Genomic DNA, 57,671 nt, shown 5'->3' on the forward strand with positions numbered 1-57,671 from the left:
GGCCCCCCCACAGGAAAGAATGCTTTTCAGGCTGGTAAGTGGATATTGATCTTTTAAGACAATCTCTTCTTTCATTAAAGTATCTAAATATTTTGGACTTGTTCCAAAATGCGTAACATGTACCTGTTCTGCAATATCCCAAAGATGGGCCGGGTTATCTGGTAAAACCGGTGAGCCATCATACAACAAGATCGACGCATTACTTGCAAGTCCTGATACGAGCCACGGATACATCATCCAGGCTGTGTTGGTATACCAATAAAGCACATCTCCTTCATGGACATCACAGTGTAATTGATGCTCCTTCACATGCTGTAATAAAGTCCCCCCCTACTGAGTGTATAATCGCTTTCGGTAAACCAGTTGTACCTGAAGTATATAAAATATATAAGGGATCACGAAATCCAACTTGTTCAAACTGAGGTACCTGGGCATCATTGTCTATTAGGTCCTCCCAATTGCTTGCATTCGGAATTTCCCCTGCCATAGTAACCACATGTGAGATGCTATTAATTTGCCTGATTGTTTCCTGAACCTTATCCGAAATATCAAAGGACTTTTGCTTATATTGATAGGTTAAATTAGCTAGTAATATTTTCGGTTGTACCTGTCCGATTCGATCAATGATGCCCTTCGAACCAAAATCCGGAGAACAGGATGTCCAGACAGCACCTAGAGAAGCGGTAGCTAGAAGTGCCACTAATCCTTCGATATTGTTGGTAGTAATTCCAGCCACTCGATCCCCTTTTCCTACACCTAACTGTTTTAATCCTGTTTGGGCTTTTGCCACTAATTTGCGTAACTCCAGAAAGGTGACTTGAGCCGTTACTCCTGATTCATCTGCTTGATAGGCAGCAACCTTGTCAGCCTGTCCCAGCAAAAGATTCTCTGCAAAATTAAGCGTAGCCTCAGGGAAAAATATAGCATCAGCCATCGATTCAGCTGGTATATAAGGAGTTTTTCCTTTCTCACCGACAATCCCGGCATAATCCCAAATCTCTGACCAGAATGGACCGATATATGTGGTCGACCATCGGTGTAAACGTTCGTAAGGAAACAATGGCTGTTGAATTTGATTGGCGAATGCTTGCAAATGGGAATTGGAAATGTCTCTCTCTGATGGTTCCCATAATATCGAATTATTTTGCTCTGTTATTTGCAAACTCATGATTATTCCCCCCTCTCTTTGATACCTCAATAAGGATAGCTACACCTTGACCGCCACCCCCCCCACATAATGCGGCAATACCTTTTCCGCCGCCACGACGCTTCAATTCATGTGCTAAGGTAAGTACTAAACGAAAGCCTGTACCTCCAAGCGGATGCCCGATGGCAATTGCTCCCCCGTTTACATTCACTTTATCCCATTCCAGCTGTAATGCCTGACAGCTTGCAATTACCACGCTGGCAAATGCCTCATTTATTTCAAATAAATCAATATCAGCTACGGTCAACTTCTGTTTGTCTAAGATTTTTTTGATAGCGTCGGAAGGTTTCGTGTGTAAACTTGTATCAGGACCTGCCGTTTCTGCCCAATCAAGGATGTGTGCCAGTGGATCAGCATCCAGTTCGTTAGCTTTTTCTGAAGTAGTGACAATTCCTATACTTGCACCATCTGTCATCTGGGAAGCATTGCCGGCAGTTATTGTCCCCTCTTTGGTAAACACAGGTTTTAAATTCGCTAATTTTTCTTCCGTTGTCTGAGGTCGAATTCCCTCATCTTCTTCTAATACACCCTCAAAAGGTATGATCTCTTGCTTGAAGCTACCTTTTGATCGAGCTTCAGCGGCTCTTTGTTGTGATAATGCGGCATATTGATCCTGTTCTTCTCTAGATATTTCGAACTTCTGGTTATATTGATCGGTTAACACACCCATCGATTGATTACTTAGTGAACACCATAAGCCATCATGCAATAGTGTATCTGTCAGTGTCTGATGCCCTATTCCTTTTATTGCTCTAGTCGGGATGAGATGAGGGGCATTCGACATCGAATCGAATCCACCAACAATGTAAAAAGATCCTTCCTCCAACTTGATTCTGCGTACCGCATCAATTACAGTAGCAATACCACCAAGACAAACATTATTTAATGTAAGGGCTGGGGGGGTTTGACTGCTCACTCCAGCTTGATATGCTACGTGTCTTGCAGGGTTCTGTCCTGATCCAGCTTGAATTACCTGCGCCAATAGCACCCCATCGATGTGTAAAGCAGGATATGTTTCTAATAAATACTGTAATGGCCTGCTAGCTAATTGAAGCGGTGTGTAAGCTGATAAGGCACCTTTCCATTTTCCAAATGGGGGGTTCGAATTCCGTCTAAGATAACGATCGACATATATATTGCTCCTTCATTGATTAAGCTGTTTTTATTAAGAAAAAGAAAAAAGCCCTCTTGATAAAAAGAGGACCTCTACACTCTTCTTATCTTTCAGGATTGCTCCTGATGGAATTAGCACCTTTTAAGCTTCCACTTAAAGGTTGCCGGGTTTCTTCGGGCCAGTCCCTCCACCTCTCTAGATAAGACACTCTATTATGTTAATATTCTGATAATTTATGAAAATAAAAAAACTCTCTATTATAATGATAGAGAGGCATTTTGAAAACAATGAATCTCTTATCTTTTCTAAGCATAAAGCCTAGATGGATTTAGCACCTGTATTAAGCAAATACTTAATGGTTGCCGAGGTTTCTCAGGGCCACTTCCCTCCACCTCTCTTGATAAGACAAGATAAATAGTTTAAATTTTCATATAAAAGTATAGTTCACACTTTAGCACGTCTTGAACACACATGTCAACAGTTTTCGACAATATCCTCAACTTCTAATATTTCCCACTATTCATCTTCTTCTAGTTTTTCTAAACCAATTCTGTATAGCTTATCATCATTTTCTTCTGGCTGTCCTCGTCCATCTGTACGATTACTAATAAAATAAAAAAATTCATCATCAATAAATACATCGCGAATTCTGCCATAGTCTGTAATGATTTCTTTATATTCATGCGTTTCTAAATTAAATTCCAAAACTGCGGTACCTCTTAAAGCTGCGACATATAACTTATTATCATGATACGCCATTCCAGATGGCGCCCATATTCTGTCATCTCCAGAGGTAAAAAGTGGTGAAACCATATCTTTCTGAGTTTGATTCCCCCCCTCAATCTCTGGCCAGACATATTTTTGCCCAGCTTCTATTTTATTAATCTCATCATTTGCATTATTACCGTGTTCACTTGCATAAAAAGTGCCAGATGAAGACCAGGCAATTCCTTGAGGATTACGATGACCATAACTATATACATAAGAGTCAGCTTCTGGATTATCAGAAGGAATAGAACCATCGAGCTCCATTCTTAAAATTTTCCCTCCCAGCGAATTAAAATCCTGTGCAATTTGAGCGGTTGAGGCATCACCTGTCGTGATATACAGGCCAATCTCAAGTCTACCACCATAATGATAAGGACCACTTGCGATGTTATCCAGCAGCACGTCATCTTCAGTCCAAATGTTGCCTGGCCTTTCTGTCACATAGATGCTATTTTCATGTTCATCAATAGACCAAGGCACATCTAAGTTTTCAGCTAATACTGTTAAATCTGTTTTTGGCTTTTCTTCTTCCATTGTATGATTTTCATCTTCAGATGGCTGACTTTCCTCTTCATCTGTTGTCTGATTATGGTCTTCACTTGTTTGGCTCTCTTCCATATCCTCATTTAAGGAACAGCCATTAATAATTAATCCAAAGAAAAGAATAGGTGTGAGTAACTTTTTCATCGATTAGCCTCCATTACTTTATTAGAAAAGTCAGGTTTAAGCGCATCATATCAATTTCTGACTGGTTACATCAAGATATTCAAACCTAACTGATTATATTGCTTGTTGACACACGATAAAAAAAGTAAAATAGATTGTAGAAAGGTTAGGTGGAACAAATGAATAATGAACAAACCAATGCAGCATTGCCTCCAAAAACCTGTACCATCGATCGATTGATTACGGTACCTTCTGATATAAACAAAACTTTAGAAGGAAAGAAAACGGCCACAAGACGGAATGGGCGTTATGCAGATATTGGAGAAATAATGAAATTAGAAGATCAACAATTTAGAATAGATCATGTTTATCAGCAAACACTTGGAGAACTTACCGATGAACACGCAAAACAAGAAGGATATGCAAATCTAGAGCAATATAAAGAAGCTATTTTGGCAATGCATCCAGGTATGCCTTGGGCACCAAAAATGAAGGTATGGGTGCATGAATTCAGTAGAATAAATTAAAAATTAGAAAAAGAAGCTCACACTATACATGAGCTTCCTTTTCCCGTTATTAGTAATGATGATTTTCAGCAGCCATTGCCATTGCTTTTGTTGTATGAACAGTTCCAAAAGGATGTTCTGGTGGTGCATAAATCGAATAAAGTTTAAGCGGTTCTTGTCCGGTATTGATAATATTATGCCACTTACCAGCCGGTACCATTACCGCAAAATCATCGCAAACAAACTGTTGGAAATTCAATTGATCTCTCCTGTCCCCCATGAGCACAAGACCCTGCCCTCGTTCTATCCGTAAAAATTGATCTGTATGTGGATGAGATTCCAATCCAATGTCTTCCCCAACACCAATACACATTAATGTTACCTGCAAATGTTCTCCCGTCCATATCGCTGTACGAAACGTATTATTTCTCTTCACAGCTTGATCTATGTTCACTACAAAAGGCTGCTTACCAAAGTCATTGCCATAATAGTTTAAACCATTATTCTGGTAATTAACTTGCTGAGGTAAGGAGGGCTGTGATTGATCATAAAGATGATAATACATATTACATACTCCTTTCATCATTTCAAAGATTCCCTCCATCTTATGTATTGGCCTAATTAAAAGTGAGTATTTCGAAATAAAATGAGCCAATCACTGACTACTAAGTCCTGTAATATGGTTTTAGTAGGTTTCTACTCATATAGATCCAAATGATCGCCAGAATATAACCTAGGATACCACCAATAATATTTAAAATAATATCATCTATATCAAATTGACAATCAGAAATGTTGTTTGTGTAACTTCAACAAGTACAGTTGAAAAAGATACTGCCAGTACTATTTTGCTGAATTTTCGACAACTACGAAATAGCAACGGTAATAACAGGCCTAACGGAAGGAATACCAGTATATTTTCGATAATACTGTTAAATATGACAATCAAAGGAAAATGTTCAGAACCTGTTACATAATGGTATGTATTACTAAAAGGTATTAAATTAGAATTAGCTAAAAAAGATTGAAGAAAAGACACATTTTCTGGCTCTACATAGTAATATCCATTTATATTATTGCCATTTAAAAAACCGAAAAAAAAAGTGCTAACCGCAAAAAGCAGTTAGCATTTTTTTTAAATATTAATTACAATTTTTCCTCTGGTATGATGACTTTCGCTTAACGCATGTGCTTGCTTCAGTCCTGCTTCAGTTAAAGGAAAGCGATGACCTATTTCCACATGTAATTTACCCTGTTCTAATAAATCTGCCAGTTCTTTTAACTGTTCACCTTTTGGAACTAACCATATAAAATCAGCTTTGATATTCTTTTGCTTAGCCTTATCCTGATCAGGCTGACCAGCAATTGTAGCGATTTTACCACCTTCTCCTACTACATTAAAGCTCTTGTCTAAGATATCTCCTCCAAGAGCATCCAGTACAAAATCATAATCTTTTAACTCTTCTTCAAAGTCCTGTTTAGTATAATCAATGACCTCATCTGCACCAAGTGAAAGTAAAAAATCAATGTTCTTTGTACTTGCGGTAGTTGAGACATATGCACCTTTATTTTTGGCAAGCTGAATGGCAAACGTACCAACGCCACCTGCCCCCCCTGCATGGATTAATACCTTATCGCCTTTTTGAATATTACCGAAATCAAAAAGGCACTGGTAAGCAGTTAATGCTGTTAATGGTACTGCAGCTGCTTCTTCAAAACTGATGTTATCAGGAATTGGAGCTAATAAATTTTCATCTACAATGGTATATTCAGCATATGTGCCACGATTAGTTGTCTCAGGTCGTGCGAATACTCGGTCACCTACCTGAAAATCACTCACTCCGTCACCCACTTGATCAATAACACCTGCTGCATCCCAACCTAATATAATTGGGAATTCAAATGGAAGCATTTCTTTTAAATAGCCTTCTCGAAGCTTCCAATCAATCGGATTTATCGAAGTTGCATGAAGTTTTACAACTACTTGATTTTCTCCAGGTGTTGGCTTATCTAACTCTTGCAATTTCAATTCTTCTTTTCCACCATATTGTTCAATTACGATTGCTTTCATTGATCCATCACCCTTTGACTTATAGTTATGAAAAGTTAATCTTACTTCAAATAGCAGATTACCTTCTGCCATTAGAATACCCTAATTTTCTGAAGAAAAAACATATGGAAGTACAAATAATCAAGCTATTATTATGTTGATTTTTTTACCAGTGCATTTTGATCATAACCACGTTTCACCCAGTACCCTATGTGCTCCTGGTCAATCAATTCTATTTTGGTTAACCATTTCACTGATTTATAAGCATAATGCTTGGGGGGGTTATCAATCGCACTGGCCCGCCATTTTCCTGACTAATTAATTCTCCATCTATTAAAACGGCAACCATAATATCATCCGCCAAGGCCTGATTTAGTGGTAATGATTCCGTATATACGCCATCACCTGAAGAGAACTTCACAAACATGGCATCTGACTGAATTCCTGCTTTATTTAATAACTCTTTTAATGGAATTCCTTCCCACGTTACATCATACACACTCCAACCTGTCACACAATGAAAATCGCTTAATTGGGCAGAGCGATTTAATTCTAAAAATTGCTGCCAAGTATAGTTCAATTTTTTATCAACAAGCCCTTCAATTGAAAGAGACCAGTTATCATTAGAAAAGGTTGGCGTTTCTGTAACGGTATAAAAGCGAAAACTGCCCTGTCTTCCATCCGCTGATAGAATTTGATGCTGGGGGGGTGAAGGTAATGGCTTCATATCATTTTCTTTCGTTAATGTTTTGCTGACGTCTCCCCCAGCTTGGCAGATAGGATTGAATCCATTTACCCATTAAAACGAGTGAAATAATGGCGGTAAGTCCACCCGCTACAAATTTCACAAAAGTACGTCGACCTACAAACGGATTACTTTTTTCGATTATGATTGGCTCTTCTTTCCCTTCTGGTGTTGGCTTCTGGAGTAAATTTTTAAACCACAAGCTACGGGTAATACTGTGATAGATAATATATGGCAACCCTACCCATGTAGCGATATCATGTATTAATAACGCATTAGAACTAACAAGTGGTGTCACCGTGGCTGGAAAGGACAAAATCAGACCAGAAATAATTAGTGTAAGTAAAATACCAAGCACAAGATAAACGTTAATGCGATGTTTTTTTCTTTTCCTGAGTGTAAGAAGATGCTTTTTGATTTTTGGTAAATAAAATAAGATTGGCAATATACTTATTATTCCCATCCAGACATGGACATCTTTGATCCAAACTCTTGTTGCTGGAAAGGTGGAACGGAAACTTGCGGAAACTAAAATTAATCCCGTTATACTTAAAACCAGAAATAATAGTGCGTTAGAATGGTGTAAGCGTGTTAATTTCTTTGCGAATTTTAAGTTACGTTGAAAAAATATCTTCCAGTTCATCAGCAATCCCCCCCCATTTTTATTATGAAGCTCTGATTCTCGGATACGTTTGATACTATCATAGTATAAATTTTATAAGAATCATAGGAAGAGAAACTCTAATGTCTAGAAATCACACCAAAATTCAAAACCACTATATAAAGGAAAAGTGTCTTTCATCTCGCTTATAAGAGACAGTTTTTCTCTTTTTTTGTCCTTCATCTCGCATATGAAAGATGCTTTTTTAGCTCACACAACAAAAATAACGATAGGAGAGAAAAAATCTCTCCTATCGTTATTCGCTCTTATTTTAAATGATCTACAGCTGTTCTTTCAATTGCCAGTCCTTGTTTGTAACGGTCCATAAATTGCTCGAAACCTTCTACATCTTTAGGATCTGGTGAGACTGTCTTCACTTCCTGATCAGCAAATACCTTATTATTTAGGTATTCCTCTAAGCTTTCGCTACCATCTTTATTAATCATATAAGAAGCTAGTAATGCAATTCCCCATGCGCCACCTTCACCTGCAGTTTCCATAAGTGAAACCGGGGCATTAAATGCTCCTGCCAGAAGATTTTGTGCTACACCTTCTGTCTTAAATATCCCACCGTGTCCTAATACTTCATCTAGTTCTACGCCTTCCTCCTTAAGAAGGATATCCATACCGATTTTCATGGCACCAAATGCGGTAAACAAGTGTGTACGCATAAAGTTAGCTAGATTGAAATTACTTTCAGAAGAACGGACAAATAGTGGACGTCCTTCTTCAAAATGTGTCATATGTTCCCCCTGAAAGGTAGCCATAGGATAATAAGCCGCCACCATCAGCATCACCTTTAAGAGCCTGATTAAATAGTGTTTCATATAACTTGTTTGCATCAACATTGATACCCATAGCCTTTGAAAATTCTTCAAACACACCGACCCATGCATTCAAATCAGATGTACAGTTATTAGAGTGAGCCATCGCTACAAGACTACCCGTTGGTGTTGTGACAAGGTCAATTTCCGGATGAACCTTAGACAAATCTTTTTCCAAAACAACCATTGCAAATGCAGATGTACCTGCAGACACATTACCTGTACGCTGTGCTATACTATTTGTCGCAACCATACCTGTTCCTGCATCACCTTCTGGAGGGCAAAGTGGGATACCAGCTTGTAATTCACCACTAACATCTAGAAGCTTTGCCCCTTCTTCTGTTAGAGTTCCTGCAGTTTCACCAGCTACTAATACATCAGGGAATATATCTTCTAGCTTCCAAGACAGTTTATTCTCTGCCACTAATTCATTAAATTGACCGATCATTCTTTGATTAAACTTTTTCGTATTTAAGTCAATTGGGAATACACCAGAGGCCTCGCCAACTCCAAGTACTTTTTCACCAGTTAGTTTCCAGTGAATATAACCTGCTAATGTTGTTTGAAACTGGATATCAGCAACATGCTCTTCTTTGTTTAAAATTGCTTGGTAAAGATGAGCGATACTCCATCTTTGAGGAATATTGTAGTTAAACAGTTTAGTCAGTTCTGTTGAAGCCTGGCCAGTAATATTGTTTCTCCACGTTCTGAAAGGAACAAGTAATTCGTCATCCTTATCAAAAGCCATATAACCATGCATCATCGCACTGAAGCCAATAGCACCTACTGATTTTAAGGGAATACCATATTGCTGTTTTACATCCTTGGCCATTTTTTGATAACTATCTTGTAGCCCATTCCATATATCTTCCAGACTATATGTCCAGATATTATCTATGTAGCTATTTTCCCAATCATGCTTCCTGATGCAATTGCCACGTTATCTTCTCCGATTAGCACTGATTTAATCCGGGTAGAACCCAATTCAATTCCAAGTACTGTTTTGCCACTTTCAATGACTTCTTTTACTTGTTTGCTCATAATATTTCCTCCAATAACAAAATGAATTTATATTGATATTACTAATTAAGCGCTCGCCTTAAACCATCTTATGTAATTAAAAAAGCGCTTTCTTAACTAAGTATTGCTATTATGACTAACTTATTAGTATAACTAAATGCAAAAAAATAGTTCTTAAATAAAACCTGCTAATATTTATAACAGATCAAACATTACAAGTTAATTATATCATATCACTTTGTATTAGAGAGCGTCAAACTAAAATTGTCCGTACATGTAACGTAGTGAAAAGGTTTTTCACTCACAAATTTTTAATCTATCCTCTAATTAGACGTGAGTTATCTTTAGTAAAAATACTACTTTTATGGTACATTATTCGAAAAAGGAGTTGTGAAAATGGAAGAACACAACAGATTTTTAAAATTTATCGGTGGTAAAAATATATTTTACATATTACTTTTTTTCATTCTAATTGGAATAATGATATTCCTTTATACAAAAATTTCTTTTATTTTTCACCCGTTCAATGTGATTCTATCTACCATCGCACCACCAGTAATATTAGCATTTATTGCATACTACCTATTAAATCCGATCGTTAATTTACTGGAGAGATTCCGTATCAAAAGAATCTGGGGGGGCGTGATTTTACTTATTTTAGGTATCAGTGGTGCTCTAACTGGACTTATTTTATTGACTGCTCCAGCTATTGAAGCCCAGATCAAAGATTTAGTGCAATCTTTTCCAAACTATTTAAAACAATTAGGTAAAAATATGACAGATTGGGTACAAAACTCATTTTTGGGTCCATATTATGATGAGGGTTATAAATGGGTAACGGATCGGTTAGTTGAACTCCCAGAATTAATTGGCTCTTATATTTCTAACGGATTTCAAGGTATTCAAAATGTTGCGAGTACGATTACAACAACTGTTGTTTCTATTATTACCTTTCCATTTATCTTATTTTTCTTATTAAAAGATGGAAAAAGGTTTCAACATTTTGTTATTAAAATATTTCCACCGAAGTTTCGTGATGATACAAGAAAAATTTTAAATAATATCGATACCCAAGTTGGTTCATATATTCAAGGACAGATTATTGTAGCTACTGTTATAGGAATTTTATTATTTATTGGTTATCTTATCATAGGACTTGATTATGCTTTTACGTTAGCTATTGTAGCAGCTGTAACAAGTGTTGTTCCGTACCTGGGGCCAACCATCGCTATCATTCCTGCTGCCATTATTGCCATTGTCGATTCACCATTTATGCTCTTGAAATTAGTTATCGTATGGATTGCAGTCCAATTCTTAGAAGGAAATTTCGTATCTCCAAACATAATGGGGGAAAACAATGCAGATTCACCCTTTAACGATTATTCTTGTTCTGTTGATAGCAGGTAATTTGTTTGGTGTTCTTGGAGTAATTCTTGGAATTCCAGGCTATGCAATTGTTAAAGTAATTGGTGCATATCTGTTCTATAAATTTCAGAAACGATATAACAAATATTATGGGGGGGAAGACCGCGGAAATTATGAGATAGATGAGTAAGAAAATGCATCTGCTTACGATCACAAGTAAGTAGATGCTTTTTTTATATTTCTAATCAAATATTCCTTTCCTGCATATAATGCAGATTTTAATAGCAAATTAATAGTGTAAGGGTTACCATTACTTAAAAATTGTTCTATAATAGAGTAAAGTTAATCAACTTGAGGGAGTGTAATCCAATGACCACCTATCAAAACTGGGCTAAAAATTATACATACAATGCTAACAAATGGGAAGAACCTGATACGATTGAACAAATGAAAGAAGTGGTAAAGCAAAACAATAAATTAAGAGTGGTTGGTTCACGACATTCGTTCAACGACATCGCAGACTCAGAAGAAACGATGATATCTCTTCAAAAATTTAACCGAGTAATTGGATTGGATAGAGAGCATTTAACGGTAACAGTAGAAGCTGGCATTATCTATAGTGATCTTAGCCATTATCTTCAACAAAATGGTTTTGCATTACAGAATATGGCTTCCTTGCCTCATATCTCAGTGGCGGGTGCTTGTGCTACAGCAACACATGGGTCAGGAAATCAAAATAGTAACCTTTCCACATCCATACGTGAAATGGAAGTAATCTCTTCCACTGATGAAATTGTTACATTTTCAAGAGAAAAAAATGAACAAGAGATGAATGGGGGGGCAGCCGTGAGTCTTGGAGGTTTAGGAGTAATCATAAAACTAACTTTGGATATCGTTCCGACGTTTGACATCAAACAAAATGTTTATGAAAATTTAGCATTTAATGAGCTTGAAGATAATTTTGACAACATTTTTTCTAGTGCGTACAGTGTTAGTTTGTTCACGGATTGGAAGGACGACACCTTCAACTATGCCTGGTTAAAGCATGCGATAACTGCTGACACCGATTCAACAGAAGCAGCTAGTACGTTTTATGGTGCTACACTTGCCATGGAAAAAAGACATCCTATTCCAGGTATTGGGGGGGCGGAGCATTGTACCGATCAATTAGGTATCGCAGGACCGTGGCTTGATCGCCTACCCCATTTTCGAATGGATTTCACTCCAAGTAATGGGCAGGAATTACAAAGTGAATATATTCTCGATCGATCGCATGCCTATCAAGCATTAAAAGCTATCAGCCTGATTCGTGCAGAAATTGCATCACTTCTTCAAATCTCAGAAATTCGCACGATTGCAAAAGATAACTTATGGATGAGTTCGTGCTACAAGCAAGATTCTGTGGCTATCCATTTCACATGGAAAGATGACTGGGAAAGCGTTCAGAAAGTCTTACCGAAAATTGAAGAAGCTCTTGCACCTTTTAATGCTCGTCCACATTGGGGGGGAAAATTATTTACCATGGAACCTAAACAAGTACAATCATTATACGAAAAGTTGCCGGATTTTCAAAAATTACTCCAGCAATACGACCCACAAGGGAAATTTAGAAATAAGTTTATGAATGATTATATTTTTAGCAATCAGTGAAAGAATAAAAAAGAGTAGGAATCTGTTTCCTACTCTTTTTATTTCATATCATTTAGTTATTTCGCAAGCTTGGATTCGATTGAATATAGGGCTTCTAGTTCATTTCTTATAAGTGATAAGACATAATCACGATCTGCTGGATTATTTTCAAAATCTAATTGATCAACGTTAATTTTTAATACTGGAGAAGCGTTATAGGCTTCAAAATATTCTCTGTATTCTTTATTTAGCCTTTCCCAATATGCATTCTCTGTAGCAACTTCATAACTTCTTCCCCCGACTGTTAATCCGACGAATCGCTTCTTCCGTTGATACTTCAAGATAAATCATTAATAAAGGTGGTTGACAGTGTTCAATCATATTTTTAAATAAACTTAAATAAATATCAAATTCCACTTCCGACATTTCTCCATTATCTTTTAACATTTTAGCAAAAATAACATCTCCATAAATGGAACGGTCCAAAATCGCCCGATTGATTTTACTAGCTTTTTTGATATGTCTAAATCGTTCATTCAAGAAAAATACTTGTAAAGGAAAACTGTAACGTTCTCTGTCGTAGTAAAATTTATCTAGTATTGGATTATTAACAACCGGTTCTTCAAATGGTGTATAGCCCAACTCTTTTACAACTATGTCCATTAATGTTGTTTTTCCTACACCGACTACACCATCGATTGTGATCATTTTCCATCCATCTCCTCTTGTCTTTTTCAGTCTATCTAAACAGTTTTCATAAAAGCCTATCATTTTGCTAACTCCTTCTAGAAAACTCCATTCTACATAAATTTATTTGTTCGCTTTACGCACTTTTATACTTTTACCTTTAATCTTTGTATATTCCATCGCTTCTAAGACTAAAGAGCCTTTTCCGTTCAAAATATCAACATATGACCAGTTATCTTTGATCGAAATAATTCCTATATCCTCTGCTGAGACATTGGGAATATTGGAAATCGTACCGACAAGATCGACTGCGCGAATTTTTTCCGTTTGCCACCGTTAAAATGAAGTTTGATAATATCCTGGTTTATTCTTGCTGATTTATTATTTTTAACAATACGACGTTCAGCCATTTTTTGATTGAACGCTTCTTTCGCTTCTCTTACTTCCGCTCTTGAAGGTGCTTCATTTACAGTAAGCCCAAGACCGATATAGTTTTCAATCGATTGTAAGTACCTTTCCTCAGTAGGAGTAACGAAAGTGATAGCTTGTCCCCTATTACCCGCACGACCTGTTCTTCCTGTTCGGTGGACATAGCTTTGTTTCTCTCTTGGTATATCAAAGTTAATAATCAGGGAGACATTATCGACATCGATTCCTCTAGCCGCCACATCTGTTGCAACAAGATATCGAAACTCTCCTGATTTAAAGCCTTCCATGACAGAGAAACGTTTATCCTGTTCAAGGCCACCATGAATTTGGTCACACGTATACCCTTCTTGCTCTAACTCAACAGCTACTTCATTTACACGTTCCTGCGTATTACAAAAAATGATACAGCTATCCGGGTTCTCCATAATCGTCACGTCTTTCACCAGTGCCAGTTTCTCATCCCTCTTTACTTCAAACAAACGGTGCTCAATACTGCCACTGCTATCATCTGAAGGAATATCGACCTTGATCGGGTCACCCATATATTGTTGGCAAAGCTTTTCAATTTGTTCAGGTATCGTGGCGGAGTAAACCATCGTTACTCTGTTGGCTGGAAGCTGTTTAATGATTGCCTCTACTTCATCAATAAAGCCCATTCTTAACATTTCATCCGCTTCATCAATGACAAGATATTTTACTTGATCTAGATCCAGGGTTTGTTGTTCAATATGATCATTCACACGTCCTGGTGTACCTACTACTACATGGGTTTTTTGTTTCAGTTCATCCTGTTGAATCGCAAAAGGCTCTTTTCCATACAAGGCAAGTGACTTTATTCGTTTAAATCGACCGATATTGGCAATATCTTCTCGAACCTGGGCAGCCAGTTCTCTAGTTGGAGTCAGTACTAATGCTTGCACATTATTTTCCAGCCATTCGATTTTTTCACAGATCGGTATCGCATATGCAGCAGTTTTACCACTTCCGGTTTGGGATTTCACAATTAAATCCTTACCGTCCAATGCTTGTGGAATTACTACTCTTTGTACCGTGTTGGGATGTTGTATTTTAATACGTCAAGTGCCCTTTTTATATCTTCATTTAGTGGATAACTTTTAAAGTTTATCTCATTCATTGTTTACCCTCATTTATCTTTATATTTACCAGCCTGCTAATCCTGTCAATTAAAGTTCTATTTTATACTATTTACTCCGAGCATACATCATATTCACAGACTATTTGATCTTATTATATTTTAATTTTTAGAAAAATAAAAAGGACTCTATGTAAGAGCCCTTTAATTATTATGCTTTTTGAACGTTAGTAGCTTGAGGTCCGCGTTGGCCTTCCTCAGTATCAAACGTAACTGTTTGACCTTCTTCTAATGTTTTGAATCCGTCACCTTGAATAGCTGAGAAATGAACGAATAAATCTTCTCCACCTTCTACTTCGATAAAACCAAAACCTTTATCTGCGTTAAACCATTTTACTGTACCTTGTTGCATAATTGTTTCCTCCTGCGTGGAATTTTCTCCACATTTTAATACTATTATTGCTCAATCAAGATAATAAGGTGAAAAGTATTAATGTCATTCTTTTCTCTTAACCATTACCGAACAAAAATAATTCTTCTATAGAATAGCATATAAAGTTTGGAATAGCAAGTATTTTTTGGATTTCTTTATAAAAGGCGTCTCTACTTTGTACAAAATAAACCTTTCGTTCTGATATAGCCTGATTTATGTTGATATATTCTTCTTTTTATCTTTTGGCTTTTTCTTTTTTTCTACTTCAAGCCGTGCCATTTTGTAAAAGGATGCTATCATGAGAATCATGATAACAGAAAAAGGTAATGCTGCAATAATTAACATGTTTTGCAACCCTTGTGTCCCGCCGAAATATACGATAATAGCGGCCATTGCAGACATTGCTAGTCCCCCCCAGATAATTTTAATAGAACTAGGTGGGTTAATGGATCCATTTGTACTTAGCATTCCCAATACGAAGGTAGCTGAGTCTGCAGAAGTAATGAAAAAGATAGCAATCACAACAATAGTGAGCATCGACATTAACGTTCCTAATGGATAATGCTGCAACACTCCAAATGTTGTCGTTTCAAGGGAATAATTAGAGATCATGTCTATTCCATTTTGTTCAATATTTAAAGCTGAAACACCAAAGACTGCAAAAAAGACAAAACAAACGAGTGCCGGTACAAAAAGAACTCCAAGCATAAACTCTTTTATAGTACGCCCTTTTGAAATTCTCGCAATAAAGATACCAACAAATGGCGCCCAGGAAATCCACCATGCCCAATAGAAGATCGTCCAATTATCTATCCATGTCCGACCTTGTTCATTTAATGGAGAAATACGAAAACTCATATCAAAAAAGTTTGCAATATAACTGCCAAAGGTTGAGGTGAACATATTTAGTATATAGAGAGTCGGTCCAACTGCAAATAACAGCAGCAATAGCAAAAATCCTAACCCCATATTAATGTTACTTAAATATTTAATCCCTCTGCCAATACCCGACCATGCGGATAAAATAAATAACACGGTAGAAATAGCTAAGATTAGTAGCTGCATACTAAAGGTATTAGGGGGGGTATTGAACAGATAGGATAACCCACCATTGATCTGTGCTGAGCCAAATCCAAGCGTTGATGCCACACCAACCACTGTTGCAAAGATCGCTAAAATATCAATGATTTTCCCTAATACACCTTGCATCCTTTTTTCACCTAGAATCGGTACCAATGTTGCACTAATTAAACCTGGTCGATCATGGCGAAATTTAAAATATGCTAAAGATAGTGCTACAACACCATATACTGCCCAGGCGTGTATTCCCCCCCAATGGAAAAAAGAATACTGAAGAGCTTGTTTAATCGCTTCTTCTGAACCCGGCTCAGCTCCTGGTGTACTTTTAAATGCATGAGAAATCGGTTCAGCTGTCGTCCAAAAAACCAAACCCATCCCCATTCCTGCACTGAATAACATGGCAAACCATGAAGACAGATTATAATCAGGTGTATCGTTTTCCTTTCCTAATTTAATATTGCCAAAGCGTGAAAAAATAAGATAAATACAAAATGCTAAAAATAGCATAATCGTAATTAAATAATACCAACCAAATACTTGGGAAATGTATGTAGTAATAGCTGATGTCGTATCTTTTAGATGATCAGGATTAATCACTCCCCCATATGACAAGCACCGCACAAATAGACAGCGAAATCCAGAATACTGATCCTTTTTCTTTCACAATTCCACCTCAAATCAAATTTTTCAAACGACTACATTATCTCTAATTACAGTAAAAATATCAACTAACAAACGACAGATATCAACAAAAAAAATAACGCTGTTTTCTAGGTTTTCTCTTTTTGCTTTTTTCATACTCTCCTTAACTATTATCTTTTCTTCCTAATCTTAATGCCCCAACAATAAGTGGAATTTGCAGAGGTAAACGCAACCACAGAATCCATGGGCTTATTTGTTTTCCTGGTTGGAATGAGATTTTCCTCACAGCCATATAGATATTAGCCGGAAAAACAGCGACCATGAAATACGCTAATAGTTTCTCTGTAATATGTTGTCCTTTTTTCACCCAAAGCATGACAGAAAAAACTATTTCAAAAACACCTGTGACGAGCACGATCGCACGTCGAAAGGGAAGTAACTTTGGAACAATTCTGCGAAAGCTTTGTTCATGGACAAAATGCAAGATGCCCGCTCCTAGTAAGATAATCGAATATAGTGATCGAAAAAATATTTTCATATGTATTCCACCTTTCGTAGTTACACTACTCTTAACCAATACTGCTTGCATCTAAACAAACTTAAGGAATATACATCATTACTCGCTTCCTTACAGGATTATAAATTATAATCGTATTTACTGGATGGAATTTAATAAATATCTATGGCATCAACGGGTAATTCTCTTACGTGCTTAAGAAACTTAATCATGTGAGCAGCTTCTTTCGCATTGTATGGGTATTGAAAATACGCCGCGACATCCTTAGCAATAATTCTAAATAAGTCACAAGCGATGAATACTGAGTTCCATATGTTGGCATATTTACTATCCGAATATGTTTGTGTATACATATCCCAATAAGATCTGGGAAGGTAATTTTTAATGTATTTACCCATTTTCCCTATTGAAATGTTGAAGTCCTGTTTGAAACCTATCCACCATGAAATCATTTCATCCAAACGAGATCTGATAATGTGTTCCATCATTTGCTTCGCATACGGTAATTCATCTCGCCAGATCCCTTTAGCCACATTTTGCAAACACCACCAAAAATCGTTACAACAACTTACATATAGTTGCTCGGTAGGCCGCTTAACATGAAAATCAATATCTGAAGGAGCCGGAATAAGCGGCAGGCATTTATCCTTATCTAATAGAGGAACAGTCAACTTATCCCTACCATAACCTTCGAGCATAGATGCTTTCGTTTCAACATGAAGGTCAATGCGGTTACCATCTGTGAAAAGCATTAAATAACCATAGGATTGGGTAAAATCCATCTCACTACCATTTAAATTAGGTTGGTCATTTTTATCAGGTTCTTGCATCATAATCAAATCACCAAATACATTTATCCATTCTTCATCTATGATAAAAGAAGACGTTTCGGTTACAACGTAAACAATATCGTAATCTTGAAAGATATCTTTTGAAACATTTGGATTAGTACGTGAACCATTCATATAAACAGCCCGAATTCGTTCATCCTTTTGTGCAACTTCAAGTATGTTATCGAACATTTCTTTTTCAGTTCTCATGGATTAGCCCCCCCTCCAAATCTTCATATATAATAAGGATAGCACAAATGGGATTTATGTACTTGTAGCTCCAGAGTACTTCTAACTCCCGAATGGTAAATTTTAATGACTAAGTTACAAGGTGATATCACTTAAAATATTAGCCTCTTTTTCTATCTTTCGTCTCAAATAATTTTTGATTTTCTGTAAAAAATTGAATAGATAATGATATAATTGTAGTTAACTAAAAATATCAAAGTACTTTGAAACCAGTGTTATAAGCTCTTCATTTAAATAGTAAAGACATAAGTTCCAATATCGAACTTATGCCTACTTTTTTAGCTTACTTTATTGCGTATAAAATTCTAGTTCAGCGATATTCGCGTGTCCTCCATCAGGACTTATATAACGAAGATAGCGATACGTTTCTTCCGTTGAAAGTTCCACTACGTTCCATCCAGAGTCGGGCTCTGAGCTGATCGTATATAAATCGACGAACCCTTCATTTGGAGAAACATTTGATCCTTGAATTTTACCTCCATTCATCCTACGTGTAAATCCTTCTCTAGGATAGAATCTGATTTGAGCAGGCTCTACTTGATTACCTTCTCCTACATCAATTCCTGTGTAACCAGCATTTGCTTCTTGATAGTCGAAGAAGGTACTGGTATTCCCATCAAATGCTTTATCATATTCTGCACCAGCTGACCATGCAGGTGTTGTTCCAAAAAGATCTCCTGTTACTAATGCTAACTGATTGGAAACATCAACAATTAGCTCTCCTGCAATACCAGATCCGTCCATGGCCTCTGCAATAACCTTAACCTCTCCATTTAAACCCTTCGTATTTCCTGATAACACACCATCTGAAGTAATAGAAGCAATATCTGTATCCGAACCATCTATATCAGTAACAGCCCATTCCACGTTTTGGTTCGCATTGGCAGGAGAGACTTGTGCAGTTAACTTTAAAGTTCCACCATTTGAATCGATGGCCTGCACTCCATCTTCGCCACTCACCGCAATGTTGGAGACTTCATCAAATATATTAATTGATTGGGCGACATCCTCCATTGAAACGACTTCCTTACTAGTGGTTGTATAGTCCATATCCGTTAGAGTAACATCAGTTGTAAATGCCTCTGTTTCTTTTGCTTTCATATTCACCTTAATCAAGTCTGGATCATTAAAGAAACGATTTGGTGTACCTTCTACCTTAAGACGAATCTCACCTGGTTGTTCAGAATCACTCGTTATTTTTAATTTTTTTACTAAAGGATCCACGGAAACAAACTCTAGTTGCTCTGGATCATAGTTAAGGTTCATCTCGATTGAACGAAGGTTATCACCCTCACCGTTCATTGCATAAATAAGACTAAATGAATCACCTACTTTTACATCATCTATTTCTTTAACAGATAAAGCAGGTTCTGAAGTTTGGACATTTACCGTATCTGTTCCAACAAAAATCTCACCTGTTGCGGAAGTGATACTAATCCTAACTTCAGTGTCACCAATTTGTCTATCAATTGCTCGAACAAATTCTCGACGTTCCATTTTTACTTGATAACCTTTACTCTTAACTGAAATATTACCGTTAACTGTCTCGCCGTTGATAGCAAGTGTAGCTGAATCACCATCAACTAAATTCTCAGCATTATCCGGCACATGAACATTAATAGTAAGTTTCCCTTTCAACTTTCCATTCAACTTATCAGGATTGATATCGACAGTTGACGGAACAATAAAATTAGCGTTTGGTTTCGGTGCTTCCTCCATGTCATTTCCTAGAAAGTAGCTTGTGTGTGGTGGTTGGTTATAGGCCACATTTTGCCAAGCAATTCCTAAGCGATAAACCGAATCATGCATAAGTGTTGGAATCCTATGCTCCGTGAGATCAGTGGTTGTATACAAGCGAAGTTCTGTACTCTCAATATCTCTCACGATGACTTCTTCACGCCAATCACCAATAATATCAGCTTGTAACGCTGGATTTCCCTTTGTACCATTGTTAGAAGTGGTTCCTTCCATTTTCAAAATATTCTCAAGCTCATTATTTTCATAATTCCATTTATCAATTCTTGGTGTTCCAATTCCCACATCATAATCTGTCCAGTCATGATCTAATAGCTCTCGCGATAAATCGCCATCCCACCAGATAGCGAAGTTAGAAGTTGGGATTTCATCACCAATTTTTTCACCATTGGCAGTATAAAGGTAACCTTCCCTATCATTCCATGCCCCACCAACTGCCCCAAGCTTCAGCACCTGGATATCGTGGATCTACATCTGCGGATACTCCTCTACCAGTATCTGCACCAGTAGGAACAGCCCATAGCTCTTCACCTGTAGCAGCATCGCGCATGCTTAAACCATAATCTCCCCATTCATGAACTTGAAATACTTCCATACCATCTCTAGTAGGATCAAGGTCACTTACATGCATCGCATCACCGTGGTTCCAGCCTGTTGAATACATGCCTGTACCATCATCATCAACAGCCATTGCACCAAAAATAATTTCATCCTTACCATCATCGTCAACGTCAGCAATACTTAAGCTATGATTTCCTTGGCCTTCATATTCTTCCTTGCCTTCATCAGTGTCAAATGTCCAAAGCTTAGTTAACTCCCCCCCATCTCGGAAGTTATAAGCTGTAAGCATTGTTTTTTCATAGTAACCACGCGTCATTACAATACTAGGCTTTTGACCATCTAGATAGGCCACCCCCCCTGCAAGGAATCGATCTCCTCGGTTACCATATGTGTCTCCCCCCCAATCTCCCATGTTACCGCGTGCTGGTGAAAAGTCTGTTGTAACAAGTTCTTCACCTGTTTCACCCTCAAAAACGGTTAAGTATTCAGGTCCTTCCAGGATATATCCAGAATCGTTACGATAATCTGCATTCTCATCACCTATCACGTTACCAGCTGCATCCGTTGTACCGTCTGCTGTTCTAAGCGTAACCTCTGCTTTACCATCACTATCAAAGTCATAAACTAAAAATTGGGTATAATGTGCACCCGCACGAATATTCTTTCCTAGACCGATTCTCCATAATTGTGTACCATCTAATTCATAAGCATCAATAAAAACTTCGCCTGTATATCCTGAGCGTGAATTATCTTGAGCATTTGATGGTTCCCACTTTAATATAATTTCATATTCACCATCACCATCAAGGTCACCCACACTAGCATCATTTGCATGATACGTATAATCCTCCCCCCCATCAGGAGTTGTGCCACCTTCTGGTCTTTGAAGTGGAATCGATTGATATTGGTTTCCCCCCCACACTTTCTCTTCTTTTGATTTGTCTGCTTCCTCCCCCCCATATGAGACAGCGCTTACACTATAAGTCGAGTCAGTTGTACCCTCTTCATCTAAATAGTTTGTGCTTGATGTTATTGGTTCATCATTTATCTTTTCGCCATTACGATAAACGTTAAAAGTAACCTCTTCTGAATCTGTTCCTAACAGACGCCAGCTTACAAAGATACCGTTATCTGTGTTAACAGCAACAACACCTCGTTTTAAATACTCCATTTGATAAGGAGTTTCTCCATTAACATTTGCACTAACTGATGGCAATTGAACTGTGCTAGCAAATGAGGTAGCAATAAGTGCTGCGCTAACTACAATTGCACTCTTCTTCAATCGTTTCTTAAATCGTTTCAACATAGATTAAACCTCCTAAAGATAGATTGAAAATAAGTAAATAGTTTGACTCAAACTGATTTAAGTACCTGGTGAAGGTGTTAACTTTCTCACGATAATCAAAACAGACATTCACCTCCTTTAAATAACTTAATGATTTATAGAACTAGTTCAATTTATTGGTTTGTTAAAATTAAGTGGAGTAAAGTAACGATCTATATGCCTCACATGTCAGAGTTGTAACACAATAGTGGTTATATTTGATAGTAAGAAAACCATTATTAATTTTTATAGAATGTAAAAAACAACTCGCAAGAAATATTTTTAGCTTTTCTAAATATAGTTAGCGCTTTCATTTTATAACATAAAATATTTTCAGTTATAATATATAAAAAGAGAATGTATTTTGAAGAACATGTATATTTTAACAAACTATTAAATGAGTGCGTATATAAAAAGCAGACATAAATAACTAAAAAGTAGATAAAACAATCCCTTTTAGAGAGAATATCTATTCATATGTATTATTTTTCACCTTTCATCGTTAACAATTAACGGAAAAATATAAGATGGAGCACTCTAAACTTTTTCTGATACTGTCCAATCCTGAGGACTCTCTAAAAAAATAAAGACAACTATTCTCCTATGGAATTAGTTGTCTTTATTCTTAAAATTCTTTTCATTTTTTTAACAAAGGTTTACTAGATTGAATAAAATAGCTCTAACTAAAATTGAGACAACCGAACCGTCCCCGTGTTGCAATTCATCCATTCATGTTGGCGTAGTTTTATTTCAAACAGGGTTATTGGATTTCGATATAATTCAGGGTTTTTTCGCATATCGCTTAATAGATCTTTACTTTCTTCAATCTCTTCATATGCTTCCGATAAGGTTACAGTTAATACTTTATATGGCTCTGAAAAGAACATATTAATATCTCGTTCAAGTGATTTTCCGAATATTTCAAACGGCTGCATGAATTCATCCACAACTATTTTGATTGATTTACTGTAGTCTTTTCCCTTGATATAATGTTTAAATTTATCATGGAGTATCTCTTTATTTTTCAATAATGTATCGACGAGCTTTCCAGCACTTTTCCATAAAGATTGTGAAATAGCAAAGTGACTTATAAAGGTTACCTGCGTCAAAGCAATGTTTTTTCTAGTCATCCGTTCTATATCGCGATGCCAGTCATTTAATACTTCACTGTCACACTCGAAAGATATCTTTTCTTCATCATATAAATGATTAAACTATCGCTCATTTCCCTTAAATACGTTTGGCTGTCGTTTAATTCCGAGTCGCTCTGCTCGATCCAATCCTGAAGTTCTACATGTAAATCAGGTAAAACTGTTTCTTCCATATAATCATTGATTCGCTTATTAATTTTATCGTTTAACTCCATATGAACTTTTCCAAGATCGCTATCTTCATCTACCAGTTCAGCGCTGTTCCGAATCAATTCCTGGAGCTTCATCGTCAAATCCTGTCTCCACTTCTCTATAATTTTATTATAAGACTTGTTAATGACTTGATCTGAATTTTCTTCAATGTCATGCAACTGATGTTGTGCACCCTTCAGTTTGGTAACGACCTCTTCATTCCATTCCACTTTATTCATTAAGGAATATTCTTCTTCTTCTCGTCTATCAAGCAAGAATTCGATTGATTTCTTAATATAATACAGAATACTGGCTGTACGTCCCTCTTCTATGTTATGCCCATTCTTGATCGTTTGTATAAATGCGGAAAACTGATCCATTTGATTTTTTCTACCTTCATTTGCCGAAAAAGTGAAGGCTTTTGCATTTGGAAAATAGGCATGAATTCTATTTATCATCGCCTCTGTCCGTTCCATCGCTACCTGACTGTCCAAATTACTCTCCGATTTGCATAAGATAAAATGAATCGGTAAGTCAGGTATCTGGTCCTTAATTTTAACAGCCTGATCTAGTTCATTACTTGTAAGGTTCGAGTCTGTATTGATCACAAACAGCAGACCATCCGCTAAATTAAGATAATGATTGGCTTTACTTCTGAATTTATCTTGATTTGTAAGATCCGGAGCATCAATTAGAGAAAGCTTATTTTCATTTAAAAAAGAGACCGGCATTCTACAGGAAATAAATGTTTGTTCCTTTTTAATTGTTTCTTTAAAATCATTATGTTCTGCTATCATTCTTTCCTCTTCATCCGTAATAGCATGAATCTTCGCATTATCTGCATCTTTGTAAAGGACGGTAGCATTAGCTGCCTCTTCTGAAAGCTCTTCTTCGAGTACTGTATTTATAAATACACCTTTTCCACTCGTCTCAGTTCCCGTAATCATTAAATGGTATTGATGCAAATCTTGTAATTCGCTAATGATCCATTGATTACGTTTATCCACGATTAATCCTTCAGCATCTGCCCATTTCATAACAGATTCGTAAAGTTCAACTCCATCTTTTATACCCTCCTGATAACGATCAGACTGGTTTAACAGACCTTCTGCCATATTAATTGTGGAAGCTTCCAGATTAGCAGGATAAATCTCGTTCCAGGAAAGAACAGCAGATGAAGCAATAATAGCATCAGAAGCTGTCGCTAATTTCATCCAATTGGTTAAATAAGTAGGAATTAAATAAGAAAACTCATGTATTAAATACTTTCCGTTCATTAATTCAAAGTAAGTTACCCTAAACTGATTGGAAAGCTTACTCCATGTATTGGAGCGTTCTGGCTCTTGGACCACCAGCAGATTATTAATTTCCTCCAACCAGGTAAAATACAAATCATTTTGTTGATAACTATTCCACAGTGCTGTTGCCAGGCTTTCAAAACGATTCTGATCAATGTGATAGAGAGGCAATATTACCTCACTAAAATAACTTGGATGTATATGTGCCGTATGCCCGTCTTCTACATATTCTTCCAAAGTTACAAACCATGACAATGATTCTGTCCGTTTTGCCTCATTAACGGCAAGTTCGACAGCATTATCCCAGTCCTGTTGGTCTTCAAAGAATACTCGTGCCATATCGGTAACATCAGAATAGTCTGGATTTAACTCAACGGCTTGCTTGATAGCATCAACAGCCTTTGGATGATCATCGAGTTGTATGTATAGTGAAAATAGCTGCAGCAGCACTTCTGTTTCTAATACTTCTGAGTCTGTTTCAACTGCATTGTAATAGTCCTCAGCAATAGCAAGCAAATTCATTTCAACATGTGCATCCGCGATATTTTTCTGTGCCCATGGTTTTAACTCGTTGGAAACATTCTCCCATTTAAAAATAGCTGTCTCAAAATCTTGATTGAGAAAATAAACTTCTCCTTGCGCAAAACGAATATAGGATAGTTCAGGCATTTCATTTTGTTGCTCTTGCTTATATAATTCACCCAAAATCTTGATGGGCTCCACATTATTAATACCTTCTATAAATGTATGATAATAGGATTTACTAATTAGTTGTTTCTCCATTGTTACCGCTCCTCCATATTACCTTATTTAAAAATGCGTATTAGACAATAAATATCTCCAATTATATTCTAACAAACATAACCTTGTACAATATTTCATTTTTTTATCAATTACAATACAATTAGATAACTACCACAAAAAAGTAGAGAGGATAAAAACTCTCTACTTCCATAAGCAATTATATTAATTAACAGCAATTACTTCCACCTGTTAAGATTAAATTAGCACCATTCTGATTCTCTTCGATATCTAATGTAATATCCTCTGTACCTTCTATTTGTGAGTCAATTGCAACTTTAATTCCATTAATCGTTTGGACAGTATCAGATTCTGTTGGGTCATCAACTGATACATTATACTGCGGTCCACAACAGCCTGCAACAGAAGAAAGGCGAATTCCTCCTGCTCCTTTCTCGTTCAAGAAATTACTTAAAAGTTGTTTAGCTTCATCTGTAATTTTCATTGGCTTTTTCCTCCCTAATATTTTGTGGTTCCTTCTAGTCTGAACCGATTATTTATTTTCAACCATAAAGTCCTTTAGTTTGTTATATCCTATCTTTTCTTCTGAGAACCAAGGAATTAAAGCTGTATTTTCTCCGAATGTATCATGTGCTTTCTGGATCCATTCCTGCTCTGCTAATGCTTTTCCTTTTAATATTGGATCACTAGTATGCGTTGCATATAGACTTTGATTAATTACCCACCATTTCGGATCAATATTAGCACGTCTTAGATCATCTTGTAACCTGGAGGCTTCCAGCACGGGCGTTGCTTCAGCAAGTGTAACAATCACTACAGCGGTTTCTTTTAGATTTCTGATTTGCGGCAATAGTTTTTTCGCACTCTCAGGAACTTTCCCTGTTGATCTGGCTATCTCCTTACTATACGCTTCAGAAGCATCTAATAAAAGCAGCGTATGGCCAGTTGGTGCTGTATCAATCACAACCACTTCATTTTCTGATTTGGCCACTACTTCGGCGAATGCTTGAAAAATTGCAATTTCTTCTGTACAAGGTGATTCCAAATCTTCCTTTAAATAAGCTAGACTTTCTTCATCTAAATCCTTAATTGATTCTTCCAGCACTTTTGCTTTATATTTTTCAACTTCATGTTTAGGATCGATACTGCTAATCGTCAATCTTTCATTCTGCTGTTCCGATTGAAATTGATACTCCAGATGTGCAGCAGGATCGGTTGTCGTTAAATGAACACGGTGACCTTTTTCGACTAATCCTACAGCAATGGCTGACGCAATCGTTGTTTTCCCTACGCCACCTTTACCCATTGTAAAAATCAGTTTGGTACCGTTCATAGAAAAATCATCGACAACTGTTTTTAACCCTGGCAGATTTATTTCCTGTCTTTCGATAGTTGCATCCATTATTTTCTCTTTGTAGGATGTAAAGAGGTGACGCAAATTGTCTATTCCTGTTAAAGAATACGGTACATATGGCAATGAATATACCTTCATCTGATTTAAATTCTCTGGCATCTCCTCTAAAGCCTCTCTTTGTCGCGCATAGAAGGTGGACGCCACTTCATCCTTTTCATTATGGTCCTCTAAAAGACCATTAACAATCAGTATTTGATTATTAATGTCTAGCTCTTTTAATTCCCGAGACGCACGATCCGCCTCTGTCAATGATGAACTATCAGGTCTTGAAACCAGTACTAGAGTTGTTCTTGTGCCATCAGATAAGGCAGATACTGCATTTGCATACAGATCCTTTTTATCTGCAAGACCTGATAATGGTCCTAAACAGGAAGCTCCGTGTGTGCTTTCTTCTAAGAATCCATTCCATGCCGTTGGTAATTGTAATAATCGCAACGTATGACCTGTAGGAGCTGTATCAAAAATAATATGATCGTATTGATCTACAATCTCGCTTTTGGTTAAAAAACTTGTAAATTCGTCAAATGCAGCAATTTCGACCGTACATGCACCTGATAACTGCTCTTCCATTGTTGTCACAACAGCTTCTGGCAATTTATTCCGATACGGGCCAACCATTTTTTCACGATAGGCTTTTGCAGAAGCTTCTGGATCAATATTACTGACAAATAAGTTTTCCACATCTGGAATAACGGTTGGTGTACTCGACAAATCCATATGAAATACATCTTGCAAATTCGAAGCAGGATCCGTACTAATTAATAATACTTTTTCATCTTGATCTGCTAAAGCTACAGCTGTTGCACAAGCTGTTGATGTTTTTCCTACTCCACCTTTGCCTGTTAAAAATAAAAATTTTGTCTTGATATCATTTGGATTAAATTGGGCATCCATTGTTTTCACCATCTTTCTAACTTTCTATTTTAAATCATTCATATTAATGGATAGACGAACTTTTGGTTTTTCTGTTAATTCTTCAGGATTTGTATCAAACCATTCTGCCAGTTCATCGTTTGATGGATAGCCACCAACATTCGCTATTTCACCATCAACTAACACGATTGGTAATGCATCTGGACCTTTCTCCTGCAAGACACGGTTAATTTTATTATTATCCGCAAATTTATCAGGATCGTTTGTTAACTGATATCGTTTAATATCAAACCCTTTGTTCTCTAATGAATAAACGGCAGAAGCGACTCTCGTTAAATCTGGATCGACACTTGGACCACAAACTCCAGTTGAACAGCACATTGCAGGATCAAAAATTTCTACTTTTTTCATTTTAAACCTCCATAAATATATAATTATATAAGTACTTTCCTATATTTAACAAAAAGAGAACTAAGAGGATTTTCTCTTAATCTCCTTATAAAACAAATATTGTTACAAAAGGTGGTTTCTCTCTCACATTATACATGATTACATTTGAATTGGTGAATATATAGCACGAAAAAGTTTATACGAATTTCACTATATTACTATCACTGCATAAAGCTTGATCTTCCTCCAGGGAAATTAGTATCTTCATGTCACGGACAAAATCTTTATCCTCACTAAAATTATTCTTGAGATACGCAATTAAATGATCATTTTCTTTTATGAACTGATCATTGATGGAATAATATGCCCACTTTGACTTCTTGGTCATTAACACCATATTTGCATACTTCAATTTATTTAAGTGTCTAGAGACATTCGTTTGGCTCATATCCAAAATACTTTCAAGCTCACAAACACACAATTCTCTCCTAAATAATAAATTTAATATCCTTAAACGGCTTTCATCTGATAATGCTTTAAAAATATCCGTATTCATTTTTCAACCTCTCTCATATTCATATATTTGAATATGTTAATATTATATGTTCTGTTCTTGTTTTTGTCAATTATTGTACTTTTATGATTGTTTGGATTTATAAAAAGATTATTTGAGTGGCTTTCCGTTCCATTTATAATCTCCTTAAATTCTTTGTGGAATTTAAGATGTCAGGTAATTCTTCCCTGCTCCTGATATCTTTGTTAGATAAGTCCGTTATAATCCTCATTTAATAATCCATAAACATAATGGTCAACATATCGATCATATAACAATTCAGAACTCCTTATTAAACCTTCATTTTTAAATCCTAATTTTTGAGGAATTGCTTGGCTTTTTTGATTTTCTGTAGCAGTACGTATTTCAATTCTCTTTATATTTAATTCATTAAAACAATAATCGATAATTGATTTACAAGCACTAGTCATTAAACCATTACCTTGAAATTCTTCACCTATCCAGTATCCTATTGAAGTGGATTTATGAGCCAGTTAATACCATGCAGGCCAATAACTCCTGCTAATTCACCTTTATACCAGATACCAGCTTGAAAGCCGTCATTAACACTAAATTGTTTTAGCGCCCCCAACAATGAAATCTTCTGAATTACTAATCTCTTTTATGTAATCGACCCAAGGTAACCATTCTTTAAGATGATCTCTTGATTTATCTGTTAATAGAAATAAATTCTTCGCATGTCTTCTTTCTAACAAGCGTAATTCCGCATCATCGTTAAGTTTAAAATAAAACATACTTTTTCTCCTCTTTTTCCTATTTATAATATGTAACACAAAGTTTTAGGGATAATATTTTTTAGTAAAACGAAATAATCGTACCGCCCTTTCCTGCATATGTTCCCATTGTTGCACCCATGTAATTTATTATTATTTCTCGAGGATTATATCTTTTTTCTATTTCCGTTTTTAAAAATTCAACATCCTCAAAATTACCTGTATGAGTAATTCCGAAAACTGTTTCAGAAAAATCGGCTTTACGTTCTCCTATAATATTTAATGCCCTTTTGAAAAATCGCTTATTTCCTCGTATCTTTTCAAGAACTTCTATTTTTCCATTAATTCCTTCTAAAATAACTTTAATATTAAGAACTTTAACAATAGATCCCTGGAACCTGCTTAACCTTCCACCCTTTACGACATTTTCAATGGTATCTAATAAAATTAAGATATTCATTTCATCTCTAATCTTTTCAATTACCGGAATAATGTCTCCCAATTTCCATCCTTTATCCGCTAGTTCTACTGCTTTCAATATCTGCAACCCATGACCTAAAGAACCACCTAATGTATCAAAAATAGTTACATTAGTTTTAGATAACTCTTTGCCAAGACATGCTGATTGATATGTACCACTAAGGCCAGAGGAAATAGTAAAGCAAAGAATTTCTTCCTCTTTTTCAGCTAACTTTGTGAACAAATCAGCAAAATCCGAGGGAGATGGCTGCGAAGTTTTTGGGAGTTCATCAGTTGAAAACATCTTTTGATAGAATTCAGGCGGGGTAATACTAATACCCTCTAAATATTGTGTTTCCTCTATTTGAACAGATAAAGGCACAATATAAATATTATATTTTTCTAATAGATCTTTTGGCAAATCCGCAGAACTGTCAGTAATAAATTGAACCATACTTTTCCCTCTCTTCTTATAAAAAATAATGTGCAATTAAAAGTAACACCTTATGAAGCCATTGATTTTATACACCAACAATAAAAATCCGCATCCACTGTTTTATGATAATATCAGTTTATATTATCGCTTGCAGGTTTCTATTGTTTGGTTAGATTTTTTTGCATTCAAAGCAGCCTCTTACCATAATCGCCCTTTTCATCGTTCATTCTTCTGTCAATAATTATAATAAAGTCTACATACTAACGCACCTTTTTCACCTTTTCGTTTCAAAATTTTTGGTCAAACTTTGTTACAAAAAAAATAAAATTCGAAATCTACTTCTTATCCATTTAATTCCCATATAATATTAATAAAACAAACCAGTTATAATTAGTTTGTTCTATGATGTGAAATTTATCATTGTATACACGTTCAATAAAAACGTATAATTATATCTAGATATTTAAATTGAAGGAGAAGAACCATGAATAATAGTTGTTCTTATCTAATTATAGCATTTACTCTTTTATGTGTATTATTGATTAATGGTTGCAGTACAAATGAATCATCAGTAAATAACGAGGTAGAAATAAAAGTTGCTGCTGCCTCTGACTTAGCATTAGCCTTCAAAGAAGTTGGAGAATTATTTGAACAAGAAACTGGAGCAAACGTTACCTTTTCATTTGGATCAACAGGTCAATTAGCCGATCAAATTGAAAATGGTGCTCCTTTTGATGTATTTGCTTCAGCAAACGTTACATTCGTAGATCAGTTGCGAGAAAAAAATTTAATTATTCCTGAAACGCAGACTACATACGCTTTTGGCAGAATAGGAATTTCTACTCTTTCTGACAGTCCCCCCCTTTCCATTGAAACACTAGAAGATTTATTAAAACCAGAGGTCAAAAAAGTTGCTATCGCTAACCCTGATCATGCCCCCCCTTACGGCTTAGTGGCAAAACAAACCCTTGAAAATGCTGGTTTATGGGATCAACTACAAAGTAAATTAGTTTACGGTCGGAATATTTCTGACACACTAGTCTTTATTGAAACTGGTAATGCAGAAGCGGGCATCATCGCGCTTTCGCTTTACCAAGAAGACGAAGTAAACTTCCATATTATTGATGATGAGATGCATGCGCCACTTGAGCAGTCCATCGCAGTTATTAATCGAACAAACGAAGAAGAATTGGCGAAGGAATTTATATCCTTTATAAAAGGACCCACAGGAAAGCCAATTATGGAGAGTTACGGGTTTATCATACCGGAGGGAAAGTAGATGTTAGAGGGTATTACTTTATTTCCACTATTTTTATCTTTAAGAGTTGCTTTAACTGCAACTCTATTTGGACTCATTATCGGCCTCCCAATTGCTTATTATCTAAATCGTTCAAATAGTAAACTAGCTGATATTATCGATACTGTCATCACTTTGCCCATTGTTCTTCCACCAACTGTACTAGGATATTATTTATTAATTTTATTAGGTCGACAAAGTTCAATCGGTAAGTTTTTAGAAGAAAGATTTGATATCACAATTGTTTTTACGCCAACTGGAGCTGTGATCGCTGCCCTTATTGTATCCATACCACTGTTAATTAAATCGGCAAGAGCTGCATTCGCTGGAATTGATACTACATTGTTAAATGCAGCCAGAGTTTTAGGGAGATCAGAATTCAACATATTCTTAACGATAATCATCTTTAGCATGGAGAGGGATCGCTGCCGGGATTACACTTGCATTCGCAAGAGCACTTGGTGATTTCGGGGCAACTCTCATGGTTGCAGGAAGCATTCCAAATGAAACAATGACCATGCCTATTGCTATATATGATGCATTACTAGCAGGTAATAGTGAATTAGCTAATATCTTAGTCTTCATTATGACTGCTGTATCACTTAGCTTACTATACATTATTAACCGTTTAGAAAAAAGAATTACGAAGGGACCTGGGTGATTCTCATGCTAAAGGTGAACATTACAAAAACACTTAAACACTTTCAATTAAATGCGAATTTTAATGCACCAAAAGGAATTACAGGTATCATTGGCCCTTCTGGATCTGGGAAAAGTGTTACATTACAATGTCTTGCAGGTCTCCAAACCCCCAGACAATGGTGAGATCCTATTAAACCACCAAATTCTTTTTCATTCAGCTAATCATATCAATCTCAAATCAAGAGAACGAAAGATAGGTTATGTATTTCAAAACTACGCCCTTTTTCCACACTTAACTGTAGAGAATAATATTGCATATGGTTTAAAGGGAAGTCCAGGGGGGGAAGAGAAAATCCAGAAAGTTTCAGACATGATAGCAAAAGTCCAACTCTCTGGCTATGAAAGACATTATCCAACGCAACTTTCTGGTGGTCAACAGCAACGTGTTGCTCTTGCTAGAACATTGGTGACAGAACCGAGTATGCTTTTATTAGACGAGCCCTTTTCTGCTTTGGACCACCACGTAAAGCACATTCTTGAACAAGAATTATTAAATATTTTAAATGAAAATTATTCAGGAGTTGTACTATTAGTCACTCACAATATGGAGGAAGCCTACAGACTTTGTGATTCTTTAATCCTTTATGACCAAGGACAAATCATTCAATCAGGAGAAAAGGAAGAAGTTTTCAAAAAGCCTGGCAATATTTCCGCAGCAAAAATTATCGGATGTAAGAACATCTTACCAGTTAATTCTATATTTGAAACCAAAGATCATATAGAGTGTCAAATTCAAGGCTTAAAAATAAAGGTTCCAAAGCAAACACTATCTACTGAAATTACACATATTGGTATATACTCTGAAAATATCCAATTCAGAAAAACAAATCATCAAGCGGAAAATTTATTTCATTTCACTATAACGGAAATGGTTAGGGGGGGAATTCATCAAACAAATCTAACAATCAACCTTGAGAAAAAGTTACCTATAGTTGCCTCAGTTCCTAATAATGAAATGGATACCATTTTAAAAGAAAATATAATAGTAGAGCTACCTTCTCAACATTTATTTCTTTTAGAAAACAGGTAAGCATTATTGCTACTACCTCTAAAATAAATACCGATTCTTTTTTCTTGCTTCAACTGTATAACCTTGTTTTCCAAAAAACGGCTTTGCAGTAATTGATGCATACGTTTCAAAGCTACTTCAACCAACTTTTCGTGCAATTATCCAATACCTTTAGTTTTGGTCAAAAAAGTTCACATATTTATCGAAAAGATCCCTTCAAATAAAAATTCCCTCAAAACTCTTAGTCTGAGGGAATGTACATCTTCACTATACACGGTCTATCAATGCCACGCACTCGACGTGTGTCGTCTGCGGAAACATATCAACGGGTTGTACTTCCTTCGTATGGTATCCCCCATCTTCCAACACACGTAAATCACGCGCTAGAGTCGACGGATTACAAGAAACATAGACAATACGCTTTGGCTTCATTTCTAGCATTGCATGTAATAATACCTCGTCACAACCTTTTCTTGGCGGATCTACCACAATAACGTCTGGTTTAAGTCCTTGCGCCTGCCACCAGGGCATTACTTTTTCAGCTTGTCCTACATAGAATTCAACATTATCAATATGATTTAATTTAGCATTTTCCTTGGCATCACTGATCGCTTCAGGAACAATTTCTACACCATATACCTTTTTAGCTTTTTGGGCAAGAAATAAAGAAATCGTACCAATTCCGCAATAAGCATCAATGACAGTTTCATTTCCCGAGAGATCTGCATATTCCAATGCCTTATCATATAATTTCTTTGTTTGTGTTGGATTGACCTGATAAAAAGATTTGGCGGAGATCGCAAATTTTACATCGCCAATTTCGTCATAAATATATTCTTCTCCCCATAATACTTTCGTTTTCTTACCGAGAATGACATTGGTCCGATCCGTGTTAATATTTTGAACAACCGATTTGATATGAGGATAGGTTTCTGTTAATTCGCTTATCAATGTCTCTAACTGGGGGGGCACTTTTTCTGTTCTTGTTATTAAAACAATCATAGTTTGTTTGGTTACTTGTCCTGATCGCACCATGATGTGTCGCAACGTGCCGCGATGATGTTCTTCATCATATGCTTGTATGCCTAAGCGATTTGCAATCTCACGAACAGCATCCACCATTCGATCATTTACTTCGTCCGTAATAATGCAACGTTCCATATCATCTATGATCTCGTGAGTTTGCTTCCGGTAAAAACCCGTGATTAATTCGCCGTTTTTCTCTCCCACAGGAATTTGCACCTTATTTCGGTAGCGCCATGGGTCCTCCATACCTATTGTCGGATGAATCGGTATACCCTCGATATGTCCAATCTTTTTTAGTGAGCTTTGAACCTGATTTCTTTTCATATCTAATTGCATTTCATAACTCATATGCTGCAATTGGCAGCCGCCACATTTATGGTAGACATTACATGGTGGCTCGACACGATCTGCACTTTGACTGGTGATTTCAAGGAGACGGCCGAATCCAAAATTCTTCTTTACTTTAATTACTTTTACTTGGGCGGTTTCACCTGGTAATCCATTTGGAACAAATAGCGGAAAACCATCAACCTTACCTACCCCCCCTGCCCCCCCTTCATGGTTATATCTACAAATTCAACCTCAATTGTTTCATTCTTTTTCACTGGCGGAGTTATTTTAGTCATTATATCAACGTCCTTTTTTTCGATTAAGTGAGACATACTTAACAGTGATCATTCGTTTTAAAAAATTGCCGTTATTCGTCACTCGACTCTCTTTTTTATCATATACTGTCCAAATTTTATCACAGCTTATGTCAAATAGGAAATAGCGTGTCTAATTTAATCATTTCCTGGGAAATAAATAAATTTTTTCGCAAAGTTAGGCAGAATATCTGGCACAAAAAAAAGATACATTCGTTCATCGTGAATGTATCTTTTTCATTCATTTAATTTCTGCTTGCTTTTCTATAAATTGTTCAGAGACAAAAAACTCGATATGTTGATAGAGATTTACGAATTCCCCCCCTGGTAATAACCCACCGAATTCTCCATCAAGATTTAGTTGCATTTTTTCATCTGTATGAACTTTGATCCGATTGGCTTTTGTGTAGAAAATATTCTTATCTTCCAAATGGGCTCCACGTGTTGCTAAACTAGCAATACGGACAAATTCTGCTAAATTTATTTTGCGAAGAATTACTAGATCAAAGTAGCCATCATCCATTTTTGCTTCTGGTGCGATTTTCTCAAATCCACCTACTGAATTTGTATTGGCAACAAGAAAAAGCATAATCTCATCTTCAAAAAATTTCCCATCATATTCAATCTGCACATTTATGGGTTTTAATGATGGTAACATCTCAATACCCTTCAAGTAATAAGCGAGTTGACCAAGCATTGTTTTTAATTTACTTGGCACCTCATATGTTAATTCAGTAAGCTTACCCCCCCCACCTGCAATGTTCATAAAATAATGATGATTTACTTTACCTATGTCCAATTTTCTTATATGATGCTCTAAAATCACAGAGACTGCCTTTTGTATATCACGAGGTATTCCTAAGGCACGGGCAAAATCATTGGTTGTCCCCCCCACAGGAATAACAGCTAACTGCGGGCGATAATCCTGTTCTGCTATACCATGTAAAACTTCATTGATCGTCCCATCTCCACCTGCTGCAATAATGAGATCGAATTTATTGGTGACAGCATATTTAGCTGCATCTGTTGCGTCACCTTCACAGGTTGTCGCATGGGCAGAGGTTTCATATCCTGCTTCTTCAAAACGTCTCAATACTTCTGGTAATTCTTTTTTGAAAAGCTCCCGACCAGAAGTAGGATTATAAATAACACGTGCTTTTTTCATATTCATTCTCCTCTTAACGAAAAACCTTCTAACTATCATCATAATGGATTTGGCTAATTTTGCAAATAATAAGTGATGAAGTCAAATAATTCTTAAGCAAATAATGTACGTTGATGCTTTCTAATGTCGATCAGTTACACTGAGTCGATAATAAGGGACTGTGCGTATACACAGCCCCCCCTTCCTTCTTATCGTTTATCAATTTCTTCTAGAATAATTTTATTTACCATAGGTGGATTAGCTTGTCCTTTGGTAACTTTCATTGTTTGACCAACAAGGAAACCTAATGCTTTATCTTTACCATTCTTGTAATCGACTATCGATTGTTGATTCTCATTCAATATACCGATTATGATATCACGAAGCTGTCCTTCATCTGAAATTTGCACAAGTCCTTTTTCTTTTACAATTTTTTGAGGATCTCCACCGTTTTCTACAAGCTCTGCGAATACCTTCTTCGCCATTTTTGAAGAAATCGTTCCATCCTCAATAAGATTGATCATTTTCGCCAGTGCTGCTGGTGTCATTTTTAAGTCTTGAATTTCTACTTGCTGTTTGTTCATATAGGCTGATACTTCACCCATTAACCAGTTAGATGCTTGCTTACTATCTGCACCCGCCTTGATGGTTTGCTCAAAGAAATCAGCCATTTCTATCGTGCTTGTTAGAACAGCTGCATCGTAGGCTGGTAAATCCAGATCCTTCACATAGCGCTCGCGGCGCGCGTCTGGTAATTCTGGAATTTCAGCACGAATGCGTTCTTTCCATGCTTCATCAATATAAAGTGGAACAAGATCTGGTTCAGGGAAGTAACGATAATCGTCTGAGCCTTCTTTGACACGCATAAGAATCGTTTCTTTCGTCTGTTCATCATAACGGCGTGTTTCCTGAAGAATCTCACCACCATTAAGCAATACTTCTCGTTGACGTTTTTCTTCAAATTCCAATCCTTTTTGAACAAAAGAGAAGGAGTTTAGGTTTTTTAATTCTGTTTTTGTACCAAATTCCTTTTGTCCTACTGGACGGATCGAAATATTAGCATCACAACGCAAGGAACCTTCTTCCATCTTACAGTCAGATACCCCTGTATATTGAATAATGTTTTTTAATTTTTCTAAATATGCATATGCTTCTTCCGGTGTACGCATGTCAGGCTCGGACACTATTTCAACAAGTGGTGTACCTTGACGATTGTAATCAACAAGAGAATAACCGTCATCACCATGTGTCAGTTTACCAGCATCTTCTTCTAAGTGGAGACGCGTAATACCGATTTTCTTTTTCTCACCATTTACTTCAATTTCAATCCAGCCATTTTCACCGATTGGCTGATCAAATTGCGAAATTTGATATGCTTTCGGATTGTCTGGATAGAAGTAGTTTTTACGGTCAAATTTTGTATTTGTTGCAATATCACAATTAATTGCCATCGAGGCTTTCATCGCAAAGTTTACTGCTTCTTCGTTTAATACTGGTAAAACACCTGGATATCCTAAATCAATTGGGTTCACATTGGCGTTTGGCTCTGAACCAAATGCATTAGGACTTGGACTAAAGATTTTTGATGCTGTTTTTAATTCTACATGCACCTCTAAACCAATTACTGTTTCAAAATTTGTCATTACTTGTCACCTCCTAGGCTAGGACGTTTTTTATGATGATCTGTTGCTTGCTCATAAGCATATGCCACACGATAAATCATCGACTCATCAAAGTGTTTACCAATGATCTGTAATCCAATTGGTAAACCATTACTATTAAATCCGCAAGGCAATGAAATACCTGGAAGTCCGGCAAGGTTTACTGGAGTTGTTAATACATCATCTGCATACATTGTTAATGGATCATCAATTTTTTCACCAATTTTATATGCTGGTGTTGGGGGTGGTTGGTCCAATCACCACGTCATACTCATTAAAGATTTTTTCGAAGTCATTTTTAATTAACGTACGAACTTTTTGGGATTTTTTATAATATGCATCATAGTAGCCGGAGCTTAAAGCAAATGTACCTAGCATGATACGTCGTTTTACTTCATCACCGAAACCTTCTGCACGGGATTCTTTGAACATATCAATCATATCCACTTTTTTCTCTGTTCGCTTACCGTAACGCACACCATCAAAACGTGCTAAATTCGCACTTGCTTCTGAGGATGCCAACAAGTAATAAGCTGCAACTGCATATTTAGAGTGTGGCAATGAAACTTCATCCCATGTAGCACCTAATGCTTCATATTGTTTTAACGCTGTAAGCACTGCTTCTTTTACTTCTGGATCAATTCCTTCTGCTAAGTACTCTTTAGGTACCGCAATCCGAAGACCTTTTACCCCTTCTTTAAAAGCTGCACTATAATCTGGCACTTCTACATTTGCGGAAGTAGAGTCCATTGGATCATGTCCAACAATAGCTTGTAAAAGGTGGGCATTGTCTTCAACCGTTTTTGTGATCGGTCCAATTTGATCTAAGGAAGATGCGAATGCCACTAAACCAAAACGCGATACAAGACCATAAGTAGGTTTTAATCCGACTACACCACAAAACGCTGCAGGCTGACGAATCGAACCACCTGTATCGGAACCTAATGAAAAGAATACTTCATTGGCAGCAACAGATGCGGCAGCTCCACCACTGGAACCTCCTGGCACATAGTCTGTGTTCCATGGATTACGGGTATTTTGATAGCTGGAATTTTCTGTTGAAGATCCCATCGCAAATTCATCCATGTTTAATTTACCTATCGTTACCGTATTTTCTGCATTTAATTTTTGTACAACTGTTGCATCGTATAGTGGATCATTAAGATTATCTAACATTTGACTAGCACAAGTGGTACGTAATCCTTTTGTAACGATGTTGTCCTTCAAACCTAACGGCATCCCATATAATATCGATGCATCGGAACCTAATTTTTCATCTAACTCTTTCGCTTGTTGTTTTGCTTTTTCTTCGTTTAGTGTCAGGAATGCCTGTACTTCACCATCTACTTCATTAATTCGGTCATAGGAAGCTTGTACAAGGTCGCTAACAGTAATTTCTTTATTATGTAGCTTTTCTTGCAATTCTTTTAATGTATAGTCAAAAAGTGACAAAAGAAACCCTCCTTATTCTAAAATTGATGGTACACGGAATTGACCATCTTTTTGATCTGGTGCATTCTTCAATGCATCCTCTTTTTTAATCCATTCTTTCGGCTCATCTTTACGCAGTACATTTTTCAAATCTAAGACGTGTGTCGTTGGTTCGACATTGTCCGTATCTAACTCATTTAATAATTCTGCATAGTTGATGATATCGCCTAAATGTTTAGTGAAGGTATCTACTTCCTCGTCTGTTAACGCTAGTCGAGCCAAATTCGCGACATGCTTTACCTGTTCTTTTGAAATATCCGCCATGTTATCCACCTCCGTATTTATAAAAGCTGCTCGTTATAAGTAAAATCCATAACGTTTATTTTACCATTAATTCCATTATATCAAAAGATTTTTGGACAGAATTAGCGATAAATATGCACAAAACCTTTCTCTTCGCCTGGATCTCGCACAATTAATGCCTCTTGTCTTTCACCAGATATTATATTTACTTCCAACCGATAATCTGTCGGAAAACCTGATAATACAAGTCCATATACATATTGTGTGAAACCAATTAGTTCAGCTTTTCCGTAAAACGACACTGGAATTTCCACAGTCAGTCTTTGTAAATTACCATTCTGATAGAAACCTTTTCCGATTACACTGACATAATTCGGGAAATAAGAAGCGACATCTGTTTCAAAATCGACTAAAGTTGCATGGGTATCTGCATAGGTATTTCTTCCATGTTCAGATGGAAATAACACGTATTCCTCGTTTACATCCTCCCAACTACCTACAGAAGCTTTGTCCCCCCCGGGGACATTTGTTTTTGCAACAAAATTACCTGGTACTAGTGAGCTTTGTGGAGCTTCGCGAAATATTCCTATCATAATCGGAACATTTTCCAATCCTTCTAATTGCCGAATTCTTTGGGTTACTTCATTAGCAATCTGTTGTGCTTCTTTCATCATTTCACTCTCTGAAATATCCTCGTAATTATACGGTCCGCCAACTTCTGTTTGAAAACGATAAACAGATTTCATGGCAATCCCAATCGAAATCCCTGCTAATTCAACGACGTCATCTTTTGTTTTTCTTAAGTAATTTTGTTCCAATATATGTGAGAGATATTTCGGATTATTTTTTTCTGCCTTTTCTACCACGTCATCCTCTGCATTACTTTCTACTCCCAACTCCGGGTTGAGTCCTAGTGGCTCACCTTCTTCATCATAACGCTCTAACCAATCATATAATATTTCTTCCGTTAAATACTGGCCTTCTTGAAAGTAATAGCTATCGGGATCAAACACTTCTTTAGAGTGACGTCTTAGACCTTCCTCTAGCTCATCAATATCGACACGATTGGCAATTTGATTGGTAATGACACCACGCGCTTGACTTAAGTTTGAATCAATAAGCATGCGATAATTCTCTTCTGCCAAACTATATTTGGGTATGACTGCCGTTTCCTGAAGGCTATCATCCTTTCCCTCATCAATAACTGCTTCTTCTTTCTCACCAAAGTCAGGGGGGCACATCCTGCTAAAACGAGTAAAGCCACTAGAAATCCGGCTGTCCATTTCTTCATTCCGTTTCCCCCTCGAGTATTTCCTGGAACTTGCTTTCATCCCATATTTCTACTTCAAATTTCTTAGCCTTATCTAATTTCGAGCCAGCCTCTTCTCCAGCAATTAACAGGTCCGTCTTTTTACTGACACTCCCCGTTACATTACCACCTAATGCTTCAATACGCTGCTTTGCTTCTTGCCTTGTAAAGATCGATAACTTACCTGTTAATACTACCGTTTTTCCTGAGAATGGGCTATCATCAACAGTTTCAGTTACTTTTGGTCCTTTATAGGTCATATTCAATCCTAATTGCTGTAATTCAGAAATGAGACGCTCCGCTTTATCTTCCTCGAAAAATTTCACCACGGAATCCGCTATTTTATTTCCAATTTCGTCGATCGCTACTAAATCATCAAAACTTGCCTGTTGTAATTGATCGATAGTAACAAAATGACTGGCGAGCGTTTTTGCTGCTTTTGATCCAACGTAACGGATACCCAGACCAAATAATAACCGTTCTAATGAATTTTGTTTAGAATCCTCAATTGCCTGCAAAAGGTTTTCGACTGATTTTTCTCCCATTCGCTCCAATTTCAACAGCTCTTCACGATCAAGCCGATAGAGATCCTCAATGGTATGAATATAGGAGCTTGAAAAAGCTGCTCTATTACTTTTTCGCCGAGACCATCAATATTCATCGCTAATCGGGATACAAAATGGATCAATCCTTCTTTCAGTTGAGCGGGACAATTGGGATTGATACACCGTAAGGCCACTTCTTCCTCTAATCGAACCAATTCCGCTCCGCACGAAGGACAATTCTCGGGCATCGCAAACGGCTGCTGCTCATCGGTTCTTTCATTTTCCAACACGCGGACGACTTCCGGTATAATATCGCCTGCTTTCTTAATGATAACTGTATCACCGATCCGCAGGTCCTTTTCTTTAATTAAATCCTCGTTATGAAGTGATGCTCGCTGTACCGTTGAGCCTGCCACTTTTACAGGCTCAAGTATCGCGGTTGGTGTTATCACACCTGTGCGTCCAACACTTAATTCAATATCAATTAGTTTAGTGATGGCTTCTTCTGCCGGAAATTTATATGCGATCGCCCAGCGTGGACTTTTTGCAGTAAAACCTAACTGTTCCTGTGCTTCTAAATCATCTACTTTGATGACAATTCCATCGATATCATAGGAAAGACTGGCACGTTTTTCGGTCCACTCTTCCACATATTCCAGCACTTCTTCGATACTTTTACATATTTGCGATTCTGGATTGATTTTAAATCCTAATTTTTGCAAATAATCGAGACGGCCACTATGTGTTTCAATTGTTCCTGTCTCCCATTCCCCCCCTACCGCATATAAAAAAATATCAAGTTGACGCTTGGATGCAATTTTCGGATCTAATTGTCTCAATGAACCTGCCGCCGCATTTCTTGGATTAGCAAAAGGTTCTTCCTGATTTTTTTTTCTTATTTCGTTTAGTGAAACAAATGCTCTTTGTGGCATGAAGGCTTCCCCCCCCGCACTTCGATGGAGGAATGATCCTTTATTCGCAATGGAATACTGTTAATGGTTCTTAAGTTACTGGTAATATCCTCACCGGTTGTCCCATCTCCTCGTGTGGCACCTTGAACAAATAAACCATCCTGATATCGTAGAGAAATAGCCAGGCCATCTATCTTTAGCTCACAAACATAGGTGACCTGGTCAGTCGCTAACCCTTCTTGAACACGACGATCAAAGTCTTTTAGATCCGCTTCATTAAAAGCATTTCCAAGACTCAACATTGGTACACGATGTGTGACTTTTGCAAACGCATCTAATGGTGGCCCACCGACCCGCTGAGAGGGAGACTCTTCTGTAATAAGTTGTGGGAATTCTGCTTCGATATCTTTTAACTCTCTCATTTTTATATCATATTCCGCATCTGATACACTCGGATTATCTAAGACATGGTATTCATAATTATATTGATTCAATTCCTCACGTAATGCTGTTAATTGCTGATGTGCTTCTTGCTCTGTCATCGTAAGAGCACCTCCTTGTTTACACTTTTGTAATTGGAGCAAATTTAGCTAACAGCCGTTTGATCCCGGTTGGTGCCGGAAATGCAATATCTAATTCCATGGCATCTCCCGAACCATTTACCTGACAATTGTACCTTGCCCCCATTTTTTGTGGGTTGCTTTATCCCCCCCCACTTGCCATGCTTCTTTTTCGCCACCTGTTGTCTGATTTACGATCCGTTCTGGTTTTCGTTTCGGCTTCTCAAAAGGTAATTCTTGATCTTTAATCGCAATGCGGTCTAGCTGGCTACCAAACATCACTTCCTCTAATTCCTCTTTACCTTCGATTAATTCTTCAGGAATTTCATTGATAAAACGACTGATTGGATTCATGTTCGTTCGGCCATATAGTGTACGCATCTTTGCATGGGATACATGCAGAAGCTTTTCTGCCGAGTGATCCCTACATATGCGAGTCGGCGCTCTTCTTCCATCTGATCATCATCCATCAAGGAACGACTATGAGGAAAAACACTCTCCTCCATACCGATGAGAAACACAACGGGAAATTCAAGTCCTTTTGCTGCATGCAAGGTCATCATGGTCACTTTATCGTTTGCGGAAGGATCATCGTCCATTCGGTCAATATCCGAAATTAAAGCTAAATCAGTTAAAAAGTTTACAAGAGTTTTATCCTCACTGGATTCTTCAAAATGCTTCGTCACTGTTTTAAATTCTTCAATATTCTCTAATCGGGTTTGTGATTCAATGCTTCGTTCATTTAATAACATTTCTTCATAACCCGTCTTTTCAATCACTTCTTCTACCATATCTGTTGCAGTGAGGAATTCCTGCTGTTGGGTCCAATTTTTAATCATTTGCCCGAATTGCATTAGTGTCTTGGCGGCTTTGGCACTAACTCCGACAAAGTCAACCTCTTGTACTGCCGTATACATCGAGATATCATGTGCTGCTGCATATGCTTGTAACTTATCTAACGACGTTTTTCCAATTCCGCGTTTTGGTTCATTCACTACACGTGCAAAACTGATATCATCATCCGGGTTAACAATTAAACGTAAATAGGCTAGCATATCCTTAATTTCTTTTCGATCGTAGAACTTCGTGCCTCCAACCATTTGATACGGTATATTTGCCTTCATAAAGGTTTCCTCAATCGCACGTGATTGGGCATTGGTGCGATAGAGCACCGCCATATCCGTGTGCTGATAGTGTTGCTGCATCACCAATTCTTCGATACGATCTGCAACGAATAAGCCTTCTTCCCGTTCAGTTGAAGCTTGAAAGTAACGGATTTTATTGCCATCGTGGTTGTCGGTCCATAGATTTTTTGGTTTTCTACCTGTATTATTTTCAATCACTTGGTTTGCAGCCTGTAAAATGGATTTTGTTGAACGATAATTTTGTTCTAAAAACACGACTCGCGCTGTTGGGTAATCTTTTTCAAACGATAGAATATTAGTAATATCTGCTCCACGCCAGGCATAGATTGATTGATCGGAATCCCCCCCTACTACACACAGATTCTGAAATCTGGATGCTAATTGTCTCACTAATTGATATTGTGCATGGTTGGTATCTTGATACTCATCGACATGAATATATTGAAAGCGTCTTTGAAAATATTCTAATACCTCTGGAACCCTTTGAAAAAGATGGATCGTTTGCATAATTAAATCATCAAAATCTAATGATTGATTTTTTCGTAATCTGCGTTGATATTCTGTGTAAACTTCTGAAACTTGTCTGCTAAAAAAATCGTTGACGTTTTCCGCATATTTTTCAGATGTAATCAGTTCGTTTTTTGCACCGCTGATCATTCCAAGAATTGCTCGCGGTTCAAATTTCTTAGCATCAATATTTTTGTCTTTCACAATATTTTTAATAACGGTAAGTTGGTCGCCACTATCTAATATGGAAAAGTTACGGCTATATCCGATGCGCTCAATGTCTCGTCTTAAAATACGGACACACATTGAGTGAAACGTCGATACCCACATATCTGCACCGTAAGCTCCAACGAGAGTAGTGATCCTGTCTTTCATTTCACGTGCCGCTTTATTGGTAAAGGTAATCGCCAGAATATTTCGGGGGGGCGATACTTGTTTTTCATCTAATAAATACGCAATACGATGCGTTAATACTCGTGTTTTTCCACTTCCGGCACCCGCCATTATTAGAAGTGGCCCGTCTGTATGTTGAACCGCTTCCTGTTGAGGCTGGTTTAATCCTTTTAATAAGTCGTGTTTCATCCGACTCATTCTAACACCGTCCTTTTTTTTACTTGGTTGCTTTGACTGTTTTTAACGCTTCTTTTGGATTATTATAAATTACATTGCCAACAACAATAATGTCTGCATACTGGCTCATTTCAGCTGCCTGTTCTTTCGATTCAATGCCACCACCATAGATCAGCTTTGTATTATCAAGTTCACGACTTATTTTTTCAGTAAGTGCTGAATCTCCATATGTACCGCTATATTCCAAGTAGAAAAAGGGTAATCGGAATAAATGTTCAGCCATTCTTGCGTATGCAATTGCATCCCCCCCTTCAGTAGGCAGCTTACAATCAGTATGCTGAAAAACTTTTGATTGTTCATTCATAATACAATAACCCTCTGCATACATCTCCTGCCAGTTAACAATATCACCGTATTCACGGATAGCTTCATGCTGCACATCGATCATCCATTTTTTCTGCTGGCTGTTTAACACCATTGGAACAAAATAATAGTCAAAGCCAGGTGTAACTGATTCGATATTAGATATTTCTAAAATCACCGGTACCGTATGACGTCGAATACTGCTTAACAATTGCAACACGTCATCAAGTGTGACGTGATCGGTGCCTCCAACTATTATTGCGTCTGTTCCTGACTCACATATCTTATCAATCATATCTTCTGAAATCTCTTTAGCCGGATCTAATTTGAAGATATGTTTCCATTCATCGATATTATACACGATTATAATCCTCCATTAATGACGATTCTATATCCATTATTTCATTATAGCAAAAATATACACCATTTTAGAATGATAAAGTGTGATTCTCGTATCATTTTTTGCTGAATATTTTGGATTGCTATTTAATCTTTATATCTCAGACATACGTTGATGACTTTTCAGCGATATATCAGTTTATCGCTGAAATCTCAGAAGGCGGCTCGTTACTTTTCATCCATATATCGTTTTTAATCTTTATATCTCAATAAACCAGATATACAATTATTTTTTAAGAATATAATATGCTCTTTTGTTGCTTCCTTTCTGGATTAAGTTTTTCCTTAAAACATAACGCATCCTTTGTTTCCTTATTGGGAAGTTACACCATTGATACATTCTTTCAGTAGTAATCTGTTGTTCCGGAAAAAGGAATATGAATTCTTTAATATTTCGTAAAATACTAGATTGTAGATGTTCTCGTTCTCCACAATAAGCACAGATGATCATTTTGCCTTCTATTCTATTTAAAAAGTTATTGCAAGATTTACATGGGATACCTTTTTTATATCATTATAATTATAGGAAGGTAGTTGCTCATATGGTGATTTTTCTAATCGAATAGACTCGAACTTTTCCTCTAACTTATGAAAAATAGGATCTATAGCAGTACTAGTTTGTAAATGCTGAAAATATTGTTTTAACTGAGTAGGTAATAAAATTTTAGAAGTTCTTGGTGCTTGATAGAGGGTACACTCGGGGGGGTTTACGAAAACCACAACAGCCTGAAGTGGAATTTGGTAACCTAAAGAATAAAGTAATTGCCGCAACAACGATTCATTTCTTTTTAACTGTGTTAAAGGATCGTCTACTTCTTTACCAGTTTCAAAATATAATTTTTCGTTTTCATAGTAGTATTCACCAGGGAAGTTTTTGATTTCATATAGATAAAGAGTGTTATTGATGATTAATATGTGGTCGATTTGAAAAGCTCGATTGCGGTAAGAAAGCCACAGATCGTGGAGAAAAATAAAGTCGCCAGGTAAAGATTCAATATAACGATCAAATAATAGTTCACCTTCATAGCCTTTTTTTAATGTTCGATATTTCCTCATTTCTTCATGTGACAAGGATTTGCGTCTCAATAGGTATTCATACATGATTAATTCGCGAGGTTTTCTTCTTTTCTTCACTATCCTCTTCCTTTCTACTTGTTTGGATTTATTTTACATTAAAATGCAATAAAAAACCAGTCACCCAAGGCAACTGATTAATTATTAATTTCACTAAATACTCCCACATAATTCGTGACATTATTGCCTGCATCTTTTAAGACGCTGATCGATAACCATTGTTTATATATCTCGCCATCTTTTCGTTTATTAATGATTTCTCCTTGCCATATTTCCTTTTCTTTTAATTCCTTCCACATTTCATTATAAAACGTTGACCCTTGTTTGCCAGAACTCAATATGTTTGGATTCCTTCCTACTACTTCTTCTTCCATATACCCGGTAATCCGTTCAAATGCTTTATTAATTTTTGTGATTTTTCCATTTTCATCTGTTACCAAAATTCCCTGCCTGCGTTATTAACGATGTAATTGGACAAGTTTAATTTATCGGTATAATACATCCAAATTACAATAATAAGACTGGCGAGTGCAAACTGCGATAAAGCCATAAACCCAATCGCATAGTGACCGTTTATATCATGAACTAGTGTTAAAATAATGGGCAGGAAAAAGCCACCAAGTCCACCCATTGCTGCTACAATACCATTAACAATACCGGCCTGCTTTGTGAAATACAATGGAACAAGCTTAAAAATCGTACCATTTCCAATTCCTGAAAAAAGAGCAACCGAAAGACTTCCTATGGTATATAGCATTATGGTAGGCGAAAAGGATAAGATAACGCCTGAGATAGTTAATCCTGTAAAGACAAACATCAACACTTTAAATGGATCAAATTTATCACCTAACCAACCGCCGACAGGACGAAGTAATGTACACAAGGCAATAAATCCTGCCGTTCTTAAACCCGCATCAACTTGTGATAATTGAAATTCTGAAACTAAAAAGTTAGGCAAATAGACAGTTAGCGCAACGAATGAACCAAATGTAAGAAAATAAAAGAAGCTTAGAAACCATAGCTTATTATTTTTATACACACTAAGAATTTGCTTTTTCAGTGACGTATCGACTTTTGGCTCGTTTTTATCCCCCCCTAACAAAAAGTTTAATATAGCAAAAAGTAATAATGGAAGGATAAAGGTGAAGACAGCAACGCGCCAACCATATATCCCCCCCGCGATAATCGGGGGCACCAAATGAGGTAATAGCCGTACCAATATTACCTACCCCCCCATATATTCCATTAACAAAGCCATGTTTTTCTTTTGGATAGTATTTTGGCAAAGAAGTAACCCCAACAGAGAAAATTGCGCCACCTATACCTAAAAATAAACCTGATACAACTAAGTCTGTAAAACTATTAGCCATTCCTAAATATCCAACAGGCAAAATTAAGAACAATAAACTTAAGATAAACAGGCCACGTGCTCCAAAACGATTAGTATAAAATCCCAATGGTATTCGCAAGATCGAACCTAAAATAACAGGAACTGCTGTAATAAAAGAAATCTGACCAACAGTTAAGGATATATCCAGTTTAATAAAACTCATTAATGAGGAAAGTATAACCCAAACCATAAAGCCAACTAAAAGACTTAGGGTTTGTAATGGAAGTTGAAGCTTTTTTATATTCGCCATTTCCGTACATCCTCTCCAAAGACTGTTTTGTTACATTTATCATATCGATAAATTCAAATATTAAGTGTGACAATCTTCACATGTAACTAATATTTTATATAATGAATAAACCTTACTAATTTTGTAAAAAATAGAATGATAAGAGGAATATTATGTCTTCATTTAATCTTAATGAACAAAAATAGAAAAAAACAGGAGGACAAACATTATGTCATTAATTGGAAAAGAAGTATTACCATTTCAAGCATCCGCCTTTCGTCAAGGTGAATTTGTGGATGTAACAGAGGAAACATTCAGAGGTAAATGGAGCATTGTTTGCTTTTACCCTGCAGACTTCACATTCGTTTGCCCAACAGAATTAGAAGATTTACAGAATCAATATGCTGAATTACAAAAATTAGGAGTAGAGGCATATTCTGTTTCTACCGATACACATTTTACCCATAAAGCATGGCATGAAAACTCGGATGCCATTAGCAAAATCGAATACACGATGATTGGTGACCCATCCCATCAAATTTCGTTAAACTTTGACGTATTACGTGTGGACGCAGGACTAGCTGATCGCGGGACATTCATCATCGATCCAGATGGTATTATTCAAGCGGCAGAAATTAATGCAGAAGGTATTGGCCGAGATGCCAGTACATTAATTAATAAAGTCAAAGCTGCTCAATATGTACGTAAGAACTGATGAAGTATGCCCTGCAAAATGGGAAGAAGGTGGCGACACATTGAAACCAAGCCTAGATTTAGTAGGAAAAATATAAGAAAAGGGGGGGTCTAAAATGCTTGATCAGGAAATAAAATCACAGCTAAAAGAATATTTAAAGCTATTAGAAAATGATATCGTCATTAAAGCGAATGTTGGTTCAGATAAAGTTTCAAAAAAAGTAGATGAACTAGTAAACGAAATCGCAAGCATGTCTGATAAAATCTCACTAGAAAAAGGGAAATTTGAACGTACTCCATGTTTTAGCATCGACCGACCAGGAGAAGAATCTGGGATTGTCTTTGCTGGTGTGCCATTAGGACATGAGTTCACTTCTCTTGTATTAGCCTTATTACAAGTAAGTGGCCGTCCACCTAAAGAAGACGAGAAAGTTATCCAGCAAATTAAACAATTAGACGGTCCATTATATTTTGAAACATATGTTAGTTTATCCTGTCAAAACTGTCCTGATGTTGTACAAGCACTAAATCTGATGAGTGTCATTAATCCAAATATAACCCATACAATGATCGAAGGATCTGCTTTTAAAGAGGAAGCTGATAACAAAGAGATTATGGCCGTACCAGCGGTATTTTTAAATGGGGAATCATTTGTAAATGGCCGGCAAACGTTAGAAGGTATTCTTGAAAAACTCGGAAGCAGTGTAGACGTAACTGAAATAGATAATAAAGACCCATATGATGTATTAGTTGTCGGTGGAGGACCAGCTGGCGCGAGTGCTGCAATCTATGCTGCTCGTAAAGGGATCCGTACTGGTATTGTTGCCGAACGCTTCGGCGGTCAAGTACAAGACACACTAGGCATCGAAAACTTTATTACAACTACTTACACAGAAGGACCGAAGCTTGTTGCCAATCTTGAAGAGCATGTTCGTGATTATAAAGTTGATATCATGAACTCAATGCGTGCGAAGTCATTAGAGAAAAAAGATTTATTTGAACTGAAACTGGAAAATGGGGCAACTCTAAAGAGTAAGACAGTAGTACTTTCCACAGGAGCACGCTGGCGAAATATCGGTGTTCCCGGCGAAGCCGAATTCAAGAACAAGGGTGTAGCATATTGTCCTCACTGTGATGGTCCGATCTTTGAAGGAAAAGATGTAGCCGTTATTGGTGGAGGAAATTCTGGTGTCGAAGCTGCAATCGACCTTGCCGGTATCGTCAAACATGTTACTGTACTGGAATTCATGCCAGAATTAAAGGCAGATCAGGTATTGCAGGATCGACTTCATAGTTTATCAAATGTAACAGTATTAACAAATGCTAGAACTTCTGAGATATATGGTTCTAATAAAGTGGAAGGACTATGTTATGTAGACCGTGAAACAGAGGAAGAAAAGAATATTCCATTAGCCGGTGTTTTCATTCAAATCGGTCTTGTCCCCCAATACAGAGTGGTTGAAGGAAACACTGGAAGTAAATAAATTTGGTGAGATCATGGTTGATGGTCATGGTTCCACCAGCCTTCCTGGTGTTTTTGCAGCAGGTGACTGTACAAATAGTGCGTTTAAACAAATCATTATTGCGATGGGATCAGGTGCTACAGCAGCATTAGGTGCATTTGATCACTTGATTCGAAATTAATTAAAAAAGGTTGTCACTCGCTGATGGGTGACAACCTTTTTTCTTATGGACAGATTAGCAGATCTTTTATCTTTTTTGTCCGTTAGATTAATTCTTATGGACAAAAATCTATTTTTTTTATTTTTTGTCCGCAAGGTGCATTCTTATGGACAGATCAAGAAATTTTCCTCTTATTCTGTCCGTAAGATTTTTTCTTATGGACATTATGAGAAGGAAATCCACTTTTTTGTCCGTAAGAATTTAGTCCTATATAATACCATTTACTTTTGATCAGCTGGAAATGTAAGGTTAATTTCTTTACGTGCCTGATCTAGTATACGCATTGTCTCTAATGAATGCTCCCACGTATTAATGCGATTTTCCTTTTCTTTATTTTCAATCGTTTCGATAAATGATTTTGCCTCGTAATACATGGTGTTTTCTTCTTGCTCAGCATCTAATTTTTCTTCTGTTCCGTCCTTATAAACAATTGTAACATCCTCCATATCAGAGAACTTGCCAATTACGATAGATCCTTTCTCACCTTGAATCTCAGACGGAAGAGAGGAATTGGTGATTTTTGAAAACATAGCTACTCCATTTAATTCAGGATAGTCAACTGTAACTGTTCCTTCACCATCTACACCAGATTCAAGCATATAAGCAGTAGCCTTCACGCTAGTTGGTACGCCGAACAGGTCTACCATTGGATAAAGGCAATAGACGCCAATATCCATTAATGAGCCATTTGATAATTCTGGTTTAAAGGCGTTCATGACAACACCTTCCTTATATTTATCGTATCTGGAAGAATACTGACAGAAGTTGGCGACATAGCGACGAACGGGACCTATTTTTTCAAGACTATCTTTTATCAGTTTAAAATTAGGTACATGCGTTGTTTTCATTGCTTCCATTAAGACAACCTCATTTTTCTTGGCTGTTTCAATCATTTGCAACACTTCTTGTTCATTAGAAGCAAAAGGTTTCTCGACAATAACATGTTTTCCACCATTCATACAAGTTATTGCATGTTCACTATGCAAAGCGGTTGGCGATGCGATATAAACCGCATCAAATTTATCACTATTTGCAAATGCTTCTATATCTGTGAACGTTGCCTCTACCTGATATTTACCGGCAAATTCTATTGCTTTCTCGTCTGTTCTTGAATAGACCGCACTTAGCTTAAACGTATCTACCTTACTTGCACCATCAATAAATCGATCGGTAATCCAATTAGTACCAATAACTCCAAAGCGAATCATATTTCTTCCTCCCATAACATTTTTATAATCTTGAAAAAGAGCCCCCCCTTTTTAGAGGGAGCTCTATTATTCTTCTTCCTTTAATCGATCCAATACAATTCGATATCCATCATTACCATATGAGAAGCATCTTTTTACACGGGAAATCGTTGTGGTGGATGCACTTGACTCTTTTGCAATGGCTGTATATGTCCTGCCTTCATCCAACATTTTAGCCACATGTAATCGTTGAGCAAGTGATTGAATTTCGTTCATCGTTGCAATATCATCAAAAAAGCGATAGCATTCTTCGCGATCTTTTAGTGTTAGGATCGCATCAAATAACTGATCTAATTGTTTGCCTCGCAATTTATCGATTTGCATGGTATACACCTCTCCTTTTTACTCCGCTTCATTTGACAGTTGAACACCATCAATACCAGGATTAGTAGGAATAACGTTTATCCATGTTTGTCCTGGAACAAACGGAACAGGTTCTCCCTCTTTCGTTGGAATTATTCTACCATTATTTCGCTCCCATTGCACGCGTTGTACTTTACCATGCTGTAGTAATAAAGCATCTCCTCCAGAATCAATGTCTATTTCCCGCCTTCCCACGTCATCAATCACTTCATGGTTTGCTTCGATAAATAAGACATTTTCCAACATAATTGGCGTATTATCTTCATATTCCACTGTTTGCTCTCCATCGCTATATCTGGCATAGCCAGCCGCTTGTGTATCATAGATATAGCTCACGGAATAATTACTCCCATAATTAAATTGAATATTTGCAACCGTATCACCCTCTATTTCAACATCATCAACAAAAGTAAGGGGGGGCTGATAATTTGCCTCTAGTGCATATCCTTTCTCTTGAGCGAGCTTGTATATACCATCAAATATTGTATAGGAATTATGTGGAGCTACACGATCATTCGAACGCTCAAATAAAACTTTATCATTATCATAATACATACCGTTTAATCCCTCAACATCACCATTTTGAATCATATCTTCTATATATTGGGCGGCACCATGGTACACATAAATACCATTATAATCGTCAGTTATATGAAAATAATAGGGACGGGCACTGCGCACTGGACCTACCCGATCAGGAATATCACTTTGAAAAAAAGCCAATAATCTAGTAATATTACCTTCCGCAAGAATTTCGATTACCTTATCTGCGTGCGACAAACCCGTCTGCGGTCTTGCCTCGGGATGATTATTGAGCATAACCGCAATCATTCTATTTGTTACCTCTTCATCCGCTTCTAATCCGGTTAGCGGATAGATATGTACAGTTGATTCTGGTTCCGCTGGTTCTTCAATGACTTCCTCTTCAACCGGATCTTCTTCAGTCTTCTCATCTAGAGCACCTTCATTATCATTAGAACACGCAACAAATACCAACAGTAAAATAAAAACAAATAATAATTTTTTCAATACGATTACCACCTTTTTCACTAGTCATAACCAAATATCGACATGCAATCTGTTGCATGTCGATTAAACTATTCTTATTATTTCAAAACTTTAGCGCATTATCGCCGGGAATAAGATATCTTTTTTCTTGACGTCTACTATTCCTAACGGTGTAATCCGTACAAAAGGTAAATTCATCGACGACAAAAACAGTAAATTATACGGGGGGATCCTGATACTGATAGCCGTGGTCAATTAAAATGGCTTTCATTTTTTTATCTTCCGCCATTAACTTCGGCATACTACCATCATACAACATGCCTGCTATATTTAGCGGCAGTTCAAATATAACTTCTCCCTCCTGCACTAATACGATACCCCCCCACCAATTTCCTTCATTCTCGCAAAAGCGATTAATAAATCGGATTTACTTTTACCAATTAAGACAATATCACCTGTTAAGGAATAGGAACTCGCTAAACCTCCGAGTGTTTTGGTAAATCCTTTTATAATCGTATTCACACGCCACTCACCTTCCCGATCCGCTAACATCAGAAAGGATTCATCAGTAGAATTAATGATTTTTTCCGTATTCGCATCAATTGAAATCGGGTATGGCTTCATAATTACATCGTTCACCATTTTCAATCCCACTGGCATGGAGAATTGCAAATCGCGCTCCATTAATTGCCAATCTAATTCTAATTTTCCTAACCCATATTTTTCCCAATCAATCTCCACTTCCTGTTTCACCAATTCCCCATCTTTTTTTAGCCACTTCCCTTTCGCCAAGACAGATTCTGGTGTGGCATTATTAGACGAACTTAGAATATTCACATGGGCCACACGTCCTGGGGGGGCAATGCCGCCGAGACGCTCTTCTAAATGAAATTGTTCCGCTGCATTATAGGTTCCCATCATATATGCTTCAATTTCAGGCACACCGCAATCAATCGCAATTTGAATACATTGATTTATAATGCCATTCTCATAAAAGGAAGGCGTTGAACCATCAGTTGTCATCGTTAAAAAATCATAAGAGTTTATTCCTAACTCTTGTAGCTCTTTTAATAATTTCTCCAAATCTGGTCGAACCGATGAATTTCGTAATCCGACACGATATCCCATTGAAATTCGATTAAAGACTTCTTCTCCTGATAATGCTTCATGATCAGAGCTTACACCTAATAATTTCAACTTGACCAAGGTACTTTCTGAAGCACCCGGAAAATGACCTTCGACAGGCTTCCGTAACCGTTTTGCCTCTTGTATCCAATATAGAATACGATCGTCATCTCGAATCACTTGTGGCCATGCTGTAAGTTCTCCACCCTGAACAACTGCCTCATGCTGTAACCAGGCGTGCACATCTTCATCATTAAAAATTTCCTTCTCTTCGTTTATGACAGACTGCGAATCAAAGCGTGCCCACCAATACATTGAGACAGGTAACTTCATGAAATCCTCTATCAAAGAAAACGCTTTCTCCCTACTTGTTAAATAAAGCCATGGTAAGTTGTCATTCATCAATGTTGTTGTTCCTGTTTGTCCGGCATACATAGCTAATTCATAAGGGTTATAAAGTTGAAAAGGGTGAGCATGTGGCTCAACATAACCTGGTACAATATACTTTCCTGTACAATCGACCACTTCTACACCTTGTAATGATTCAGGTAACCTGGTACCTACATATACAATCCGGTCTTTATGAATCCAGATATGTGCTTCCAGCCATTTACGCAAAAACACATTTAAATAATAGGCGTTTTTTAACAGTATGGTTGGTTGCTCTTTTCCATCAATTACCGCAACTTGCTTGCGAATTTCTTTATTTCTCCATCTATATAAATGTTCCTTCATACTTATCTCCTCAACTTCTTTTAATGTTTCCCTTTATTCTAACACGTACTGATAGCGTTTGCATTGTGATTTATTTACAAATTTATGACTTTTTTTTAGGCAGATCTACGTAAAATAAGTAGCATAATAAATGATATCTGTTTAGTGTAGTATAATAGACAGCAAAGGAGGATGACTTTTATGACAGACTTTACGCATATAAATCAACAGGGCAGAGCAAAAATGGTGGATATTACTGATAAAGAAATAACAAGCAGAACTGCCATTGCACGCTCGAGTATTTTTGTCACAAAAGAAATCTATACGAAAATCGAGGATAAAACCATTGGAAAAGGGGGGGATGTGCTTTCCGTAGCACAAGTAGCAGGTATTATGGCAGCAAAGCAGACCTCTACTATAATTCCAATGTGTCATCCTTTACCATTAAGTGGCGTGAATATTCAATTTAGCTGGCAACAAGAATCTGAAAAGTATGAATTAATTATTAAGGTTGAGGCAAAAACAAAAGGGAGCACAGGCGTCGAAATGGAAGCTTTAACAGCTGCCTCTGCTACAGCGTTAACTGTCTATGACATGTGCAAGGCTGTTGACAAAGGAATGATCATTGGCCAAACATACCTAATTGAGAAAACCGGCGGAAAAAGCGGGACATATCGGAGAGAGAATTAATCACTCAAATGTTATTGAGTGATTAATTCTTTTTTGGTGTAACTTTTTTACTATTTATACGTTGTTAGGATAGAAAATCACAGAACAGATAATTTTGTTAATATCGAACCAAAAGTACCTATTATGATCGAAAAATCAAAGAATATCACTTTGAAATTATTGGTGATTCATTTGAAACTGCACAGTTTAAAAGAATCAATAAATAACGATCAGCTTATTAAGACTGTTCGTTATTTATCCACTCCTCTATATACGGCCAGACTTTAACTAATTTTGCTTGCCTTGTTAAATACTCTAAATCTAAATCATGTTGGTGAATCAAAAACATTCTATGAGCCCATTCGTAATCTTCATCTTCTTTTGGATAGGTTGTAGAAAATACAATTGCTTCTAATCGATGAATAATCATATCCTCCACACTTATAACATATAGCGCTTTTCCATTAGGAAGTTCTAATTCTACTACAAGATCATCACTTCCTTCGAGAAAATTCGAAGGAACTTCTACTGCTAATTCTAAATCTGTATGATACCATTGTCTCTCTGCACGAGTAAAATGTAATTGAGAAAGCAGCTCATCAAATTGTTTCCATCCATCACTGACAAAATCAATATCATGTGTTTGATAATCATTTCTAGTATAAATTTCCACAGCCAATCCGCCTACAATAATTGGATATATATTTTTTTCACTCATATATTCCGTAACCATCGATGCAAATTCTAATTGCCGATCAAACTTTGGTAATTGTTTTAACCTAGGGAATGTTTTTTTGATTTCTTTAACGGTAATCATAATACATTTTCCTTTTGGAAATACGTTTAATTTTGCCTTCTGCTAGTGCCTTTTCCCATCTTGCTACTGCAATTTTATCGAGAGCTTCTCTTTCTCCTGATGATCTTGTCCTTGATCTTTTGCGTCTGGTGGATGGTAGCGATTTTTGAATTGTCTCATTCGCATACTTGCGGTTTTGGTTAATGTTCTCTTCAATCTGCTCCATTGTTTTCCTTCTCAATTTCACTACCACCTTTCTTTTTCTATTATTATATCCAGAAATTACTCTATTTCACCAGTAAATCTATAAAGTGAGACTTCAATCAGTGGGAGTTTTTGACTCCCACTGATTGTTAGCGAAACTTATCAGGATGGTTATCGTCCGTTTATCCCCCCCCACTTAGCTTCTTTGCTTATGCTCGAATCTTGAAGTGGGGGGTTTTACGGACGGTTAGCGCCGTGATAAATCTTTCTTTATTTCTCGCATAACGTGTCCTAATTCCGGAATAATTAAGCGCTCCATCGCTAACTTAACGGCACCTGAGGATCCTGGTGTCGCAAAAACTACCTTATTTTGAACTACTCCTGCCGTTGCTCTAGAGAGAATGGCCGCCGATCCAATGTCTTCTTGGAAGCTTAACACACGAAAAATCTCTCCGAATCCTGGCATGACCTTGTCCAGTAAGCTCTCCACTACCTCAATCGTTACATCCCTCTTAGCAATTCCTGTACCACCA

At 36.9% G+C, this 57,671-nt stretch carries 40 protein-coding genes, 15 pseudogenes and 2 riboswitches (1 of these 57 running past the window's edge); of the genes and pseudogenes, 10 read left to right on the plus strand and 45 right to left on the minus strand.

The window, feature by feature from the left end; genetic code table 11:
- The 4 genes from JCM21714_RS20930 to JCM21714_RS04625 all read right to left on the minus strand — a co-directional run.
- A partial coding sequence (locus tag JCM21714_RS20930; RefSeq protein ID WP_369403467.1) for an AMP-binding protein occupies positions 1 to 309 on the minus strand: 309 nt, incomplete at its 3' end.
- Positions 284 to 1,168 carry an AMP-binding protein gene (locus tag JCM21714_RS04615; protein ID WP_052000391.1) on the minus strand — a complete coding sequence of 295 codons (885 nt, stop codon included), beginning with the start codon at positions 1,166 to 1,168 and terminating at the stop codon, positions 284 to 286. The genes JCM21714_RS20930 and JCM21714_RS04615, both read right to left, overlap by 26 nt.
- Complete coding sequence (locus tag JCM21714_RS04620) at positions 1,140 to 2,342, minus strand: thiolase family protein (protein ID WP_235182631.1); 1,203 nt, start codon at positions 2,340 to 2,342, stop codon at positions 1,140 to 1,142. Before JCM21714_RS04620 ends, JCM21714_RS04615 begins: the two co-directional genes overlap by 29 nt.
- A 79-nt stretch (positions 2,343 to 2,421) precedes the next feature.
- Positions 2,422 to 2,527, minus strand: a riboswitch (SAM riboswitch).
- An 87-nt stretch (positions 2,528 to 2,614) separates the two neighbouring features.
- Positions 2,615 to 2,728, minus strand: a riboswitch (SAM riboswitch).
- Positions 2,729 to 2,837: 109 nt separating this feature from the next.
- Positions 2,838 to 3,776, minus strand: coding sequence for a PQQ-dependent sugar dehydrogenase (locus JCM21714_RS04625; RefSeq protein WP_035722202.1), 939 nt, complete (start codon positions 3,774 to 3,776; stop codon positions 2,838 to 2,840).
- Between the two features lie 158 nt (positions 3,777 to 3,934).
- Here JCM21714_RS04625 and JCM21714_RS04630 point away from each other — a divergent pair, with 158 nt between their 5' ends.
- Positions 3,935 to 4,282, plus strand: coding sequence for an ASCH domain-containing protein (locus tag JCM21714_RS04630; RefSeq protein WP_035722205.1), 348 nt, complete (start codon positions 3,935 to 3,937; stop codon positions 4,280 to 4,282).
- A gap of 49 nt (positions 4,283 to 4,331) precedes the next feature.
- Here JCM21714_RS04630 and JCM21714_RS04635 read toward each other — a convergent pair whose 3' ends face one another.
- The 6 genes and pseudogenes from JCM21714_RS04635 to JCM21714_RS04655 form a co-directional block, all read right to left on the minus strand.
- Entirely contained in the window at positions 4,332 to 4,826 is a 495-nt protein-coding gene (locus tag JCM21714_RS04635) for a cupin domain-containing protein (RefSeq protein WP_084040584.1), read from the minus strand.
- Between the two features lie 204 nt (positions 4,827 to 5,030).
- Positions 5,031 to 5,300 carry a VanZ family protein gene (locus JCM21714_RS23760; RefSeq protein ID WP_369403468.1) on the minus strand — a complete coding sequence of 90 codons (270 nt, stop codon included), beginning with the start codon at positions 5,298 to 5,300 and terminating at the stop codon, positions 5,031 to 5,033.
- Between the two features lie 96 nt (positions 5,301 to 5,396).
- On the minus strand, positions 5,397 to 6,332 hold the full coding sequence (locus tag JCM21714_RS04640; RefSeq protein WP_035722402.1) for an NADP-dependent oxidoreductase: 936 nt from the start codon (positions 6,330 to 6,332) through the stop codon (positions 5,397 to 5,399).
- Between the two features lie 229 nt (positions 6,333 to 6,561).
- On the minus strand, positions 6,562 to 7,038 hold the full coding sequence (locus JCM21714_RS04645) for a molybdopterin-dependent oxidoreductase (RefSeq protein ID WP_052000392.1): 477 nt from the start codon (positions 7,036 to 7,038) through the stop codon (positions 6,562 to 6,564).
- 1 nt (position 7,039) lies between these two features.
- Positions 7,040 to 7,699, minus strand: a complete 660-nt coding sequence (locus tag JCM21714_RS04650) for a cytochrome b/b6 domain-containing protein (protein ID WP_035722209.1) — start codon at positions 7,697 to 7,699, stop codon at positions 7,040 to 7,042.
- 284 nt (positions 7,700 to 7,983) lie between these two features.
- A pseudogene (locus JCM21714_RS04655) lies at positions 7,984 to 9,582 on the minus strand (xylulokinase).
- A 375-nt stretch (positions 9,583 to 9,957) separates the two neighbouring features.
- On the opposite strand from JCM21714_RS04655, the pseudogene JCM21714_RS04660 reads away from it, so the two are divergent.
- A pseudogene (locus tag JCM21714_RS04660) lies at positions 9,958 to 11,116 on the plus strand (AI-2E family transporter).
- A 179-nt stretch (positions 11,117 to 11,295) separates the two neighbouring features.
- Complete coding sequence (locus JCM21714_RS04665; RefSeq protein WP_035722212.1) at positions 11,296 to 12,576, plus strand: FAD-binding protein; 1,281 nt, start codon at positions 11,296 to 11,298, stop codon at positions 12,574 to 12,576.
- Between the two features lie 56 nt (positions 12,577 to 12,632).
- Here the strand turns inward: JCM21714_RS04665 and JCM21714_RS20940 are convergent, their stop codons facing one another.
- The 17 genes and pseudogenes from JCM21714_RS20940 to JCM21714_RS04735 all read right to left on the minus strand — a co-directional run bounded on the left by JCM21714_RS20940 (position 12,633) and on the right by JCM21714_RS04735 (position 30,435).
- Complete coding sequence (locus JCM21714_RS20940) at positions 12,633 to 12,896, minus strand: deoxynucleoside kinase (RefSeq protein ID WP_235182613.1); 264 nt, start codon at positions 12,894 to 12,896, stop codon at positions 12,633 to 12,635.
- Positions 12,838 to 13,326: a deoxynucleoside kinase gene (locus tag JCM21714_RS04670; RefSeq protein WP_235182614.1), complete on the minus strand. Its 489-nt coding sequence runs from the start codon at positions 13,324 to 13,326 to the stop codon at positions 12,838 to 12,840. Before JCM21714_RS04670 ends, JCM21714_RS20940 begins: the two co-directional genes overlap by 59 nt.
- A 39-nt stretch (positions 13,327 to 13,365) precedes the next feature.
- Positions 13,366 to 14,806: pseudogene (locus JCM21714_RS04675) on the minus strand (DEAD/DEAH box helicase).
- A gap of 169 nt (positions 14,807 to 14,975) precedes the next feature.
- Positions 14,976 to 15,176: a cold-shock protein gene (locus JCM21714_RS04680; RefSeq protein WP_035722213.1), complete on the minus strand. Its 201-nt coding sequence runs from the start codon at positions 15,174 to 15,176 to the stop codon at positions 14,976 to 14,978.
- A gap of 234 nt (positions 15,177 to 15,410) precedes the next feature.
- Positions 15,411 to 16,941: pseudogene (locus tag JCM21714_RS04685) on the minus strand (BCCT family transporter).
- A gap of 141 nt (positions 16,942 to 17,082) precedes the next feature.
- Positions 17,083 to 17,457, minus strand: coding sequence for a DoxX family protein (locus JCM21714_RS04690; RefSeq protein WP_035722218.1), 375 nt, complete (start codon positions 17,455 to 17,457; stop codon positions 17,083 to 17,085).
- A 131-nt stretch (positions 17,458 to 17,588) separates the two neighbouring features.
- Positions 17,589 to 18,476, minus strand: a complete 888-nt coding sequence (locus JCM21714_RS04695; RefSeq protein ID WP_035722225.1) for an aminoglycoside 6-adenylyltransferase — start codon at positions 18,474 to 18,476, stop codon at positions 17,589 to 17,591.
- 327 nt (positions 18,477 to 18,803) lie between these two features.
- The gene (locus JCM21714_RS20470) at positions 18,804 to 20,234 is read right to left on the minus strand and encodes a cohesin domain-containing protein (RefSeq protein WP_200868433.1); all 1,431 of its coding nucleotides are present in this window, start codon (positions 20,232 to 20,234) and stop codon (positions 18,804 to 18,806) included.
- A pseudogene (locus JCM21714_RS04700) lies at positions 20,211 to 22,002 on the minus strand (rhamnogalacturonan lyase); the annotation flags it as partial. The pseudogene JCM21714_RS04700 and the gene JCM21714_RS20470, both read right to left, overlap by 24 nt.
- Before the next feature lie 836 nt (positions 22,003 to 22,838).
- A complete protein-coding gene (locus JCM21714_RS20945; RefSeq protein WP_235182615.1) occupies positions 22,839 to 23,285 on the minus strand; it encodes a hypothetical protein in 447 nt (148 codons plus the stop codon).
- Between the two features lie 26 nt (positions 23,286 to 23,311).
- Positions 23,312 to 25,579: a GTPase domain-containing protein gene (locus tag JCM21714_RS04705; RefSeq protein WP_235182616.1), complete on the minus strand. Its 2,268-nt coding sequence runs from the start codon at positions 25,577 to 25,579 to the stop codon at positions 23,312 to 23,314.
- Between the two features lie 187 nt (positions 25,580 to 25,766).
- Entirely contained in the window at positions 25,767 to 26,042 is a 276-nt protein-coding gene (locus JCM21714_RS04710) for a CC/Se motif containing family (protein WP_035722228.1), read from the minus strand.
- Positions 26,043 to 26,090: 48 nt separating this feature from the next.
- Positions 26,091 to 27,866: an arsenical pump-driving ATPase gene (gene arsA / locus JCM21714_RS04715; protein ID WP_035722403.1), complete on the minus strand. Its 1,776-nt coding sequence runs from the start codon at positions 27,864 to 27,866 to the stop codon at positions 26,091 to 26,093.
- A 24-nt stretch (positions 27,867 to 27,890) separates the two neighbouring features.
- Positions 27,891 to 28,256 (minus strand): arsenite efflux transporter metallochaperone ArsD, encoded by a 366-nt coding sequence (gene arsD / locus JCM21714_RS04720; protein ID WP_035722229.1) that lies wholly within the window; start codon positions 28,254 to 28,256, stop codon positions 27,891 to 27,893.
- A 175-nt stretch (positions 28,257 to 28,431) separates the two neighbouring features.
- A complete protein-coding gene (locus tag JCM21714_RS04725; RefSeq protein WP_035722230.1) occupies positions 28,432 to 28,791 on the minus strand; it encodes an ArsR/SmtB family transcription factor in 360 nt (119 codons plus the stop codon).
- Positions 28,792 to 28,994: 203 nt separating this feature from the next.
- Positions 28,995 to 29,543: pseudogene (locus tag JCM21714_RS04730) on the minus strand (GNAT family N-acetyltransferase).
- Between the two features lie 61 nt (positions 29,544 to 29,604).
- A complete protein-coding gene (locus JCM21714_RS04735) occupies positions 29,605 to 30,435 on the minus strand; it encodes a DegV family protein (protein WP_035722231.1) in 831 nt (276 codons plus the stop codon).
- Between the two features lie 466 nt (positions 30,436 to 30,901).
- On the opposite strand from JCM21714_RS04735, the gene modA reads away from it, so the two are divergent.
- From modA to JCM21714_RS04750, 4 genes and pseudogenes are all read left to right on the plus strand, one after another.
- Positions 30,902 to 31,696 (plus strand): molybdate ABC transporter substrate-binding protein, encoded by a 795-nt coding sequence (modA, locus tag JCM21714_RS04740; protein WP_052000393.1) that lies wholly within the window; start codon positions 30,902 to 30,904, stop codon positions 31,694 to 31,696.
- A pseudogene (gene modB / locus JCM21714_RS04745) lies at positions 31,697 to 32,375 on the plus strand (molybdate ABC transporter permease subunit).
- Between the two features lie 5 nt (positions 32,376 to 32,380).
- The gene (locus JCM21714_RS22755; RefSeq protein WP_268748287.1) at positions 32,381 to 32,539 is read left to right on the plus strand and encodes an ATP-binding cassette domain-containing protein; all 159 of its coding nucleotides are present in this window, start codon (positions 32,381 to 32,383) and stop codon (positions 32,537 to 32,539) included.
- Positions 32,490 to 33,446 (plus strand): sulfate/molybdate ABC transporter ATP-binding protein, encoded by a 957-nt coding sequence (locus tag JCM21714_RS04750; RefSeq protein WP_268748288.1) that lies wholly within the window; start codon positions 32,490 to 32,492, stop codon positions 33,444 to 33,446. The genes JCM21714_RS22755 and JCM21714_RS04750 overlap by 50 nt, the downstream gene beginning before the upstream one ends.
- A 246-nt stretch (positions 33,447 to 33,692) precedes the next feature.
- On the opposite strand, the pseudogene rlmD reads toward JCM21714_RS04750, so the two are convergent.
- From rlmD to JCM21714_RS04810, 11 genes and pseudogenes are all read right to left on the minus strand, one after another.
- Positions 33,693 to 35,077, minus strand: a pseudogene (gene rlmD, locus JCM21714_RS04755) (23S rRNA (uracil(1939)-C(5))-methyltransferase RlmD).
- 259 nt (positions 35,078 to 35,336) lie between these two features.
- Positions 35,337 to 36,260 carry a diacylglycerol kinase gene (locus JCM21714_RS04760; RefSeq protein ID WP_035722233.1) on the minus strand — a complete coding sequence of 308 codons (924 nt, stop codon included), beginning with the start codon at positions 36,258 to 36,260 and terminating at the stop codon, positions 35,337 to 35,339.
- Positions 36,261 to 36,448: 188 nt separating this feature from the next.
- The gene (gatB, locus tag JCM21714_RS04765; protein WP_035722234.1) at positions 36,449 to 37,882 is read right to left on the minus strand and encodes an Asp-tRNA(Asn)/Glu-tRNA(Gln) amidotransferase subunit GatB; all 1,434 of its coding nucleotides are present in this window, start codon (positions 37,880 to 37,882) and stop codon (positions 36,449 to 36,451) included.
- Positions 37,882 to 39,352 (minus strand): annotated as a pseudogene (gene gatA / locus JCM21714_RS04770) (Asp-tRNA(Asn)/Glu-tRNA(Gln) amidotransferase subunit GatA). The gene gatB and the pseudogene gatA overlap by 1 nt, the downstream one beginning before the upstream one ends.
- Positions 39,353 to 39,364: 12 nt before the next feature.
- Entirely contained in the window at positions 39,365 to 39,655 is a 291-nt protein-coding gene (gene gatC, locus JCM21714_RS04775) for an Asp-tRNA(Asn)/Glu-tRNA(Gln) amidotransferase subunit GatC (protein ID WP_035722235.1), read from the minus strand.
- Positions 39,656 to 39,756: 101 nt separating this feature from the next.
- Positions 39,757 to 40,917, minus strand: coding sequence for a CamS family sex pheromone protein (locus tag JCM21714_RS04780; protein ID WP_235182619.1), 1,161 nt, complete (start codon positions 40,915 to 40,917; stop codon positions 39,757 to 39,759).
- Positions 40,918 to 40,921: 4 nt separating this feature from the next.
- A pseudogene (gene ligA / locus JCM21714_RS04785) lies at positions 40,922 to 42,941 on the minus strand (NAD-dependent DNA ligase LigA).
- Positions 42,942 to 42,960: 19 nt separating this feature from the next.
- Positions 42,961 to 45,202: pseudogene (gene pcrA, locus JCM21714_RS04790) on the minus strand (DNA helicase PcrA).
- A gap of 19 nt (positions 45,203 to 45,221) precedes the next feature.
- Positions 45,222 to 45,905 carry a heptaprenylglyceryl phosphate synthase gene (gene pcrB / locus JCM21714_RS04795; protein ID WP_035722236.1) on the minus strand — a complete coding sequence of 228 codons (684 nt, stop codon included), beginning with the start codon at positions 45,903 to 45,905 and terminating at the stop codon, positions 45,222 to 45,224.
- Positions 45,906 to 46,411: 506 nt separating this feature from the next.
- Positions 46,412 to 47,077: a nuclease-related domain-containing protein gene (locus JCM21714_RS04800; RefSeq protein ID WP_235182620.1), complete on the minus strand. Its 666-nt coding sequence runs from the start codon at positions 47,075 to 47,077 to the stop codon at positions 46,412 to 46,414.
- Positions 47,078 to 47,154: 77 nt separating this feature from the next.
- A pseudogene (locus tag JCM21714_RS04810) lies at positions 47,155 to 48,657 on the minus strand (nitrate/nitrite transporter).
- A gap of 208 nt (positions 48,658 to 48,865) precedes the next feature.
- Here JCM21714_RS04810 and ahpC point away from each other — a divergent pair.
- Positions 48,866 to 49,427, plus strand: a pseudogene (ahpC, locus tag JCM21714_RS04815) (alkyl hydroperoxide reductase subunit C).
- Between the two features lie 18 nt (positions 49,428 to 49,445).
- Positions 49,446 to 50,973: pseudogene (gene ahpF / locus JCM21714_RS04820) on the plus strand (alkyl hydroperoxide reductase subunit F).
- Positions 50,974 to 51,233: 260 nt separating this feature from the next.
- Here the strand turns inward: ahpF and JCM21714_RS04825 are convergent.
- The 4 genes and pseudogenes from JCM21714_RS04825 to JCM21714_RS04840 all read right to left on the minus strand — a co-directional run bounded on the left by JCM21714_RS04825 (position 51,234) and on the right by JCM21714_RS04840 (position 55,490).
- Positions 51,234 to 52,220, minus strand: a complete 987-nt coding sequence (locus JCM21714_RS04825; RefSeq protein ID WP_035722246.1) for a Gfo/Idh/MocA family protein — start codon at positions 52,218 to 52,220, stop codon at positions 51,234 to 51,236.
- A gap of 66 nt (positions 52,221 to 52,286) precedes the next feature.
- Entirely contained in the window at positions 52,287 to 52,583 is a 297-nt protein-coding gene (locus JCM21714_RS04830; protein ID WP_035722253.1) for a YerC/YecD family TrpR-related protein, read from the minus strand.
- Positions 52,584 to 52,601: 18 nt separating this feature from the next.
- Positions 52,602 to 53,651 carry a DUF3048 domain-containing protein gene (locus JCM21714_RS04835; protein ID WP_035722256.1) on the minus strand — a complete coding sequence of 350 codons (1,050 nt, stop codon included), beginning with the start codon at positions 53,649 to 53,651 and terminating at the stop codon, positions 52,602 to 52,604.
- 90 nt (positions 53,652 to 53,741) lie between these two features.
- Positions 53,742 to 55,490: pseudogene (locus JCM21714_RS04840) on the minus strand (adenine deaminase C-terminal domain-containing protein).
- Between the two features lie 180 nt (positions 55,491 to 55,670).
- Here JCM21714_RS04840 and moaC point away from each other — a divergent pair.
- On the plus strand, positions 55,671 to 56,159 hold the full coding sequence (gene moaC, locus JCM21714_RS04845) for a cyclic pyranopterin monophosphate synthase MoaC (RefSeq protein WP_035722259.1): 489 nt from the start codon (positions 55,671 to 55,673) through the stop codon (positions 56,157 to 56,159).
- Positions 56,160 to 56,376: 217 nt separating this feature from the next.
- On the opposite strand, the gene JCM21714_RS04850 is transcribed toward moaC, so the two are convergent.
- The 3 genes from JCM21714_RS04850 to JCM21714_RS04860 form a co-directional block, all read right to left on the minus strand.
- A complete protein-coding gene (locus JCM21714_RS04850; RefSeq protein ID WP_035722262.1) occupies positions 56,377 to 56,955 on the minus strand; it encodes a DUF6036 family nucleotidyltransferase in 579 nt (192 codons plus the stop codon).
- On the minus strand, positions 56,942 to 57,175 hold the full coding sequence (locus JCM21714_RS04855) for a hypothetical protein (protein ID WP_148294965.1): 234 nt from the start codon (positions 57,173 to 57,175) through the stop codon (positions 56,942 to 56,944). Before JCM21714_RS04855 ends, JCM21714_RS04850 begins: the two co-directional genes overlap by 14 nt.
- A 210-nt stretch (positions 57,176 to 57,385) precedes the next feature.
- Positions 57,386 to 57,671, minus strand: the 3' portion of a protein-coding gene (locus tag JCM21714_RS04860) for a MogA/MoaB family molybdenum cofactor biosynthesis protein (protein WP_035722267.1). The gene runs 233 nt beyond the window's last position; only the last 286 of its 519 coding nucleotides appear in the window; the start codon falls outside the window, past its right edge; the stop codon is at positions 57,386 to 57,388.

The sequence above is a fragment of the Gracilibacillus boraciitolerans JCM 21714 genome, assembly GCF_000521485.1.
Taxonomy (GTDB): Bacteria; Bacillota; Bacilli; order Bacillales; family Amphibacillaceae; genus Gracilibacillus; species Gracilibacillus boraciitolerans.

Coding starts and splice junctions, on each gene's coding strand:
- JCM21714_RS22755 (WP_268748287.1), top strand. CDS start 32,381: ATGCTAAAGGTGAACATTACAAAAACACTTAAACACTTTCAATTAAAT.
- JCM21714_RS04645 (WP_052000392.1), bottom strand. CDS start 7,038: ATGAAGCCATTACCTTCACCCCCCCAGCATCAAATTCTATCAGCGGAT.
- modA (WP_052000393.1), top strand. CDS start 30,902: ATGAATAATAGTTGTTCTTATCTAATTATAGCATTTACTCTTTTATGT.
- JCM21714_RS04710 (WP_035722228.1), bottom strand. CDS start 26,042: ATGAAAATTACAGATGAAGCTAAACAACTTTTAAGTAATTTCTTGAAC.
- JCM21714_RS04690 (WP_035722218.1), bottom strand. CDS start 17,457: ATGAAAATATTTTTTCGATCACTATATTCGATTATCTTACTAGGAGCG.
- JCM21714_RS04640 (WP_035722402.1), bottom strand. CDS start 6,332: ATGAAAGCAATCGTAATTGAACAATATGGTGGAAAAGAAGAATTGAAA.
- JCM21714_RS20470 (WP_200868433.1), bottom strand. CDS start 20,234: ATGGAGGAAGCACCGAAACCAAACGCTAATTTTATTGTTCCGTCAACT.
- JCM21714_RS04735 (WP_035722231.1), bottom strand. CDS start 30,435: ATGGTTCAATTTATTACTGACAGTTCTGCGGATTTGCCAAAAGATCTA.
- arsD (WP_035722229.1), bottom strand. CDS start 28,256: ATGAAAAAAGTAGAAATTTTTGATCCTGCAATGTGCTGTTCAACTGGA.
- JCM21714_RS04650 (WP_035722209.1), bottom strand. CDS start 7,699: ATGAACTGGAAGATATTTTTTCAACGTAACTTAAAATTCGCAAAGAAA.
- JCM21714_RS04825 (WP_035722246.1), bottom strand. CDS start 52,220: ATGATTCGCTTTGGAGTTATTGGTACTAATTGGATTACCGATCGATTT.
- JCM21714_RS04635 (WP_084040584.1), bottom strand. CDS start 4,826: ATGTATTATCATCTTTATGATCAATCACAGCCCTCCTTACCTCAGCAA.
- JCM21714_RS04695 (WP_035722225.1), bottom strand. CDS start 18,476: ATGAGAACTGAAAAAGAAATGTTCGATAACATACTTGAAGTTGCACAA.
- JCM21714_RS04665 (WP_035722212.1), top strand. CDS start 11,296: ATGACCACCTATCAAAACTGGGCTAAAAATTATACATACAATGCTAAC.
- gatB (WP_035722234.1), bottom strand. CDS start 37,882: ATGACAAATTTTGAAACAGTAATTGGTTTAGAGGTGCATGTAGAATTA.
- JCM21714_RS04760 (WP_035722233.1), bottom strand. CDS start 36,260: ATGAAAAAAGCACGTGTTATTTATAATCCTACTTCTGGTCGGGAGCTT.
- JCM21714_RS04680 (WP_035722213.1), bottom strand. CDS start 15,176: ATGCAACAAGGTACAGTAAAATGGTTTAACGCAGATAAAGGTTTTGGT.
- JCM21714_RS04625 (WP_035722202.1), bottom strand. CDS start 3,776: ATGAAAAAGTTACTCACACCTATTCTTTTCTTTGGATTAATTATTAAT.
- JCM21714_RS04780 (WP_235182619.1), bottom strand. CDS start 40,917: ATGGACAGCCGGATTTCTAGTGGCTTTACTCGTTTTAGCAGGATGTGC.
- JCM21714_RS04630 (WP_035722205.1), top strand. CDS start 3,935: ATGAATAATGAACAAACCAATGCAGCATTGCCTCCAAAAACCTGTACC.
- JCM21714_RS04725 (WP_035722230.1), bottom strand. CDS start 28,791: ATGAATACGGATATTTTTAAAGCATTATCAGATGAAAGCCGTTTAAGG.
- JCM21714_RS04670 (WP_235182614.1), bottom strand. CDS start 13,326: ATGATAGGCTTTTATGAAAACTGTTTAGATAGACTGAAAAAGACAAGA.
- JCM21714_RS04705 (WP_235182616.1), bottom strand. CDS start 25,579: ATGGAGAAACAACTAATTAGTAAATCCTATTATCATACATTTATAGAA.
- gatC (WP_035722235.1), bottom strand. CDS start 39,655: ATGGCGGATATTTCAAAAGAACAGGTAAAGCATGTCGCGAATTTGGCT.
- arsA (WP_035722403.1), bottom strand. CDS start 27,866: ATGGATGCCCAATTTAATCCAAATGATATCAAGACAAAATTTTTATTT.
- JCM21714_RS04830 (WP_035722253.1), bottom strand. CDS start 52,583: ATGCAAATCGATAAATTGCGAGGCAAACAATTAGATCAGTTATTTGAT.
- JCM21714_RS20945 (WP_235182615.1), bottom strand. CDS start 23,285: ATGACTAGAAAAAACATTGCTTTGACGCAGGTAACCTTTATAAGTCAC.
- JCM21714_RS04850 (WP_035722262.1), bottom strand. CDS start 56,955: ATGATTACCGTTAAAGAAATCAAAAAAACATTCCCTAGGTTAAAACAA.
- moaC (WP_035722259.1), top strand. CDS start 55,671: ATGACAGACTTTACGCATATAAATCAACAGGGCAGAGCAAAAATGGTG.
- JCM21714_RS04615 (WP_052000391.1), bottom strand. CDS start 1,168: ATGAGTTTGCAAATAACAGAGCAAAATAATTCGATATTATGGGAACCA.